General features: G+C 69.6%; 46 protein-coding genes. 15 read left to right on the top strand and 31 right to left on the bottom strand.

Going from position 1 to position 48,696, the window contains the following annotated elements:
* Nucleotides 1-137: 137 nt before the first annotated feature.
* On the bottom strand, nt 138-431 hold the full coding sequence (locus ACTT8P_RS23190) for an ATP-binding protein (RefSeq protein ID WP_442833630.1): 294 nt from the start codon (nt 429-431) through the stop codon (nt 138-140).
* Between the two features lie 356 nt (nt 432-787).
* Here ACTT8P_RS23190 and ACTT8P_RS23185 point away from each other — a divergent pair, with 356 nt between their 5' ends.
* Nucleotides 788-1,219: a hypothetical protein gene (locus tag ACTT8P_RS23185; protein ID WP_442833627.1), complete on the top strand. Its 432-nt coding sequence runs from the start codon at nt 788-790 to the stop codon at nt 1,217-1,219.
* 39 nt (nt 1,220-1,258) lie between these two features.
* On the opposite strand, the gene ACTT8P_RS23180 is transcribed toward ACTT8P_RS23185, so the two are convergent.
* Complete coding sequence (locus tag ACTT8P_RS23180; protein WP_442833626.1) at nt 1,259-1,840, bottom strand: hypothetical protein; 582 nt, start codon at nt 1,838-1,840, stop codon at nt 1,259-1,261.
* A gap of 41 nt (nt 1,841-1,881) precedes the next feature.
* On the bottom strand, nt 1,882-2,385 hold the full coding sequence (locus ACTT8P_RS23175) for a hypothetical protein (protein WP_442833625.1): 504 nt from the start codon (nt 2,383-2,385) through the stop codon (nt 1,882-1,884).
* Between the two features lie 200 nt (nt 2,386-2,585).
* On the opposite strand from ACTT8P_RS23175, the gene ACTT8P_RS23170 reads away from it, so the two are divergent.
* The 6 genes from ACTT8P_RS23170 (at nt 2,586) to ACTT8P_RS23145 (ending at nt 7,509) form a co-directional block, all read left to right on the top strand.
* Nucleotides 2,586-2,912, top strand: coding sequence for a WXG100 family type VII secretion target (locus ACTT8P_RS23170; RefSeq protein ID WP_442833624.1), 327 nt, complete (start codon nt 2,586-2,588; stop codon nt 2,910-2,912).
* 20 nt (nt 2,913-2,932) lie between these two features.
* Nucleotides 2,933-4,060, top strand: a complete 1,128-nt coding sequence (locus tag ACTT8P_RS23165; protein WP_442833623.1) for a WXG100-like domain-containing protein — start codon at nt 2,933-2,935, stop codon at nt 4,058-4,060.
* 190 nt (nt 4,061-4,250) lie between these two features.
* Nucleotides 4,251-4,577: a hypothetical protein gene (locus ACTT8P_RS23160; protein WP_442833622.1), complete on the top strand. Its 327-nt coding sequence runs from the start codon at nt 4,251-4,253 to the stop codon at nt 4,575-4,577.
* 178 nt (nt 4,578-4,755) lie between these two features.
* Complete coding sequence (locus ACTT8P_RS23155; protein ID WP_442833621.1) at nt 4,756-6,417, top strand: alpha/beta hydrolase; 1,662 nt, start codon at nt 4,756-4,758, stop codon at nt 6,415-6,417.
* 58 nt (nt 6,418-6,475) lie between these two features.
* The gene (locus tag ACTT8P_RS23150; RefSeq protein WP_442833620.1) at nt 6,476-6,949 is read left to right on the top strand and encodes a hypothetical protein; all 474 of its coding nucleotides are present in this window, start codon (nt 6,476-6,478) and stop codon (nt 6,947-6,949) included.
* Nucleotides 6,950-7,005: 56 nt separating this feature from the next.
* Nucleotides 7,006-7,509, top strand: coding sequence for a hypothetical protein (locus ACTT8P_RS23145; protein WP_442833619.1), 504 nt, complete (start codon nt 7,006-7,008; stop codon nt 7,507-7,509).
* 46 nt (nt 7,510-7,555) lie between these two features.
* On the opposite strand, the gene ACTT8P_RS23140 is transcribed toward ACTT8P_RS23145, so the two are convergent.
* From ACTT8P_RS23140 to ACTT8P_RS23100, 9 genes are all read right to left on the bottom strand, one after another.
* A complete protein-coding gene (locus ACTT8P_RS23140; RefSeq protein WP_442833618.1) occupies nt 7,556-7,981 on the bottom strand; it encodes a hypothetical protein in 426 nt (141 codons plus the stop codon).
* Between the two features lie 512 nt (nt 7,982-8,493).
* Complete coding sequence (locus ACTT8P_RS23135; protein ID WP_442833617.1) at nt 8,494-9,075, bottom strand: hypothetical protein; 582 nt, start codon at nt 9,073-9,075, stop codon at nt 8,494-8,496.
* Nucleotides 9,076-9,080: 5 nt separating this feature from the next.
* Nucleotides 9,081-9,743 carry a hypothetical protein gene (locus ACTT8P_RS23130; RefSeq protein WP_442833616.1) on the bottom strand — a complete coding sequence of 221 codons (663 nt, stop codon included), beginning with the start codon at nt 9,741-9,743 and terminating at the stop codon, nt 9,081-9,083.
* 34 nt (nt 9,744-9,777) lie between these two features.
* A complete protein-coding gene (locus ACTT8P_RS23125; protein ID WP_442833615.1) occupies nt 9,778-10,482 on the bottom strand; it encodes a hypothetical protein in 705 nt (234 codons plus the stop codon).
* Between the two features lie 28 nt (nt 10,483-10,510).
* Complete coding sequence (locus ACTT8P_RS23120) at nt 10,511-11,749, bottom strand: putative T7SS-secreted protein (protein ID WP_442833614.1); 1,239 nt, start codon at nt 11,747-11,749, stop codon at nt 10,511-10,513.
* Nucleotides 11,749-11,973, bottom strand: a complete 225-nt coding sequence (locus ACTT8P_RS23115; protein WP_442833613.1) for a hypothetical protein — start codon at nt 11,971-11,973, stop codon at nt 11,749-11,751. Before ACTT8P_RS23115 ends, ACTT8P_RS23120 begins: the two co-directional genes overlap by 1 nt.
* A gap of 227 nt (nt 11,974-12,200) precedes the next feature.
* Nucleotides 12,201-12,626 carry a hypothetical protein gene (locus ACTT8P_RS23110; RefSeq protein WP_442833612.1) on the bottom strand — a complete coding sequence of 142 codons (426 nt, stop codon included), beginning with the start codon at nt 12,624-12,626 and terminating at the stop codon, nt 12,201-12,203.
* Nucleotides 12,627-12,653: 27 nt separating this feature from the next.
* Nucleotides 12,654-13,400 (bottom strand): WXG100-like domain-containing protein, encoded by a 747-nt coding sequence (locus tag ACTT8P_RS23105; RefSeq protein ID WP_442833611.1) that lies wholly within the window; start codon nt 13,398-13,400, stop codon nt 12,654-12,656.
* 30 nt (nt 13,401-13,430) lie between these two features.
* Nucleotides 13,431-13,745 carry a type VII secretion target gene (locus tag ACTT8P_RS23100; protein WP_442833610.1) on the bottom strand — a complete coding sequence of 105 codons (315 nt, stop codon included), beginning with the start codon at nt 13,743-13,745 and terminating at the stop codon, nt 13,431-13,433.
* A 98-nt stretch (nt 13,746-13,843) separates the two neighbouring features.
* On the opposite strand from ACTT8P_RS23100, the gene ACTT8P_RS23095 reads away from it, so the two are divergent.
* Entirely contained in the window at nt 13,844-14,128 is a 285-nt protein-coding gene (locus tag ACTT8P_RS23095) for a hypothetical protein (RefSeq protein WP_442833609.1), read from the top strand.
* Nucleotides 14,129-14,178: 50 nt separating this feature from the next.
* Here the strand turns inward: ACTT8P_RS23095 and ACTT8P_RS23090 are convergent, their stop codons facing one another.
* The 9 genes from ACTT8P_RS23090 to ACTT8P_RS23050 form a co-directional block, all read right to left on the bottom strand.
* Nucleotides 14,179-14,796 (bottom strand): hypothetical protein, encoded by a 618-nt coding sequence (locus ACTT8P_RS23090; protein ID WP_442833608.1) that lies wholly within the window; start codon nt 14,794-14,796, stop codon nt 14,179-14,181.
* Between the two features lie 43 nt (nt 14,797-14,839).
* Complete coding sequence (locus tag ACTT8P_RS23085; RefSeq protein ID WP_442833607.1) at nt 14,840-15,808, bottom strand: WXG100 family type VII secretion target; 969 nt, start codon at nt 15,806-15,808, stop codon at nt 14,840-14,842.
* A gap of 2 nt (nt 15,809-15,810) precedes the next feature.
* A complete protein-coding gene (locus ACTT8P_RS23080) occupies nt 15,811-16,086 on the bottom strand; it encodes a hypothetical protein (protein WP_442833606.1) in 276 nt (91 codons plus the stop codon).
* A gap of 280 nt (nt 16,087-16,366) precedes the next feature.
* Nucleotides 16,367-16,558, bottom strand: a complete 192-nt coding sequence (locus ACTT8P_RS23075) for a hypothetical protein (RefSeq protein ID WP_442833605.1) — start codon at nt 16,556-16,558, stop codon at nt 16,367-16,369.
* A gap of 18 nt (nt 16,559-16,576) precedes the next feature.
* Nucleotides 16,577-18,214 carry a hypothetical protein gene (locus tag ACTT8P_RS23070; RefSeq protein WP_442833604.1) on the bottom strand — a complete coding sequence of 546 codons (1,638 nt, stop codon included), beginning with the start codon at nt 18,212-18,214 and terminating at the stop codon, nt 16,577-16,579.
* Nucleotides 18,215-18,320: 106 nt separating this feature from the next.
* Entirely contained in the window at nt 18,321-19,724 is a 1,404-nt protein-coding gene (locus tag ACTT8P_RS23065) for an SUKH-4 family immunity protein (RefSeq protein ID WP_442833603.1), read from the bottom strand.
* Between the two features lie 944 nt (nt 19,725-20,668).
* Complete coding sequence (locus ACTT8P_RS23060) at nt 20,669-21,673, bottom strand: HEAT repeat domain-containing protein (protein ID WP_442833602.1); 1,005 nt, start codon at nt 21,671-21,673, stop codon at nt 20,669-20,671.
* Between the two features lie 70 nt (nt 21,674-21,743).
* Nucleotides 21,744-26,543 carry a toxin glutamine deamidase domain-containing protein gene (locus ACTT8P_RS23055; RefSeq protein ID WP_442833629.1) on the bottom strand — a complete coding sequence of 1,600 codons (4,800 nt, stop codon included), beginning with the start codon at nt 26,541-26,543 and terminating at the stop codon, nt 21,744-21,746.
* Between the two features lie 199 nt (nt 26,544-26,742).
* Nucleotides 26,743-27,396, bottom strand: coding sequence for a hypothetical protein (locus ACTT8P_RS23050; RefSeq protein ID WP_442833601.1), 654 nt, complete (start codon nt 27,394-27,396; stop codon nt 26,743-26,745).
* A 109-nt stretch (nt 27,397-27,505) separates the two neighbouring features.
* Between ACTT8P_RS23050 and ACTT8P_RS23045 the strand changes: the two genes are divergently transcribed.
* Nucleotides 27,506-27,937 (top strand): hypothetical protein, encoded by a 432-nt coding sequence (locus tag ACTT8P_RS23045; protein ID WP_442833600.1) that lies wholly within the window; start codon nt 27,506-27,508, stop codon nt 27,935-27,937.
* 26 nt (nt 27,938-27,963) lie between these two features.
* On the opposite strand, the gene ACTT8P_RS23040 is transcribed toward ACTT8P_RS23045, so the two are convergent.
* The 10 genes from ACTT8P_RS23040 to eccCa all read right to left on the bottom strand — a co-directional run bounded on the left by ACTT8P_RS23040 (nt 27,964) and on the right by eccCa (nt 41,196).
* Nucleotides 27,964-29,373 carry an SUKH-4 family immunity protein gene (locus ACTT8P_RS23040; protein ID WP_442833599.1) on the bottom strand — a complete coding sequence of 470 codons (1,410 nt, stop codon included), beginning with the start codon at nt 29,371-29,373 and terminating at the stop codon, nt 27,964-27,966.
* Nucleotides 29,374-30,396: 1,023 nt separating this feature from the next.
* A complete protein-coding gene (locus tag ACTT8P_RS23035) occupies nt 30,397-30,726 on the bottom strand; it encodes a hypothetical protein (protein ID WP_442833598.1) in 330 nt (109 codons plus the stop codon).
* 212 nt (nt 30,727-30,938) lie between these two features.
* Nucleotides 30,939-31,220, bottom strand: coding sequence for a hypothetical protein (locus tag ACTT8P_RS23030; protein ID WP_442833597.1), 282 nt, complete (start codon nt 31,218-31,220; stop codon nt 30,939-30,941).
* 707 nt (nt 31,221-31,927) lie between these two features.
* Nucleotides 31,928-33,709 carry an ATP-binding protein gene (locus tag ACTT8P_RS23025; RefSeq protein WP_442833596.1) on the bottom strand — a complete coding sequence of 594 codons (1,782 nt, stop codon included), beginning with the start codon at nt 33,707-33,709 and terminating at the stop codon, nt 31,928-31,930.
* Between the two features lie 203 nt (nt 33,710-33,912).
* On the bottom strand, nt 33,913-34,635 hold the full coding sequence (locus ACTT8P_RS23020; RefSeq protein WP_442833595.1) for a hypothetical protein: 723 nt from the start codon (nt 34,633-34,635) through the stop codon (nt 33,913-33,915).
* Nucleotides 34,636-35,001: 366 nt separating this feature from the next.
* Nucleotides 35,002-35,391: a hypothetical protein gene (locus ACTT8P_RS23015; protein WP_442833594.1), complete on the bottom strand. Its 390-nt coding sequence runs from the start codon at nt 35,389-35,391 to the stop codon at nt 35,002-35,004.
* 261 nt (nt 35,392-35,652) lie between these two features.
* The gene (locus ACTT8P_RS23010) at nt 35,653-35,898 is read right to left on the bottom strand and encodes a hypothetical protein (RefSeq protein WP_442833593.1); all 246 of its coding nucleotides are present in this window, start codon (nt 35,896-35,898) and stop codon (nt 35,653-35,655) included.
* A gap of 412 nt (nt 35,899-36,310) precedes the next feature.
* Nucleotides 36,311-36,628 (bottom strand): DUF397 domain-containing protein, encoded by a 318-nt coding sequence (locus tag ACTT8P_RS23005; RefSeq protein WP_442833592.1) that lies wholly within the window; start codon nt 36,626-36,628, stop codon nt 36,311-36,313.
* A 96-nt stretch (nt 36,629-36,724) separates the two neighbouring features.
* Nucleotides 36,725-37,132 carry a hypothetical protein gene (locus ACTT8P_RS23000; RefSeq protein WP_442833591.1) on the bottom strand — a complete coding sequence of 136 codons (408 nt, stop codon included), beginning with the start codon at nt 37,130-37,132 and terminating at the stop codon, nt 36,725-36,727.
* Nucleotides 37,133-37,251: 119 nt separating this feature from the next.
* The gene (eccCa, locus tag ACTT8P_RS22995) at nt 37,252-41,196 is read right to left on the bottom strand and encodes a type VII secretion protein EccCa (protein ID WP_442833590.1); all 3,945 of its coding nucleotides are present in this window, start codon (nt 41,194-41,196) and stop codon (nt 37,252-37,254) included.
* Between the two features lie 281 nt (nt 41,197-41,477).
* On the opposite strand from eccCa, the gene eccD reads away from it, so the two are divergent.
* The 6 genes from eccD to ACTT8P_RS22965 all read left to right on the top strand — a co-directional run bounded on the left by eccD (nt 41,478) and on the right by ACTT8P_RS22965 (nt 48,651).
* Nucleotides 41,478-42,935: a type VII secretion integral membrane protein EccD gene (gene eccD / locus ACTT8P_RS22990; protein WP_442833589.1), complete on the top strand. Its 1,458-nt coding sequence runs from the start codon at nt 41,478-41,480 to the stop codon at nt 42,933-42,935.
* 187 nt (nt 42,936-43,122) lie between these two features.
* Nucleotides 43,123-43,410: a 30S ribosomal protein S15 gene (gene rpsO, locus ACTT8P_RS22985; protein WP_361163414.1), complete on the top strand. Its 288-nt coding sequence runs from the start codon at nt 43,123-43,125 to the stop codon at nt 43,408-43,410.
* 279 nt (nt 43,411-43,689) lie between these two features.
* Nucleotides 43,690-45,912 (top strand): polyribonucleotide nucleotidyltransferase, encoded by a 2,223-nt coding sequence (locus ACTT8P_RS22980; protein ID WP_442833628.1) that lies wholly within the window; start codon nt 43,690-43,692, stop codon nt 45,910-45,912.
* A complete protein-coding gene (locus tag ACTT8P_RS22975; RefSeq protein ID WP_442833588.1) occupies nt 45,909-47,288 on the top strand; it encodes a M16 family metallopeptidase in 1,380 nt (459 codons plus the stop codon). Before ACTT8P_RS22980 ends, ACTT8P_RS22975 begins: the two co-directional genes overlap by 4 nt.
* A gap of 25 nt (nt 47,289-47,313) precedes the next feature.
* Nucleotides 47,314-48,066, top strand: coding sequence for a 4-hydroxy-tetrahydrodipicolinate reductase (gene dapB, locus ACTT8P_RS22970; RefSeq protein ID WP_442833587.1), 753 nt, complete (start codon nt 47,314-47,316; stop codon nt 48,064-48,066).
* Between the two features lie 120 nt (nt 48,067-48,186).
* Nucleotides 48,187-48,651, top strand: a complete 465-nt coding sequence (locus ACTT8P_RS22965; protein ID WP_442833586.1) for a hypothetical protein — start codon at nt 48,187-48,189, stop codon at nt 48,649-48,651.
* Nucleotides 48,652-48,696: the final 45 nt, after the last annotated feature.

Raw genomic sequence — 48,696 nt, 5'->3', positions numbered from 1 at the left:
TGGCCGGGTGACCGTACGGCGAACCGGGTCGGTCCCGTGACCGTCCGTCAGCGCTGCACGGAAAGTGATCCAGAACCTGAACCTGGACCCAGTCTGGACAGGTGAGATCTGACCCGGGTGTCTTCGGTTCGGTCGTTTCAGTCGTTGTCGGTGGTGGTGGGGACGCGTCCGAGTGCGCGTCCTCGCATGCGGAATGAGTCGCCTTTGAGGGAGTGGACCTCGGCGTGATGGACGAGGCGGTCGATCATGGCGGCGGCGACGGTCTCGTCGCCGAAGACCTCTCCCCAGCGTCCGAAGGGTTTGTTGCTGGTGACGATCACGGACGCGCGTTCGTATCGGTTCGAGATGAGCTGGAAGAACAGGTTCGCGGCCTCGGCTTCGAAGGGGATGTAGCCGACCTCGTCCACCACGATCAGCGGGTAGCGGCTCAGCTTGGTGAGCTAGGTCGCAGGAAAGCCCCAGTGCCTTGTCAGCGCCGCTTCTGCGGCGTGATCCAAACCACAGAACACCCAACGGCGCCCGTGGGCACCGGCGTCTGACCTGCTCCATGTGGTGTCCAGGTTTCCCACTCCCTCTCCCCGCCGGATGTCGGGGACGGGAGTGGGCGTCGGCCCGTAGCGGTGAGGCAACACTTACTTGACCTCTGTCTACGCCTGAACTGCAGCACAGCGTCGGCCACCGCACCGGTCGCGCGGTGTCGGGGCACCAAGGCACGTCCGTGCGCGACGGGGGGATACTGCGGGTGTCGAGGAGTGTGCAAGCGTGCAGTGGTGAAGGAGACGCCGGTATGACGGGGAAAGCCGACAACTCGCCCGAGCAGCAGGGCTTGTCGCCGGAGCGCGGAGTGCTCGACGAGGCGTTGGACCCACAGCAGGTGCGGTCCTTGAACTCCGCCCTGCGCAGGCTCTCCCAGAACGACAGCGGGGGCACGGATCTGCGGGACGCGGCCAAGAGGATGCTCTCCGGGCGGCTCCCCTTGCGGGACGCGTTGGACGACCCGGCGATGGCGCGCGCCCTGGGCGGTGGTGGCATGGCCTCCCTACGTGGCCGGTGGGAGTCGCTCTCCGAAGAGGAGCGCCATCAGGTCCGGCACGGTGAGGCGCTGACGAGCGGCGGTTCCTCCTCGGGACCGTCGGAGCCGAAGCAGCCGGAGGGGCGGTTCTCGCAGTCCGGGAGGAGGAACCAGGGCCGGCACAGCGGCGGTTTCTCGCTGTACTGATCGGCACCGACGGGTGTGCCCACGGGCACCGGCTTCACGTCACGCGAAGAACACGATCAGCAGACTGACCACCAGGCCGACCACACCCACCATGGCCACCGTGATCGCACCGCGGAACAGCTTCCGGTCGGCCGCTCGACCGGAAGCGAAGCCGGTGAGGGCGCCGGACACACCGATGGCAAGGGCGATCAGCGTGCCGGACAGCCACGCGCAGCCGACCGCGATGGCGCCGGTCCATCCGTGGTCCATCTGGTACGAGGTGTCGCCGGTCCGGCGGGCAGCGAGGACGTCGCCGCCCTGGTAGAGAGCGTCACTCCTCAGTTCCGCGTTGAGATCCTGATGGGAGCCGTCGGCGGCGGTGAAGGTGCCGTAGCAATACCTGGTCTTGGTCTTCTTCCGTGTCTTGCTCGATGTGCCGCTGTACTTGTATTCGACCGTGCAGGTGTCGACCGTGAGCTTCCCCGGTGTGGACGTGGCGTAGGTATAGGGGCCGAGGTAAGCGCCGAGGGCCAAGAGGACGACGCCTACGAAGATCAGGCCCGCGCCGATCAGTCGGCCGACGCGCACATGATTCTGCTGCGCGGCGGTGTCCGGCGAGGCGCTTCCGCGTACTGATGTCATTGATCTGAATTCCTAGGATAGGGATACGGAGAAATGCCTTCTCACAGAATGAGAGCGCAGACGAGGGTAGCCAGGACGCCGAGGACGAAAACACCGCCGAGGGCCGGTCCGGTTACTTGTCGGGCGGGCAGGTGCTGCCAGGAGGCGGACAGCCCGGGGCCGCCGCGACCGCCGAATCCAGTGAGCAGACAGAAGACGCCGAAGACTAGCAAGGAGAAGCAGAAAGCGAGAATTGCTGCGTCGTCACCCGGGTCCCGTTCCTGCGGCTGCTCGAAGGTGTCGTCCACCTGGACGACGGGAATCTCCACGCCGGATGCGAAACGGGACGACGTATTCACCGTCACGTCCGGATAGGTGGTTCCACTGCCCTGTGCGGCCCAGGTTCCGGTGCAGGTGAACTTGAGTTCGGTAGTACGTCTGTGTGTGCCGTAACGAGTTTTTGTGTGCGTATCACATGAAGATACGGTGAGGGTCCCGTCTGTCCCCTCCCCGGCGAGCTCGCTGCGCAGTTCTGGAACGGTCACGGTGGCGACGACCGCTGCCACGAGAAGCAGCCCTGCGCCGAGGAGTCTGCCCATCCATAGGTTGCCTGTGCTGCTCAAACGCGGTTGTGCTGTCACTGCTGTCGGTCCCCCTGGTTGTTTGACGAACTCTTGACTGACGGGCTCGCTGGGTCGTGCGGGAGGAGTCTAAGGTGTCGAGGTGTGGTCTTCGGGCCGAGGTAAAGAAGGCGTGGGGGAATTCGATGGGGTTCGACACTTTCGACGTCGACACGGCCGTGCTCCGGCAGCAGGGGCAGAATTTCGTTCAACTCGGAGATGGCTTCTCCAAAGCCTCCAAGGGGCTACAGGACACCCTTGAAGGATTGGGGGAACCATGGGCGGACGCAGGCTTCGGGGAAATCTTCGGCCAGGTCTACACGCCGATTCGCGACGGCATCATCGCTTCGATGGAAGGCCTCGCGGAGCGACTTGGAACTATCGGCTACAACCTGCAGGACATGGCGCAGAACTATGATGGTTCAGATGCGTCGAACAGTGGCCTGCTGAACGGAATCTCCGGTCGACTCTGATACGCGTACGGGGCTATTGAATGTCGCTCACTCTGCCCGGCGAACTTGTCTGGGTACTCGACCTTCTCGGCTACTCCTGGCCCGAGGCTGACGAACAGGCGCTGCATGAGGTCGCCGAGACCTGGCGCAGTTTCGGCAAGGCACTCGACGACATAGGAGAACAGGGGGAGGGGTTCGCACGGACCGTCGTCGCCGCCAACGTCGGCACCGCCGTCGACGGATTCACCAAGGCCTGGGGCGCCTACACCGGCGCCAACGGCGAGGACAGGTACATTCCTGACGCCAAGGTGGCGTGCGAAGTGATCGCCCTCGCCTTCGACGCGTCCGCGATGGCGGTCCTCACGGCGAAACTGGCGGTGATCGCGCAACTCATCGCCCTGGCCGTCGAGATCTGCACGGCGCAGGCCGCGGCGCCGTTCACCTTCGGACTGTCCGAGGTCGGCGCGCTGGGAGCCACGCAGGCCACGCGTCTCATCGTGCGCGAGCTGCTCAACAGGCTGCGGCAGGAGGTCACAGAGGCGATTACCAAAGCCATGGAACACGCCACCATGGACGCGCTGAAGAAGATCGCCAAAGAGCAGATCAAACAGCAGGCCCAGCAGCTCGTCCAGGAGAAGGTGGTCGACGCGGCCAAGGACAAGGCGAAGGAAGCCGCGGTCGGCATGGCGCAGAACCTCGGCCAGCAGGGCATCGAGACGTACTTCGACGCCCGATCCGGTATCGACCTCGGGGAGACGGCGGACGTCGCCGGCACCGCGGCCGATGAGTACGTGAAGAGCCTCAAGAACGAGGTCACGGCGGGCGAGGGATCGACCCTCGCCGGCTATACGGACATCCCCGGACAGCTGGGCAGCGCCGTGGACGGTGCCACGGAGCAGGCCACCGGAGCGGTGGGGGACCGGGTGCAACAGGGCGTCGACGCGGTGACCGGGCGCTCCGCCGCCACCGAGGAAGGCTCCGCCGCGACCACGGATGCCGGCTCCGCGGACGGCACGCGGTCACCCGCCCGGGCACCGGCCTCGGCCTCCGCCTCCGCCTCCGCCTCGGCCTCCGCCTCGGCCTCGGCCTCGGCCTCGGCAGGCCGGGTTTCCTCGCAGCACGCGCACGCGAACAGCACGGACGACTGGGCGCGGAGCGAGTTCGGGTGACCTCGACTGTTCGATCGGGCGGCTGAGTGGATGACGCTATGGCAGCCACGTGAAAGGGTGTGTGTCCCCTGAACCGTTCGCGAGTTGCTACGGGGAAGCGTGCGTCGACACAGTGAGTCGCGCCCGTGTCGCGGCTCCGCGTGTTACCTCGTGACCGGCGCATCCGCCGTATTCGGAAAGGAATTTCACCGTGGGATTGATCGTCCTCGTGGTAGGCGCCGTCGGCGTCTGCGCCGTGGTTGCCGCCGTCGTCGTCTTCGCCGTGTCTCGCCGCCGTAACTCCGCCGTGAGCCTGGTCGGCCCTGGCGCCGGGTCGTATCACCAGGACGTGGGCTACCCGGCCCCACAGTCCGGGTATCCGGCCCCGCAGCCCGGCTACCCGGCCCCGCAGCCCGGCTACCCGGCCCCGCAGCCTCCGTACCCCGCCGCTCCGCCCCAGGACTACCAGCAGGCGTCAGGGCAGTTCCAGCAGCACCACAACCCCTACATGCACCAGCCCCCGCACCAGGGTCAGTAGGCCGGAAGCCGTCCGTCCACAGCCTTGATCCGGAAGGTGGGACTTCGGCTAGGGTGAACCCTCGAACTCACAAGTGAGTCATAGCAAGTGAGTCATAGCAACGGGGGTTGCCGCATGGTGGTGTGTCTGGGCTTGTCGTGCCCGGAGAGGCGTTCGGGACGGCCGGGCGGGGGTCGGGATGGCCTCTGACTTCAGCCGGCTCATGAAGCAGGACTTCTCCGATCTGGAGGCCGCGGCCAAGTCGTGGCGCGGGCTGTCGACCACCATGGACGGGCTGACCGACCGCCACCGCCGGCAGGTCACCGGGCCCCTGCACCAGTCCTGGAAGGGCGATGACGCCGACGCGGCCCTCTTCTACCTGGAGGATGTCGAGTCGCGGATCAGTGTGGTCGAGACGGAGGCCATGGCCGTCGCCTCCGTCCTCGAAACCACCGGGTTCTGGATGGAGCAGGCCCAGACGGACCTCCGTAACGCCGTGCGGCGGGCGGAGCAGGACCACTTCGAGGTGGACGACGACGGGTGGGTCAGCGATCCCACGACCAAGGAACTGCCGCGTCAGGACCCGGACGCACAGGCGGTCATCGCGGATCGCAGCGGACTGCTCGGCGAGCACCGGGCGGCCATCGACGAGGCGCTGACCGCCGCGCGGAAGGCCAGCGACGACGGTGCGAAGGCCCTTGGTGAGCTGAATGGCGACATCCTCACCGATCCGTTCAACCACGACGCGGCGGCGGAGTCCGGGCAGGACGCCAAGAACGCGATGAAGGCCATCGGCGTACAGCCCCCGCAGATACCGGACGACGATCCGCAGGCGGCGGCCCAGTGGTGGGACGCGCTCAGCCTGGAGGAACGGCAGACCTACACCACGCTCTACCCGAAGGAGATCGGCGCGACCGACGGTCTGCCGACGGACGTGCGCGACGACGCCAACCGCACGGCCGTCACCCAGGAGCTCAACGCTCTGCGGGAGGGCAGCTACGCCGAGCACTTCCCCGGGGAGAGCACGGAGACGGTCAACAAGCGTCTCAACAACCTCGCGTTGCTCAATGACCGGCTCGAAGAGTCCGACAGCGCGCCCAAGGGCAGGGAGCTGTACCTCCTCGGTTACGACTCCAAGGACGACGGCCGGGCCATCATCGCCATGGGCAACCCGGACACCGCGGCGCACACGGGCATCCTCGTGCCGGGCACGAACACGACCATGGAGAGCGTGCCCGGGCAGGTCGCCCGCATCGGCACCCTCCAGTCGGCGGCGGAGGCCAGGTCCGACGGGGAGAGCGTGGCGATGGTCACCTGGCTCGGCTATGACGCCCCCGAGGCGTCGGCGACCGACTTCAACAGTGTGGGCGGGACGGGGCGGGCCGAGGACGCGGCCCCGGACCTCCGTCAGTTCGTGGCCGGTACGCAGGCCGCCCACGACGGGTCGCCCAGCCACACCACCGTGCTCGGACACAGCTACGGGTCCACCGTGGTCGGCGCGGCCGCGGCGGGCGGCGTCGGCCTGGGCGCCGATGACGTCGTGGTGGTCGGGAGTCCCGGGATGACGGTGGACGAGGCGCAGGACCTCCAGATGGACCCGGAGCATGTGTGGATCGGCGGTGCCGAGGACGACCCCGTCATCAACCATCTGTCGGACTACACCCTCGGCCGTGACCCGATGCTCGGAGGCTTCGGTGGGAACAACTTCGCAGTCGACACCCACGGGCACAGCGGCTACTGGGATCAGGGCAGCGACTCGCTCGACAACCAGGGAAGGATCATCGCGGGGCAGGCACCCGAGGAGGTTCCCAAGGAGGGCAACGACCTCCCGCCGGAGGGCTACATCGTCCCCGGCCTCTAGCCACTCACTCGGCGCGGTGATCGCGGTCTGCGCGGTCCTGCTTTCGACTGGAGCCTGTGTGTCTCAGAGCGACGACAACGTGAACGCCCCGCTGCCCCGTTTGGCGAAGGACGCGGCAGTGAAGTGGGCCGAGGACTACACCGCGTACATGGCGCGGCTCACGGAAGTGGAGCTGACCCCGTCGACGGCCAAGGCGAACTTCGAGGAATGCGTCGGGAAGGACGACGAAGTCGCCGAGGACGGTCGGTACAGCCTCTTCTACTACGTGTACTCCGACTCCCCCGTCACGGAGCACTCGCGTGTGGTGCGCACACTCCGCCGGGAGCTGACCGGGCAGGGGTATGAGGTCACGTCGTACCGGGAGTTCCAGAGCGCCGGCAAGGCGGCGGTTTTCAGTGCCCGGGACAAGGAGAGCTCCTACCGGGTCATGGCCGACACGGTCGGTTCCGGGAAGACGAAGCCGCAACGGCTGTCGTTCTCGGTCCGCACCCCCTGTCTGCTTCCGCCCGGCGCGACCCAGCAGCAGTTCTGACCGATGAGTTGAGACCGACGAGTCCTGACCGACGAGACGCTTGAGAGGAACCGGACGTGGCTCAGACCACCGACGTCGACCCGGCCGAACTGCGTGCCTCCGCGGGGGCGTGCGACAGCATCGCCAGTGCCATGAAGAGCCCCGCCGACAAAGCGGTCAAGGAGGCCGGGACCGCGGGGACCTCGCTCACCGGCTGGTCGTTCGGGACCGCCCTGACGGAGATCGGCACCAGTTGGAAGCCGGCGCTCGACGGTCTGCATGCCCGTATCCAGGCGGGCGGCGACAACCTCCGCTCGTCCGCGGACGGCCACGAGTGGAACGACGAGCGGACCTCGCGGGACTTCGAGGGAACCGGTACGGACACCGCGGTCCGGGCCGCCCCCGGGACGATGCCCGCGGTACTGCGGCCGAACGGGGGCGCCGAGCACCCCCTCGGGCACCCCGTCGGACAGGATTCCGCAACAGCTCCGGACCCGCGCGCCTCGTACGGCACCAACATGCCGACGTACGACGAGACCATCGGGACCCGTCCCACGGCGGGTACGAACGACTTCGGATGACCGGGGTGCCCTCGCCCATGGCGGTGTCAGCGAGGCTCGGCTGCTCTCAGGCGCCACGCCCGCGGCTCCGGCCGATGAGATGGGCGATGCCCCAGGCGACGGCCGCGGCGAGTACGAGGCCGAGCGGGGAGAACCAGTCGACCCCGCCGCCGATCTCGTCGTTCCACCAGATCTTGGCGGGGAGGAACGGGTCCGCCTCCATCATGTCGCCGATGGCCGCGGGTGCCTGGCTCTCGGCGAGGATGAGCGGCAGTGAGTTGGTGAAGCCGAAGAAGGCGCCGAGCGCGGCGACCACGGCACCGCCGACGTGCGCGCCCGTGCTGCGGTGTCCCATCAGGCCGACCACGGCCCCGACGACCAGCGCGTTGACGGCCGCGTGGGCGAGGTAGAGGGTGTGGGCCGCCGTGGCCGACTGCTCCTTGTAGGTGGCCAGGATCAGGATGCTGTAGAGCAGCGAGACTACGACCGACACGCAGAGCGCGAGGAGGACAGCGCCTACAGGGTGTCCGCTCGGGCGGGGTCGCTGACCGTAGGGCGGTACCGGGTATGGCGGGTGCGGCGGGTGCGGTTGCGCCGCGTACATCGGTTGTGCCGGGTGGGTTGGCTGTGCGGGGTGGACCGGCTGCGCGGGCGGCTGTCCCGCACCGGCGGGCGGCGTTCCCGGGTACGCCGGTGGCTGTCCGAGGACGGCCGGTGCCACGTACCCGGGCCCCGGGTACGGTGCGGGCGGCGGCCCGAAGCCGGGCTGCTGTTGCTGTTGCGGCGGCGGTGCGGGCCAGGTCTGCGGGGCGTGCGGCGGCTGTGCCGGTGGCGGCGGAAAGGGCTGCGGCTGAGTCATGTTGTCCCCCATGAAGTGAACGGCGGCGTCAGAGAATTATCAGTGGTGCCCGAGCGTCGTGTCAGTACGCCCGTGCTCTTCGGGGGCCGCGGCGTACCCGGCGTTCACGGCTGCCGGAGCGGCACGCTGCGGTGCGCTGCGGTGCGCTAGGCGGTGAACGAGTCCACGAGGTTGGCGACCAAGGCCAGGACGCTCACTGCGCCGCCGATGACGATGCCGCCGACCAGTCGGTCGGCGGCCTTTTCCCGCCGCGAGGGCTCTCGGTTGTGGCGCTGCTTGCCCTGCGCGGGCGGCTTGACCCCCAGGTGGGCGAGCCAGCAGAGGGCGGTCAGCGCGAGGGCGACCTGCCAGAACTCGCCGACGAGGCCTCGCCAGCCGGTGCGCTGGACCGTGTCCGGTTCGAGTCCCTGCCGTGCGCCGAACTCGGTGCCGTCTGGGTAGTCGTGCCCGGTGTCTTCGAGATGGACGTAGACGGAGTCGGAAGAAGTACCGTCGGCGGGCGTGAAGTCCCCGTAGCAGTCGTAGTTGGACTTCCTACGGCTGTCGTTGGTGTCGTAACAGGCGTTCACCCGGTACGTGCCGGGGGTGCCGTAGAGGCCGACGGACAGGGCGAGATCGGCGGTAGCGGTGACGGCCCAGAAGGCGGCGACGAGGGCGGCGATCGCGCTACAGAACCAGAGGATGCCTCGCGTGACGGGACTGCGGCGGTGGGTGCGGGTGTCGGTCATGTGGGCTAGATGACCCTCTGCGTGAGGCCGGACTGCTCGGCAAGGGCGAAGCGATCGGAGGTCGCCGCCTTACGGTCGCGATCGGCCGTCTCCCAGTCATCAGGTTGCATGAGGAAGAACGCACCTGAGCTGGGCGCGTAGCCGACCGCGCCGAAGGGCAGGTCGCCGGCGAGGTACACGCCGTCCTCAATGCCCTTGGGCCAAGGATTCCGCCAGGCGCCGGGCGGGGGCACCGGGTCGATGCGCATCAGCGGTGACGCATCAACTACTGAGCCCGACAGGGTGAGCGTCATCTTCTTCGGACGGATTCTGGTCGCGTCAGCGCCGTCCACCTTGGCGGTACTTGGACAGAACACGCCGAAGTCATACTGCATGAGGGTTTTACGGCAGACACGTGTGACCACGACCAAGGGCGGGATGCTGCGTAGCGTCAGCAGGAAGCCGATCATGCCGGTGAGGACGCACGGCCCCATGATGACGAAAATCCAGGACAGGCCGGAGCGCGTCAGGAGACTGCCCAGCCACACCCCGCCGACCGCCATGACCGCGAAGATCGCAAGGTTGCGGATACGGCTCCACCACACTCTGGCTGTCAGCGTCCGCCGCAACGCAGCGGTGTCCAAAGCGTGCGATGCGCCAGCGTCCCGAGTATTTTCCGACATCGACATTGAGCCCCTGTCATCCGCCCCAGCCCGGCTGGTGCTATCCGAAGTCGTTCCGCATCGCTGCGGCGGCGCCGGTGCGCGCCTGGGTTTCCGGGGTGATGCTCTCAACCCTCGACCGCGCGGGATCCGTGAAGGTCAGCGTGCGGGCGATGCCGAGCAGTATGTCGCGATAGGCATCGGCATGGGTGAGATCCGGTGTCACCATCTGAAGCACGATGAGCTCCGGGGTATTCGGCGCTGCCACCGCGATGGTGCCTTGCCAGATGTGCTCAGGAACCGTCACCTCCGGCCGCCGCACCGATTGCGGCGCGGCGGACAGTTGCTCAGAGAGGAACCCGATACCGCATGGCAGTTGCAGCGGACGCATGCCTTCGTCCTGGCTGCCCGTGGCTTGGCCCGCCAGGCCGGCCACCACGAGTCCGGCGCTGTTCCCGGAGGTCGGCACCAGCGACACGGTGAACACCGAAGTCGTGAATCCACCGGATTCGCCAGGATGGACACCCAGCGCGCACTCCTGCACCCGGTTGGCGTCGAGCAGGTTGAGGATGCCCACGTAGAGGCGCAGAGCCCGATCCGCTTCATCGCGTTCCTGGTCGGGTAAGCCGCGGAGTCGACGCACCACCTCCATGAGCTGCTCGGTCGGCGGATGGAGGTCCAGGGACGTGAACCCGACCGGCAGCCCGTACCAGAAGGACGGCTGCCGACCGAGATTTGCCGCGTCGGCCACTTGCTTCGTCATCATGAGCTGCCTCTCCCCTCGCCACATCCCGTCATACGAGGTTCAGCAGACCGGCGATGCCGTGTGCCGTCGCAGCAGCCTTCGTGCCCTCGGCTGCGTTGTGCTCGGTGCCGTCCTCGTCCAACGCGCCGAGACTTTCCGCGGAAGAGATGGCGTTGGCACCGACGTTGATGCCGTTGACGCTGATGTCCGCCATCAGCACGGCGGAGCCCTTGGCGGACTCGCCGGCCACCCGCCACGCGTCGGCGGCGTCGCCCGACGCGGAGCGGCCGACGCCCGTCGATCCGCCCTTCATCCCGGCCCAGGTCTTCGCAGCGATGCCGGCGTCGGCCGCGCCTTCGAACCCTTCCTTGGCCGCGAGCCCGAGCGCCTTACCACCCGGGATCATGCCGACCGTGTCACCGGCGAGAGACGCGTAGGCGGAGAAGATCTCCATGCCGCTTCCCTGGAACATCAAGTTCTTGCGGAATTCGTCGTCGGACAAGTTCTTGCCCATGGACACCGCGCTGGCGACGAGCGCGATCGGTGCCATCACTGGTGCCAGCACGGGGAAGAGCGCGAGCAGGCCGGCGATGGCGCCGATGGTGCCGGCGTGCTCCGTCAGGAATGCACCCACCGACTTGAGGACGTCCCCGACACCTTCCCAGAAACCCTTGTCCGGGGCCTTCGCCGCCGTGCTCTCCAGGGCCTTGGCGATGAGCTCGGCGTCGTGGGAGTGCTCGGACTCCAGTTCCTTGATCTTGCGGTTGAGTGACTCGTACGCGTCGTTGGCCGCGGTGAGTGCCGTGTTGGCCTCGTTCAGCTTCCGCTCAGCGGCACGGAGTCGCGCGGTCGCCGCGTCGGCCTCCTCCTGCGAGGGGAAGGTCTGGCCGGCGAGCTTGAGGTCCGGGTGCTGGGCGGCCTGGTCGTAGCCGCGCTTGGCCTGGTCGGCCGCGTCCTTCTTCTCGGCCGCCTCGGCGTCGTACTTCTTCGCGAGCCCTCGGTTGGCACCCAGCTGGCCGTCCCACTTGTGCAGTTGGGACGCGGCGGACCTGAGTGCCGAGGCGGCCTTCTTGATGTACTTCGTCAGGTCACCGTCGAGGGACTCGCGGAACTTGTCCGCCGCGTCGCCCTCCCAGTAACTGCTCTCACCGGTGAGCTTCGTCAGTTGCCGGTGGGTGTTCTCCAGGGCCGTCGCGGCCGCGGCCACCTTCTGCCGCAGCTTCAGGACCTCGGCCGGCACACCCGGTACGGGGTTCCAGCCGATGTGGGGGTACGGGTTCGCGGCCATTACCTGCTCCCCCCGGTGCCCCCGGAGGTGGTCTGCGCCGCGATCTGCTGGAAGGCCTTCTCCAGAGCGTCCTCGACCTCTTCGTAGCCCTTTTTGTTGGACTCCACGCCGTCCTTGACCGAGTCGATCAATTCCTTGATCTTGTCGGACCCGTACTTCCACTCTTCCTGGAACGTGTCACAGGCCTCGTCGAGCCGTGCGGTGCCGATCTGGTCGCCGCGCACGTGCGCGAGGGCGGTGCGTGCCTCGTTCAGCTCGTCGGGTAGCTCTCCAACCGGGTCAGGAACTGCTGGAGTTGCCCGATGTCTGTCTTGAAGTGGTCCCCCATGGGCCGGACTCTCCCATTCGACTCCGGATGTCCTGAGTCTGGGCAGTCAGACGATCACCCAGACGCCTCGGGCACCATACAGGCTGTCACTGAGCGTCTCGCCTGGAGCTCCGGCAGGCCGTCCTAGAGCCGCCAGTCCCGACCGCTGTGCCGGGCGGTGCCGGGGCGGTCGGAGCGCTGTTCATGTCCGCCCTGCCTTTCCTCCCGCTCCCGCTCGATCTCCTCGCGCTGGGCCTTCAGGTAGCGCACGGCCGCGGCCCGCTGCTGTTCCCGTTCCTCAGGGGACTGGCGCTCGTACTCCTCGCGGGCCTGGGCGACGCGCTCGCCGAGTGCCTCCGAGTACGCGCTGACGCGCAGGGCCTCGCGCAGGCCGACGCGGCCGGCGAGGACCTCGCGGGCCATCTCCTGCAGGGCGCCGTTGCCCGACTGGCTGTCCGCCAGCCGCTGGAGCGACTTCCGCAGGGCCCTGGCCCGGACCTCGTCATGGGTGATGTCCAGCAGGTCGGCGTCGCCGATCTGCGGTTCCTTGTCCTTGCCCTTGTCGGACATGCTTCGCGTCACCTTTCGCCCGGCCCGCTAAGCGACGGCCGGGTGGTCGTACGTACCGCCGACCTGGGGGAAGTTCTGAAGGTGGCCGTAGATGGCGGCACCGAGACCCTCCAGGGTGCCCACCCCGCCGTTGACGACGGCCTGCGCGGTACCGATCGTCTGGGTGGCGTCGCCCCAGAGCTTGAGGATGCGGGTGATCTCCAGGGCGGCCAGGCCGTACCCCACCAGGGCACCCGCGCCGGTCCACGACAGCAGTGTTCCGGCGGCCAGTTCAACACCCACGATGATCAGACCGTCGAGGATGCCGCCGAGATAACCCTTGATTCCCTCGGCCGCCGAATAGGCGGCCTGTGCGAGGTACTTGTAGGTGTCGGCGAGAGAATCGAAGGTCTCGCCGCTCTGATTGAGCTTCTTCGCCAGTTCGTCGAAGTAGACGTAGGCCGAGTCGGCGGCGTGTCCGTTCCACGTCGAATCCAGCACCGTGTTGCCGGACGTCAGATTCTTCGCGATGTCATCACAGGACTTGCCGATGTTCTCCCAGACCTCCGCACATTTGGCGAAGGATTCCCAGTCGCCCGCGAACCACTGGATCACCTCGTCGAGCGGATTGAATCCGAACACCGCGTTGTACGCCTCGGTGATCCAGTACGTGGGACTCACCAAGTCGCTCATGTCGTTGAAGAGATCGAGCAGCGCACCCTGGGAGAACTCCTCGGGCGTCTTGGGAGACGTCAGACGGCTCGCCGGTTCGGCGACGTCACTGAACCCGGACACTCAGCATCCTCCAAGTACGTGCACAGCGGACTAGCGCTTGCTGGTGGGGTAGGTGGCGTCGATACCGGCCGCGCTGTCGCGATCGGTATCGCGGTAGTACGTAGCGCTCTTGGACAGTTCCTGTCCGGCGCCGCGCAATACGGACTCCGCCTGAGTGAGAGCCGCCGTCACCCGTTCCAGTACACCGCCGTGCGCTCCCGCGATCAGCCCGAAAAGGCCCTCGTTGGACACTGCGACATTGCCGTTCTGCTGGGCGTACCGCCCGGCGTGCTGGACGTCTTCGGCAGCTCTTCCCACTTGCGCGGCGAAGCTGTCGAGGTCGTCCGGCTGAACGTCGAATCCCATGTGTTCGCCCCCGTGCTCGATTCTGGCTTTGCGGTACGTTACCCCACATGCCGAACCGCAATAATGATGACCTTCAAGGGCAACTGGACCGTTCTCCGTTGTCCGCAGCGTACGGTCAACAACCCCGTGCCGAGGTGTGGCAGCGGATCAGGATCAACCTCTTGGGACTCTCCCTGCTGCTCGCCGCGATGTGCGGTCTCGGCTCCCTGGCCCTGCTGTTCGTCGGCGGCGCCGTCTTCGTGGGGATCGCCGGGCCGCTGCTGATGGCGGGGGCCGCGGTGGCCGCGGTGAAGGGGTATCGGAACCGTGTGTGGTCGTGGTCGATCGTGGCCCTCGGCGCCGACGTGGTCTGGTTCGCGGTGATGGCTCTGCTGCTGAACTGATGCGCGGTGATGGTGATCCTGCTGTTGAACTGAGCCGCTCCGGTGGAGCCTCAGCGCGTGGGCAGGGCGTCGACCAGTTGCTTCCACCCGGTGCCCCGCGCCGTCACGTCGTACCAAGAGCCGTCCCGGAAGTGCCAGCGCAGGGTGGCCCGTTGCTCGGTGGACGGGTCCCAGGAGGCGAACTCCACACCGGTCACCTCCTCACGAGGGACCGACCAGGCGATCTCGGCCTCGTGTGCACCGACGTACAGCAGGAAGACCTGGCGTCGGCCGAGCGCGACCACGCGGTTCCCGTGCACGTACATGGCTGCCCCGAGGCCGCCTGCCGCGCTGTCCCATCCCCCCGCGAACCTTTTGTTCCGGCGGCGCTTCTCCTTGCCCCGGCACAGCCACCTGAGTCCTCGGAAGGGTGCCAGGAGCAGTTCGCCGAGGAAGTGCAGCGGGTCGGTGAGCCAGGCGACGAAGCCGGTGGCTCCCGCCAGCGCCCGTTGCCCGCCGGACAGCTGGGCGCCGGTGCCGGTCAGTACGCGGGGGTGCGGGCGTCGTCGTCTCGGTGGCTTGGGTACCTGGGAGTGGCGCGCCACGGGTTGGAGGTGGGTCACGGGCTCGCCGCGGAGCGCGGTCGTCACCAGGTTGCGAACTGCGGCGTCGGCCCCGGCCGAAGTCATGCGTGCCCTCCCATGTCTCGTGTTCCGTCACCGCCTGCGCCGGTCACCCGAAATCCTCCCGCACTTTGCGCTGGGTGCTCGTCTCCGCCGTGGCCATCCGCTGGTCGAAGCTCTGCGACTGCGGGCGGGTGTCGTAGGCCGTCGCCTCCTTCGGCGCCGCGCCGGGGGCGTCGCTGGGCGCGAACTCCGCGTACACCTGCCCGGCGGCGTCACCGACGTCCTGGCCGACGATCGGGGTGACGATGCCCTTCTTCACCCCGCGTTTGGCGGCCTGGTAGGCCACGTACTGGGCCAGGTCCGCCTGGTTGCCGGCCTCGATGCCGTCCACCTTGCCGCGGTAGCGGGCCAGGCCCATGCGGTAGGCGTCCTCGGCCTTCTTCTTGCCGGCGCCCAGCTTCTTCAACTCGGTCGCGAGCTTCTCGGCCCGCTTGATGGCCTTGAGGCTCTTGGCCAGATCGCTCAGTTTGTCAGCCAGATTCGCGGTGATCCTGACGGCCTTCAGTGCCTTCTGGGCGACGCCGGCCGCGGTGATCAGCGGTCCGATCGCGGCCGCCGCGCCGGCCGTCAGCAGGGAGAGGATGGCCGTCGTGGCCGCCGCGGCCACCACCGTCTCGATGATCTCGACGATGAGGTCGATCATCAGCTGCTCGGCGGTGGCGCAGGCCTCCGCGGCCGTTTCCAGCAGCGTGGCGACGGTGTCCATGTCGTCGGCCTCACCGTCCAGCGCCTTCTCGAACGCCAGCGACTTCTTGCTGAACGCGTCGGCCGCCTCACCGCTCCACTGCGTGAGGAGCGTGTTCCGCTCGGCTTGCAGGTCCTGGACGACACCGCGCAGGTCACGGGCGGCCTGGCGGTAGTCGGCGGCCGTCTCGGTGAGTTTCTCGTTGTCGCCGCTGACCTTCTCCAGGTCGTCCTCGAGACCGAACTGCCTGATGATCCCGCGGACGATCTCGTCCATGGTGCCGGAGAACGGCCCGCTGAAGCTGATGCCGAGGCGGCTGAAGACGTCCACGATCACGCACCCCCGAAGCCGGCGGCCGTGCTCTGCTCATTGCCGTCGTAACTGTCCGCGGTCGACCGGGCCGCGTCGACGATCTGCTGGAGCGCGTCCGCCGCGTCGCCCAGGTCCTTGATCCCGTCCTGCTGCTTGGTGTCGTAGTCGGCCTTCAGCTCGTCCGACTCGGGCAGCTTGCCGAAGGTGCCGGCGGAGAGCTCCAACTGCTGGATCCGGTTGCGTATGCGTTGGATGCGCTCGACGTCGGGTTCGGTGCGGCGGGCGTATGTCCGCAAGGCATCGCTTTGTACGTCAAAACCCTGGCCCATGAGGTCCCCCGTGAGTGGTGTACGTGCTGTGCGTGCTGTACGTGCCGTGCGCTCGGCGTTGCTGTTGTGAAGCAGGATAATCGGAGCGGCGTACGCGGGGACGGGGACCCACCTGTCTACAGGTGAGGGGAGTTGTCCTCGTTCAGCACGTGCCCCCAGTTCCTGCCGGCCGCGGCGGCGGGGTCGCGGACGCCGGTCACCTCCGAGGCGTTGCCCAGGGTGCCCGCGAGGCTGGGAGCCGCCCCGTTCAGCGGGCGAGTGGCGCCGGGTGGGTCATTTCTCCGACTCGATCGGTGAAGTTGTGATCTTCGAGGACGCGTTGCCAGCCCTGGGTGGCGTATGCGTCGGCGTCGATGCGAGCGAGCCAGGCGCGCAGATCGGTTTCCGTATCCTCGATGGGCCAGTCGGAGGCGAACCACCAGTAGTAGAGCCGGACCATGGTGACGAGGTGAGCGGTTCAGTGTTCCAAAGCAGTGACTTCAACGCGTCGGACGTCAGTCTCACCGTCAGTGTGCCGTGGTGATTCTCCTCCAGGTAAGTACCTGGGGCAGGCGCCGTGCCGTGGCCCGCAGCCTCTCGTCGGTGTGCTGTCCGCCCAGCGCGGCGTCCAAGAAGGTCCAGCAGTGCACAGGGATTCGTGGAGTTCGGCGGACGCCAGGGCGCGGAGGGGGGATGGTTTTCCAGGAGGTCGGCGGAGCCGGGCCCGCGAAGCGTCCTTCCAGCGATACCTCGTCCACTCCACCGGCCGGGAGGTGACCACTCGGTTCACGTCGGGACCGTCCCCTGCCGGTCGTCCGGTGGCCGCGTCCCAGACCGCGCTGCCGCCTGTCGCGAAGGTGCTGGTGACCGTGTCGGGGCCCGCAACGGGGGCGACGCGAACACGGTCGACCGCGGGAATGCGCGGGCTCTGACGGGTGAGGCACCCGGGGGCGCGCCAGTTGGTCCAGACGGTACGCCAGGGCAGTGGGTCCGCGGACTCCGCCAAGGACTGGGCCCGTTCTTGGTCGCCCTGGCTGAGTGCCACGAGATGAAGCAGGGAGATCCATTCCGCGTGCGAGGACGGGGCTGTGCCGAGGGCGTCGAGGTAGTGCAGATCCGCCGCGAAAGTACCGGCCGGGACTCCGTGCGGGAAAGCGACGGGCAACGCCTCGATCAAGGCGCTGTGGCGACAGGTGGCGACGAGGCGGGGGAGGGACAGCAGTTCTTCGAAACGGCCGGCGGCAGCGGCGTGGGCGGGCAGGGCTCGGGCGCGATAGTCGGCGAGGGCGCCGTTCTCCGCGCAGGTGAGAAGGCGGTCGACGACCGCGGTCTGGAAGGCATGAAAGTCCTCGTCGGACACCTCGGCACGGAGGTCACGCCAGTCGGAGTGGTGGGCCAGTGCGACCCGGAAGTCGCAGTCGCCTTCCGTGATCGTGACGAAAAACAACTCGCGCGCTACCGAGCGCAGTTCACCCATACCGATCTCTGACCCGAGCGCGGAGCAGAGCAGTTGCCATTCCGCGAACCGGACCTCGCGGGGCTCGGCGAGGGCCAGGGCCAGGGCAGCGGTGCGATATCCGGGCGGCAGGGCGCTGAGGTCCGGTCGACGGATCGTGCCGGTCGGTGGCGCGAGGAGCAGGGGTTGGCGGACGCGTGGGCCCAGGCTCTGCACGGTGCTGTCGATTTCGATGACGAGGCGGACGCCGGTCATCTTGAAGTCGATGCCCAGTGTGCCCGCGAGGTGTTCCGCGGTATGCAGGGGCTCGGTCGTCGACCGGGTCCGCCCGGCCCACTGGGTGTTGGTGACGAAGACCAGGGAGTGCCGAGGGTCCTGTTCCTTGATCTCCTCCGCGAGGAACTCGGCGCTGCGGTAGTCGCCGTACGAGACGCCGAGGGACCGCATCACCTCGTCCAGCACCGCCTCGGTGGAGGCGCCTGCGGCATCGACGACACATGCTCCGGGCGTGGCTGTCGCCACTTCCCGCAAGAGTCCGGTCTTGCCCGAACCGGCCGGCCCGTCGACGAAGAGGAAACCGCGGTCGGGAGAGGAATCGGCCGCCCATGTGTGCAGGCGGTCAGCGGCTTCGTCCGAGTTGTCGAGGGCTGTGGTCGTCATGGTCGACTTGTCCACAGAAGGTGCCCCCGCATAGCGTCGGTTCCAGTTCCAGTTCCAGTTCCAGTTCCAGTTCCAGTGCCAGTTCCAGTGCCGAGCCGCGTGGTCCTCACAGGGTGTCGTCGCCGTACCTGGCGAGATCCCAGGTGCCGTCCTCGAACTCGAAGCCTTCGAGGACGCTGGTCCATACCTCACCGTGCGCGGCGTCCGGGTCGATCTCCTCGCACCAGGCGCGCAGACCGGCTCGGGCGTCCTTGTGGTCGGGCGCGTCAGGGCCGTGTGACCTGCGGAACTCGTCGAACAGCCGGACCATGGCGAAGAACTGCGGGAGGCTGCTGCCGGCGAGTGGTTCGGCCATGCCGCCGGTGGTGTCCCGCAGTACCCGTCCGGTACGGCCGTCCAGCAGCAGGTTCGAGTACATCCAGGTGCCCAGCTCGTAGAACGGGCCGTCGCTCGGTGCCGCGCTGCGGGCGCGGAGATGGCGGGGTACGTCTCGCCCCCGGCCGGGCCAGGGCACTTCGTGCAAGGGCCGATCGCCGCGCGGGGTGATGGCGAGGTGCAGAAAGCCGTGGATCTCGGGCAGGCCGGTGGTGGTGAGGAAGTGGCGGGCCGCCATCTCACGCAGTCCCGGCGGGAGTTGGCCGCCGTCGAGGCGATGGCAGGATCCCCCGCCGAACGTCTCCTCCAGCCAGTCCTCCCGTACTCCCTCCCCGCGTAGTGCTGCCGCGGCGCGCTCGGGCAGGGGCCACAGCGCGGACCGGCAGTGAGGTGCCACCAGGGCCCTGGCGGGAAAGGGCGGGCGGTGTGGAGCGGGCTGCACTGGCGTGACGGCGACGGCGAAAAGACCTGACGTGCCGGATAACACCCAGATGCCGTCCATGTGGACACCGTGGGTGACCGAAACCGGGCAGCGCGGCGGCGGGGAAGGCAGCCGGGATGTGCTCTCCCATCCGTCGGCGGTGTGCCGTGCGAAGACGACGGCGTCGCCGGCGAGGGGTGATCCGGGACCGGCCCAGTCCCCGTCGCCTTCGATGATGGCACCGCGCACCGTGACGGGTGCGGCGACCGGAGCGCCGGTAGCGGCGTCCCACTCCTGTCGGAGATACGTGTACCTCGGCCCGGTGTGCTTCCCCGTGGTGGTGTCGCGCGCGGTGACCAGACGCAGGGTGGGTCCGGTCGCCGACACCCCAACCTCGTCGACCCGGCCCGCCTCGCCCGGCCACGCACCGAACACGCCGGCCGGGCGCCACCGCCACCACACCGTGTGCCAGGGAAGGTCCACTCCCGCGTGCAGGAGTTCGCCGGCCAGGCGGGTACGGCCCGCCGACAGGGCGGCATGATGCAGCCACGCCACCCACTCGCCGTGCGAGGAAGGGGTGATGCCCTGCACCTCCAGGTAGTGCACCAGCGCGGCGGTACTCGCGTACGGGACACCATCGGGATGGGCTGCCCGAAGTGCCTCGTACAGTCCGGCTCGTTCGCAGCGCGCGAGGACCGAGCCGTTCTCCGTCACACGGGAGAGCGTCCCCGCCAGAGCCGCGTGCACCGGCAACGCCCGGGCGCCATAGCGAGCCACAGGTCCGTCCGGCGGCCAGCCGCCGGCGGGCATGCGCTGACGCGTCGGAGATGAAGCTCACGACGGGGGTGCCGGTGCCGTCCTCGGTGGCCGTCACCAGGGTGTCCGGTCGCCGCCCGGGCAGAGCCGACAGCTCCTCGGTGGTGGCGGGTGCTCCCGCGGCCGTACAGAGCAGGTGCCAGACCGGCAGGGGTACCTCGCGGGTCTCGGCGACCGCCAGAGCGTCCAGCAGCAGTTCGTCCCTCTCGTCCCTCCCGTCGCTCCCGTTGACCGGGGGACCAGCGGATGACGGCGTCGGCAGGACGACCTCGTACCCGGAGCTCGGGGACGTTCTGATCAGTTCGGGATCGTGCTCCGCCGTCACCCACACCTGGCGGGTGCCGAACCGTCTGAATCCGGGAGCCAGGGTGCCGGCGATGCGTTGTGGCTCGGAGGAAGTCAGCAGTTCCCCGGCGTACTGCACGTTGACGAGGATGATCACCAGCCCGCTTCCGGTGACGTCCTCGGACCGGCATGCCGTACGCATCTCCGCGGCCACGGCGTCCGCGGTCAGGCCCCGGCAGTCGATCCAGGCGGAACGGGTGATCCGGCGGCGTGCGTCGGCGAGGAAGCGCGTCTTGCCGGAACCGGCGGTGCCGGTGACGAGGAACACTAGCCTGCTGCGCGCGGGCAGGGTCAGCCAGGCTTCGATGCGTTGCCATGGCCGGGGGACTGAATCGGGCAAGGAAGGGTTCGCTTTCCATCGCTGGCAGAAGCGGTCATGGCAGTTTCGGGAGGTAGTGGAGCCGGACCATCAAGCTGCTCGGAGATCCGTCGGCCGGTCGGCGATCCTCCTCCGCTTCCTCGGTGAACTGGGAGGATCTCCGTACGCCCACGATCGATTACACGGCCAGGGCCCCCGGAAAACGGAAGTTGGGTGCCTCCGGATGGGTGGTGGCCAGCCAGCCGTGCCCCTGTGTCGCGGACGCGGGCATCCGGCCGGGTTCGACGGAGAGCAGGTCGGCGGCCGTGCGGGCGTACGGGACACCCTCGGCGTACTCCGCGCTCTCGTCCTCGTCGGCGTCCTCCAGGTACTCCACCTCGAAGGGCAGCGGTTCACCCTGGAACCGGGGCTCGTCGTAACTGCCGAAGCTGCGCACCCGGTGGCCGGCGCGGGAGACGTACCAGTTCTCGGCGGAGTTGTACGGATCGACGATGTAGAGGTGGGCCTCACCGCACCGTTCGCTGAGTCTGTCGGCCAGTGCGAAGCCGTCGAGCTGGTCGATGAACGCGTTTCCCCACAGCAGACACCAGTGCTGGATGGGCACCTCGGAGAGCCACGTCTCGAACGACGGCGTGATGAACACCCGGTAGGCGGTCTGTGTCTTTCCCTGTGCGTCCTGGAACTCCAGGGAGTCGGTCGCTCGGGTGGTGGCGTCCATACCCATGACCGTGGTGGCCGGCCGGAGGTCGCACAGGCCGAGAGCGGCTACGGCGTCGTCGATCCGGTTGGCCGGGAAGGCCAGCCAGCGGCCCGCGTCCGACGGGAGGCGCACCGGAAGTTCGTCCCTCAGCTTGATCCGCACGAGTCGCTCCACAGCGCGACGGTCGTACTCCGCCAGGTTCTCGGCGCCACCCAGATCGACCAGGACCCTGAGGGCGGCGGCGCGCAGAGGTCCCGGCCCTTGCCGCCGGATCTCCCGCAGCCGGGGCAACGCCTCGTCGCCCAGCTTCCGCAGGACGGACTCGGCGCCCCACTTGAGCGGAGACCCGTCCTCCCCGGCATGGGGCAGCAGGCTGTCGACCGCCTGCGCGCCGTGGGCGACCAGCCGCTCCTCCGCGGTCTGCCGCACGCTCCGATCACCGTCGGAGAGGTCCCGTACAAGAGCGTTGATGATATCTGGCATGGTGCACAGCCTAGTTGTGAGGTGAGAGGGAGAGGGTCAAAGCGCGGGAACGGTGAATCCCCGCCACCGTTCAGCTCAGAATGTCGGTACGAAGTTTCTGCCAGGTCTCCTGCAAGGCGGTGATGTGGCGTTCGAATTCGGCGCTGATGGCATTCTCTGTGTGGGTCGTATTTCCCTTGCGTTGGGCGTCGAACTCATTGCGAATGGCCTTGCGGAGGGCGTCCCCGCTTTTTCCCTCCAGTTTTTTCAGTGCTTTGTCAAGGCCGTCCTGGTCGTGCCCGTAGTGTTTGCGCCATACCTCTTCGGCGACTTTCCTGGTGTCCTCGTCGGACAGCCCCTTCATCTGCTTCAGGGCTTCCCTCTTGTTGTCCGCCATCGTTCCGCGTTCGCTCACGCCCACCGGATCGTCACGGTACGTCGTGCTGTAGTGGATCGGTATGCCCCTCAGTCGCTCGTCCCGGAGGGTGTCGGAGCACTTTGCGTGCCCCTGCCCCTCTCCGCACGGTTCACGCTCCGTATACAGACCGAGGGGTGTGTACTTCGTTCCGTCCGGGTCCATGCGCTTGAGCCAGTCGAGCAAGTGGCGCTCCGAGTGACGTGGTTGTACTCCCTTCAAGTTCTGGTTGGCCGGGACGGACGAGTCCACGATGTACTCGATGTCGTGGTCCGGCGGCGGGCCCTGTACCTCCAGGACCGCATAGTTCTTCCCACTGAAGTCAGGCCCGTGGCGCCTGATCTCCTTGAGTTCCTCGGGGGGCAGGTTCTTGAACTCCGCTCTCTTGAACAGTGCGTTCATTGCCATGCGATGCAGCCGTACACCCAGCGACTCCTTGGAGAGCTTGGCGCCGCGGTCCGGGGTGTCCTTGTCGGGATCGCTCTCGCCCTCGTTCCGGTAAGGGAACGGAATGTGTTCAGGGCTGCGGCCCACCGCGTGTTCCTGGTGGAAGGAGAGACTGAGCCGGGCGAGGGACGCCACGACTGCCTGCTGTTCCCCGGGGGACAGATCGCGGAAACCGGGGAGACTGGTGCTGAGCCGCTCCCTGGTGAAACGCCGTGGCGTGTCGGACGCCGAGTCAGGGCCGTTGCCCGCAGTCGTCCGCATGACGTCCGCGAGAGCACCCGACTGTGCCCAGTCGTCGAGCCGGTCGTGGACCCGGTCGAGTTCCACCCGGTGGACGTCCTGCTCCAGACGCAGCCTCTGTTGCAGCGCGTCGGGCTCGATGCCGTACTCCCTGGACTTCTCACCCTCCGGTGTCTCGTGAGTACGCGAGACATCACTGCCCGGCCCGTCATCGGTGATGCGGCGGCTCTCGTCCGAGGTGTCACTGGTGCCCCGGTCGTGAGGCTCCGCGTAGGGGTGATCGTCGGCGTCCTTCGAGTCGTCCTTGTCACCGGCGGGGTCCGAGGTGCCGCCGTGGTGGCCGACGTCCTGCCCGGCGGGGCGCTGAGGTCCTTGGGCGATGTCGTCGCGTCTGCTCGTCGCGTTCGAGTCGGGGCGGGCCGCGGCGTCGTCTTCGGTGTCCGTCCGGCCGTCCGTGCGCGGCCCCTGGTCGGACGGCGACCGGCCGGTGCCGTCGATGGGAGGCGATGCGTCACCGAGTACCGGGGCGGTGTCCGGCTTCCGCGCGGGACCGGTCGCGTGTGCGGTGCTCTCGTCCGAGGGATCCGTCTGGTTGGCTTGCTGGGTCGCGGGTCCGCTGACCGAGGCGTTGCCCGACACCTGCTGCGTGCTCTGAGTGGTGTCGATCGGATTGCGGTTGGCGTTGAGGGGGATGTGCCAGACGTGGGTGGCTTGGTCGATGTGCAGGGGCTGGTGGCTGACCTGGCCGCTCTGGGTGTCGATCCAGATGATGGTGCCGTTGTGGTTGACGGCGTTGTAGGCGTGGCCGCCTCCGCCGGGCCAGTCGACCTGGACGATGGCGGCTGATCCGGGGCCGGCCTGTCGGAGGGTGTTGGCGATGGTGTCGGCGGTGTTGGGGTCGCCGCCTGGTCCGGTGTAGGTGTGGGTGGCGCCGGTCCAGCGGATCTGGTTGTCGTTGGCGTTGTCTTCGGGGGACCAGGTGTCGGGGTTGCCGCCGGCGTCGGTGTCGGGGGTGCGGGCGGCACTGACCTGGGGGTTGCCGTACCAGGTTTCGAGGAAGGAGCGGGAGCAGTCGGCGCAGTTGTTGCTGCGGCCGGTGACGGTGGGGCCGCCGTCGTTCTGGAGCTGGGTCCAGGGGCCGAAGGGGTCGGGGAAGCGTTGCGGGGTGCCGTTCTCGTCGTGCGGGACGGCGTTGGTGAGGGCCTGTTGGTCGGCGGGGTCGGGTGGGGTGAGGCCGCCGGGGGAGTGGTCCAGGTCGGTGCGGATGTCCTGGAGGCTGTCCTGTGCGGGGTGGTGCGGGGTGGCGGGGTTGCCGGTGTTCGGGGAGCCGGGTGCCTGGGGTGAGGTGGGGGCTGCCTGGGTGGGGGAGGCGCTGGGGGCGGGGGCCGGGGCGGGGGTGCGCAGGGGGGTCGGGATCGGTGCGGCCGTGACCTGGTTGTTGTCCCTTGGCTGCTGTTGGGGGTGCGGTGTGCTCTGCGGGGGTGCGGACTGGGCGGCGGGCTGTTGGGGGGTGTTGGGCGTGCGGGGGGTGGTGGGGGTGGTGGGGGTCCCGGGGGTTCCGGGGGCGGAGGTGTTGTTGCCGGTGGGCTGGTGGGGCGGGCGTGCGGGGGTGGGGGATGCGGGGGGTGTGGTGGTGCTGGGCTGGGAGGTGGGGGTTGCTGTCCGGCCGGACGGTGTTGGGGTTCGGTCGGGGTTGGTGGGGGGTGTCGTCGCGGGAGTGCCGGTGGACGGTGGTGTGGTCCTGGCGGGAGCGGACTGCGCCGGGGTGGCCTGACCCGGGGTCTGGGTGGTGGCCGAGGGGGTGCTCGGGTTCTGACGTGGGGTGGGGGAGGGGGAGGGGGTGCCGGTTCTCTCCGGGGTGTTGGGTGCCGGGGTGCGGCCGGTCGGGGTGGTGTGGGGGGTGGTCTGGTGCGGGGTGCGGTTGTCCGCCGTACCTGGGGTGCGGGGGTTTGTGCTTCCTGGGGTACGGCTGTCCGACGTTCGATTGTCCGTCGTCCCCGGTCGGCTGTCCGGCGTCCCCGGTATGCGGCCGTCAGCTCCTGTCGTCCGGGCGTTCGTCGACGACGTGGAGGTGGACGGCGTGTTCGGCGTACTCGGTGAGGTGCGCGGCGTGCTTGCCGGGGTGGACTGCGGGGTGGAGGCGGGTCCTGTGGTGGTGCCGGTGTGGGCGGCAGGGGTGCGGGCCGGGCCCGAGGTGGCCGGGTTGGGGCCGGTGGCGGTGGCCGTCCCGGAGGCGGAACCGGTCGCGGGGGCGGCGGCGGTGGGGGTGCGTGCGGGGCCGGTCTGCGTCGTCGGGCTGGTGGGGCCGGCCGTCGAGGACGCGGCGCCGGGGGTGTGCGTGGCGGGGCGGGTGCCTGCTGTCGTGCCGCCCGTGGTGGTCGGCGCGGTGGGCGAGGTCGGCATGGCCGAGCCGCTGTCCGTACGGCTTCCGGTGCCGGCGGGGGACGGGTCCGCTGTCGGCGTCGGCGTCGGCGTCGGGGTCGTGGCGTGCTGGGTGGGGACGCTGGCGGCGAGGCTGTCGATGTTGGTGCTGATGCCGCCGCCGTTGCCCGACGAGGAGGAGACACTGCCGCCGGACGTGGTGGGGGCGGGCGCGGAGTGCGGGGTGGGCGAGGAGAGGCCGGAGACCGAGGACCCACCCCCGGTGTGCGAGGTGCCGGAGGACCCCGCCGTACTGCTGCTGCCAGGGGTGCTGGTAGCGGTGGTGCCGGGGCTGGGGTCGTCGAAGTCGGACAGCGTAGGCCCGGTCGACGAGGGAGTGGGTCTCGGATAGGACGTGTCCGAGGAGCCCGTGCTCTGTCCGGAATCCGTGCCGGAGCCGGAATCGGGCCCGGAACCGATGTCCGGCGCTCCCACGGTGGCGGCGCCGGTGTCGGCGGAGATGCCGCTGCCGATGCCCGAACGAGTCGATGACGACGAGGAGTTTGAGCCGGACGACCCCGAAGAATCGGCTGACCCCGAGGAGCCGGACGACGACCCGGAAGAGTCCGACGAGCCGGTACCGCCACTGCCCGGAGTCTGCGACGAGGAGTTCCCGTACCCGTTGATGCGGCTGTCGATGGCGTGGTGGGCGCTGTTGCCGGCCTTCGAGCCCAGGCTGTCGCGGACGCCTTCGACAAGGGTCTGCGGGGTCTGCTTGATGGCTTCCCAGCCGCCCTGGGCGCCGGCTTTGGCGGTCTGGGAGAGGTCGTAGCCCTGCTGGGCGCCGAAGCCGACGTTGACGGACTGGCGGACCAGGTCGGTGATGATGGCCTCGATCGCGGAGACCGCGGGCTCTTTCATCGCCTCGACGATGGCTTCCATCAGGGCTTCTTTGAGCTCGTCCAGGAGTCGGCGGACGATCAGGCGGGTGGCCTGGGTGGCGCCCAGCGCACCGACCTCGGAGAGACCGAAGGTGAAGGGCGCGGCCAGCTGGGCGGCGGCGATCTCGATGGCGAGCGCGATGAGCTGGGCGATGACGGCCCATTTGGCGAACTCGACGAGGTAGGCGCAGGCGTCCATCACGCCCGCGATGATGTGGGCGGCCTGGGCGGCGTCGGCGAGGTAGCCGTCACCGCCGCTGCCGCCGTCGAACTTGGCGTAGACCTTGGTGAAGGCGTCGATGGACTCGCCGGCGTTGTGGGCGGTGACAGTGCGGGCGCTGGTGTTGGCGGCGGTGTGCAGCTGGGTGACGTCGTCGCCGAACTGCCGCCACAGCTGCGCGGATTCGCGGAGCTTGTCCTCGTCGGCGGTCGGCCAGCGGTAGCCGAGCATTTCGAGGACCCACTCGAGCTCGTCCGGCAGCATCATCGACACAGCAGCAACCCCCGTCGCACCACACGGCTGTCCAACTCCCCCGACCGGCCAAGGAAGTCACACAGGAGTACAGCCGTCCGCAAGAGTGTACGGAGTACCAGCCGTCGGCTTCAGAGCCCCCGCGTCACAGATTCGCTGCAACGGCCCGCGCGCCGTCCCGACCGCCCAGGGGCGATCCGCCGCAACCGCACGGTCAGACGAAGTAGCTGACCAGGACGCAGACTCCGGCCCCTACGACGCCCACCCCGAGCATCCCGAGCACGACCGGCCGGGTCACACCCCGCCCGGACGCCTCCCACGCCGCGTCGTACGAGACCCGGCTCCGGCCGAACGGGGCGTACCCCGTGGCGAGACAGAAGACGCCGAGCCCGGTCAGCACCCAGCCCCCGAAGAAGGCGCCGAACCAGCGCCAGGCGCGGCCCGTGCTGCTCTGCGCGTAGTCGGCGTCCGACGCCCCGGACGTCGACGGCGGATCCGTCTGCTGCACCGACAACTCGGTGCCGGCGGCGAACCGTTGCCGGACCCGCACCGCGGCCTCGGGGTCCCGGCTCTTGCCGTCGTCGGACACGAAGGTGCCCTCGCACCGCACCGGCCGACGGTTCTTGCGGCTGCTGCGCGAGGCGTTGTTCGGGTAGCTCACCTCGCACCGCTCGACCGTCAGCGTGCCGTGGGTGCCCGCCCAGCCCGCCAGGTACGCCCCCTGGTACCCGCCCCAGCCGCTCAGCAGCAGCCCCGCCAGCAGAAAGACCAGACCGCCCGCGCGCCCGAGGCGGCCGAAGGCCCGGGCCACCAGACCGGAGGGGCCGTAGGAAGAACGGCCCTTTTCCGTGCCGCGCGTTCGAGCCATGACGCCGCCCACCCTTCTCCTCGACCGCCGAAGAGGTCAGCATGGCACTCGTGAGTGACGGGAGATACTTCAGGTGCCGAGTAGTGCGGACCAGCGAGGAGGCGGCGACATGACAGGGCAGCCCGACAGGACACCGGACCGGCCCGACCCCGCCCCGGAGCGGGGCGTACTGGACGAGGCACTGGATCCGGCCCAGATCCGCTCGCTCAACTCCGCCCTGCGCAGGCTCTCCCAAGCCGATGGCGCGGACAAGGACCTCCAGGACGCGGCGAAGCGGCTGCTCTCCGGACGGCTGGCCCTGCGTGACGCCCTGGACGATCCCGCCATGGCCCGCGCCCTGGGCGGCGGAGGCATGGCGTCCCTGCGCGGGCGATGGGAGTCGCTCTCCGACGAGGAACGCGAGCGGATCCGGCACGGGGAGCCACCGGCGGACGGCAGCCCCGGCACGGCGACGCCCGGACCGGGGAAGCCGCAGCGGGACTTGGCCCAGCCGAGGAAGGGCACCCAGGGACGGCACAGCGGCGGATTCTCGCTGTACTGAGCGCGGAACCGCCACATCGCCGATCGCTAGAACAGCCCGTGCCACATCTGCTCGACGATCAACGACCACCAGGCGTCCGCGTCGCCCAGCGCGGACGGGTCCACGGCCGCCAACCGCTCCTGAAGCGCGGCGACTTCCGCCCCGGCCGCGACCGGATCCAGGCCCCGCATCCGCTGCCGCGCGACGGCGAGCAGGGCCAGGCAGCGGGCGAAGGCGGCGGCCGAGACATTCACGTACCGCGCCTCGGCGGTGACCGGGTCCACCGCCCAGACGGTGCCGTACCCGTCCGGTCGGCCGACACCCGGCGGGCACTGCACCGTGATCACCGCGACCCCGTCGAAGCCGACCCGGACCAGGTGCGCCAGCGCGCCGATCCGCTCCTCGCCGGCCGGGCTGCGCCGGGCGCGCAGGTTCGTGGCGACATCGGTGAACAGGCCGCCGGCCGGCGGCGCCTCGGGCCGGTCGGCCGTGAAGAAGAGCGGCAGATCGGCGGGCAGCCCGGCCGTGCTCAGCGTGGCCTTGGCGGCCCCCGGCAGCGGGGTGTCGGCGAGCGTCCCGACGTCGTAACGGCGTATGCCGTCCGTGCCGAAGACCTCGGCGAGGTGCCGTCCCAGAGCCGCGTCGTCCATCGGCTCGGCGGGCGGCACCCGGTCCGGGACCGGCAGCCGGTGCGGTCGGGGCGGTGGTTGCCGCCCGGCGATCCGGTGCATGGTCTCCACCTGCTCGACCAGGGCCGCGATGCCCGCGGCGCGGGTCTCGGGCCGTGCCCCGTACTCCTGCGAGCAGGAGAGCTGGGCGTTGCGGAAGGCATTGAGGAGTTCGGCCGGGTAGCCGCCGGGGAGCAGACCGGGACGCAGGTCGGTGTGGATCGCGAGGACGGCGTCGGCGGACACGTTCAGGCGCCGCAGCTCGCCCCAGGCCTGGTACTCGGCGGGGGGCAACCCGGGGCCGGACGTGCGGAAGAGGGTGGTCTCCTCGCCGGTGGCCGGGTCGGTGTACGTGAAGACCGCGGTGTTCCCGGGGCCGGTGACCGGGGGCACGCCTCCGGTCCGGGCGCCGTCCTGGTCCCCGTCTGTCCGGGCGCCGTCCTGGTCCCCGTCTGTCCGGGCGGTGCCCTGGTCCCCGTCCGTCCGGGCGCCGCCCGCACCGTCACCGCCGTGCTTGCGCCGGTACATCCGGACGACCTCGTCCACCGGCACCGACGGCCACACCGTCAGTTCCCCGGTACGCCGGTCCACCACCCCGCATGCGGCACCGATCTCGGCGGGCGGCCGTCGCTCACCGGTCTCCGGGTCGGTCTCGGACGTTGCGGGCGCGGCCCACACGACCCAGCCCAGATCGAACTCCCGTATCCGCACCTCGCGCCGGGGCCCGGCTGAGCCGTCCGGATTGAGCCACCGCTCGGCGATGGCGAGCGCCTGCTCCTGGCTGGTCACGAGAAGGCTCCTTCGAAGATATTCGGTCAAGGGGAGAGGAGAAGAGAGGGGGGAGGGGCGTGGAAGCGTATGCGGCTAAGAGGCTGTGGAAGCGTATGCGGCTAAGAGGCTAGCGTCGGCTCCGTCCGCAGGACGCGCGGGACCTTGACCCCGCGCTCGGTGGCGACCAGGAGGATGCCGTCGGGAACACATCGACGACGGTGAAGAGCGTGTCGGAGATCAGCGCGGCCACCACCTCCCCACTCACCCGGTCCCGGACGCGCAGACAGTCGGCGCCACGGCTCAGGCCCAGCGTAGTCTCGGCCCGCTCCCGCTCGGACGGCCGCCGGACCAGCCCGAGACCGAGCTCGGACCCCCGCTCCACCGAGGTCGTCCGGACGCACCAGCCCCTGCACCCGGACCGCCGATCCGGACTCCGGGCCCGAACCGTCGGCCGGCAGGCTGCCGACGGTTCGGGCACTGGCACTGGGCACCGGCCGACTCCACAGCGTCTGCCAGGGCAGGTCGAGGACGAGCCGGTGCACGGCCTCGGCGTACTCGGGCGGTCCGCCCGCCACGAAGGCGGTCTCCAGCAGAACGGCGCGCAGCACGGCGGGCAGCTCGGTACGAGTGAGCAGCGGAGCCGTCCGCAGGTAGGTATGGGCCGGCGCGCCGAGCGACTCTGTGGGTACGGCCGCCACGGCGGCGTGCGGCGGCACCGGATCGGCGTGCGCGAACAGGGCCGGGTCGGTGAGTTGCCCGTCGGGACCAGGACGTCCGGGGTACTCGACCACTCCGGTTGCCAGGTGCCAGGTGCCAGGGCAGGTGGCACCGCGTTGCGTGCCCGTCGGTGCGGGGACGAGGTGCGCAGCCGGCGCGGGCGCGGGAACACGGGCTCCAGACCGTGTCGTGCGTGAGCGGTGCGCTGGACTGCGTGGGAAAGCCGTGCCAGCCGTCGTCGAGAGAAGGTACGAACAGGTCATCCGACTCGATCTCAGGCCAGGCCGTCGGCCGCCCCGGCCGGAGCCGGGGCGGCCGGTGCCGTCAGTTGTCGCGGGCGCGGATCGTGCGGTACAGGGCGATGGCCTGTTCCGTCGGATAGTTCGGAACGGTCATGGTGTCACCGGTCGCCTTGGAGACGATGACCTTGGATCCGCCGGGCGGGGCGGGCGCGGCGGGGCGGTCGGGGCTGGGCTCGACGGGGCTGGGCGTGGGGTAGACGAGGTACCCGAGGTCGAACTCGTGCGCGCTCAGTTCCGCGGGTGAGCCGTCGGGTGCCTTCGGCTGGGCGAAACGGCTGCGCACGATCCGTACGGCATCCTCCGGGCTGGTGGGAGGGCCGGTTGGGGGCGGGGCGGGGATGTCAGAGGTCATGGAGTGCTCCTGGGGTGTCAGGTGGGGACTTCGTGGAGCCGTGCGCCTTCGGAGAGGTGCTTCGGCAGGTGCTTTCTATGCGACGGTGAGGGTGAATCCGGCCTGGACGGCCAGCCGGGCGAGGCAGGCCATCCCCAGTGCGGCCGGGGCCACCAGGCCGTCTGTGGCCACTGCGCGGTCCCCGCCGCAGGTCCGGAACTCCTTGGGTCATGTCACGGCTTCGGCCAGTTCGGTGTTGAACTTGTCCTGGTCTCAGCGCGGGCGAGCTGGGGCAGCGGGTCCGTCGGGGGACGCTTGGAGTGGAGGACGCCTTCGTGGGGTGCGTGGCGGGGCACTGAGGAATCGGTGCCCGCTGCCGCGGCGACCAGTCCGCCGCCGGGTGCGGGGAGTTCGCGCCAGTACGCCTGGAGGGCTGCCCAGCGGTGGATGTACTCGTCAAGCACTCCGGCGGCCTGCCTGAGCAGGGTGACGGGATACGAGCACGGTCCCGTCATGTGTTCTCCTCGCGGCAGATGCCGACGAGCCAGGAGGCGTTGCGCCAGGCGCCGGCGCGTCTAGCGAGGATCCGCTCGGCGAACCACGTCGGGAACTCATGTCGTGGAACCTGCAGCACGTGCTTTCTCCACTTCCGTCCTGAGGTCGAACCGCTTCGTCCTGTAGTCCTGGTGACGGCCGTCGGTCTTGGAAGGGTCTCCCTTGACGAGTATGTACTCCACTCGCGACGGGCTTGCCTCAGGGGTCACGGGGCCCGTGCCGCCTTCCGCTCCGCTCGGGCTGCGTCCGGCTCGGCATCGGTCGTCGCTGCGCGGGCGTTCCGGTGTGCACGCGTGTTCATCCCGTGCACACCCGTAGGGGAGCAGTCGCGGGTCCCCTGCCGAACTTCGGCCCGCCGCAGGCCGGACTGCTTCTGCGGCCCGGGGCGGGTTGCTGCCGGGCTCGGCGGTACGTCCGGGCCAGTACCGACGGCCACACCGTCAGCTTGCCGGTATGGCGGACCACGACCGGGCGCACGGCGCCGGTCTCGGGGGCCGCGCCCGGGCGTCGCGGGGGCGGCCGGGACGCCCCGGCCCAGCTCGGACTGCCGCGCCCGCACCTCGCGGTGTGCCCGTACCGAGCCTCGGGGGGGGAGCCAGCGGCCGGCGCGGGCGAACGCCTGCTCCTGGCCGGCCGGGGCGAGGCTCGCTCGGGACTGCGGGTGCTACTACGAGGCCGTCGCCGCCTCCACCGTACGGATGCGGAGGGCGTTCGCCCCCCGCTCCGTCGCGGCGACGAGCACCCCGTCGGGAGACAGGTCCGCGGAGACGAACGGGATGTCGGAGATCAGCACGGCCACGACCTCCTCACTCGCTCTGTCCCAGACGCGCAGATAGTCCGCACCGCGGCTCAGTCCCCAGGGAGAGGCGGCACGTTCCTCCTCGGTCGGGCGCAGGACCTGCCCGAGGTCCGCGTCGCCCGGATCGTCCTGGGGAAGCAGGCCGTGAACGAGGACCGTGGACCCGCTCGTCCCCTCAGCCTGCCGCGCACCGGGAGTCCCCGGCGGCACGACGAGCACCGCCACCCCGGTCGCGGCCAGCTGCGCACCGGGGATGCTGCCGAGTGTCACCTCACTGATGCCGGCGACAGGCAGGCTCCACAGGGTCTGCCACGGCAGTGCGAAGCGGCGGTGCAGGGCCTCGGCATACTCGCACAGCCCGTCCTCGACGAACGCCGTCTCCAACAGAGCGGCCCGCCAGGCCGCGGAGACCTCGTTGCGGATGAGCAGAGGAGCCACCCGCAGATAGGTGCGGGCCGGCGCGCCCAGCGCCTCAGCCGGAACGGACTCGATGGCGGCGCGCAGCGGTACCGGATCGGCGTAGACGAACAGCCCGGGGTCGGTGAGGAGTTGGGGCAGCAGGCCGGCTTCGAGAGTGTGACCGGCGATGTGGTCGCGTACGTACGGATCGGCCTTGCTCCAGTCCTGCTCCGGGACGGCCTCCAGCAGCGCCATCGCGATCCTGGTCTGAGCGGTGCGGATGTTCGGCAGGCCCGCCCGGATGGCGTCGCCGATGGCCGGGTGAAGGAGACGCAGCAGCGTACGCCGACCGCCTTCGGGGCCGTCGCGGTCCGTGTGCGGTGGCAAGGGCTGGATGAAGGGGGCGACGAGTGGTAGTCCGTCCGCGATGGCCTGGTCCATGTCCTGTTCGGCGACCGCGCTCGCCAGCCTCGCCCACAGGTGGGCGGGCATGCCGTCGGCCTCGGCGAGGGCGAGTGGGGCCAGCATCAGCCGCAGCGTCCGCGGGTCGGCGCCGAGCCGTGCGGCGTGCAGGTCGAGGGCTTCGGTGACGGAGGTCGGCAGCCGGCTCTCGTCAGCCGGGTCGAAGCCCTCCGGAGCGGTGAGGAGGCTCTGGACGGCAAGCTGCACCACCAGCGGGCTGGTGCCCGCACGGCGCGCTATGGCCGTGGACAAGGCGCGGCGAGCCTCCGGAACATCCGTGAACGGCAGGCCCAGGCCGGCGAAACGCGGGCTCAGCGCCGCCTCCGCATGCCGCGCAAGCCCTTCGGCGTCGGCCCACTGCGGCTCGTCGAGGTCCATGACGAGCGCCGTGCCCGCCGGCAGGCCCGCGGTCAGTTCCGGGACGAGACGCCGCGGCACTTCCACCACCAGCCGCAGTGTCTGAAGGGCGGCGAGCGGCTTCAGTACCTGGCGCACGAGCACTGAGGGTTCGTCGGTGTACCGGACCGGGCCCGCCTGGTCCACGTCCAGGACGACGAGTGCCCTCATGTCGCCGGTGGCCGCCAACTCCGCGTAGACGCCCTCGGCGCGATCCGCTGAGAGCTCGAAGTGATCGGCGAGCGCCCAGAGGAATTGCCGGGCTGTCAGTCCGCGCGCGTTCGCGGCGGCGGGCGGAGGCAACTCAGGGGGCACGCTTGACGGGTCGAGCTGATCGAGATCCAGTTCCTTGCGCGACTCCGGATCGCACAGCATCAGGAATCCGGTGAGCAAGCGGGAGCGACCACTGCCGGAATCTCCCGTCAGTACCACCACGCGCGGTGCCCCCGGCCATGCCGTACGCCAAGCGGCGAGTGCACGCAGGGCGTTGGCACGACCGCCTACATGGGGATGTGGAGCGTAGTCGTCCGGTGAATCGGTCATGGTTTCCGTCCTCCGCTGGCGCGGACGTGTGCGAAGGCTTTCGGCAGTCGGCTTCAGACGGGCAGGGCGCCCTTGAAGCGAGCATTGGGCACGTCGGGGTGGGTCGTGGCGAGCCAGCCGTGCCCGTGGGTGTCCTCCGCGAGCTGCGGACCGGGTTCGACCGAGAGGTTGTCGGCTGCTGTGGACGCGTACGGAACACCTTCGGCATACGTCTCGGCCTCGTCCTGGTCCGCGTTGTCCCGGTACCAGAGCTCGAAGGGCAGCGGCTCCCCTTCGAACTGCGGGTCGGCGTAACTGCCGAAGCTGCGTACCGTGTGACCGTCGCGGGCGACGTACCAGTTCTCGGAGGAGTTGTAGGGGTCAAGGACGTAGAAGTGGGCTTCACCGCATCGTTTGCTGAGTTCGGTGGCCAGCGCGAAGCCGTCGAGTTCGTCCAGGAAGGAGTTCCCCCACAGCATGCGCCAGTTGGTGATCTGCCCCTTCGCCCGCCAGTTCTCGAACTCCGGGGTGATGAAGACCCGGTAGGCCCGCTGGGGCCGGCCCCGGGAATCCTGGAAATCCACCGTGTCGGTGGCTCGGGTGGCGGCGGCCACGCCCATGACCGTGGTGGCCGGCCGAAGGTCGTGCAGGCCGAGAGCGGCTACGGCGTCGGCGAGTCGCTTCGCCGGGAAGGCCAGCCAGCGGCCCGCCTCCGCGGGAACCTCGACGGGGCGTTCGTCAAGGATCTTGACCCGCACGAGGCGTTCCAGGGCGTGTCGGTCGGCTTCGTCGAGCACGTCCGCGCCACCTATTTCGCCCAGGATCTCGAGAGCCGTGCCGCGCAATCGGCCAGGTCCCGCACGCCGGATCGTCCGGAGTCGCGGCAGCGCCTCTTCCCCCATGTGTTCGATGATGGACCTGATGTCACGTCCAGGGCCCCTCGGCCGTCGGTCGAGGGCGTGGGGCAGAAGCAGGTCGATGGCCTGAGGGCCGAGAGCGGCCAGCGCGTCTCTCGCGGTCCGGCGAACGGCCCGGTTGCTTGCTGAGAGGTCTTCGACGAGGGCGTCAATGGATTCCGGCATGAGGCATAGCCTAGTTCTGTCCCATCTGGTCCATGGGGGTGGTCGGCGGTGTTCCCCTGAGTTCTGTCCGGCTCAGGTGTGTCACTTCTTCAAGTCGGGAAGAATGGTGTCCCAAGTTTCCTTGAGTACACCGATATGTTGATCGAATTCTGCCGTTATGGCTTGCTCCTTCAGGGTTCTGTTCTCGGCGCGCTGCGCATCCAGTTCTTTGGTTATGGCGTCGATGAGTTTGGTGCCGGATGTTCCCTCTAGCCTGTTCAAAGCCTTGTCGAGCCGTTTCGCGTCGTCGCTGTAACGTGCACTCCATTTTTCTGTCATGTACTCCCTTATTTGGTCGTCTGACATCTCTCTGAGTGTTTTGAGCGTTTCTCTTTTTTCGGCAAGCATCTGCCTGCGGATCTGCACGCCTTCTGGGTCGTCCCGGTAGGTCGTGCTGTAATGAATCGGTATGCCTTCGAAGCGCTCGTCCATGAGGACGGTGGAGCACTTCATGTGTCCCTCGCCCTGCCCGCAGGGTTCACGTTCGGTATAGAGGCCCAAGGGTGTGTATTTCGTGCCGACCGGCCAAGGAAGTCACACAGGAGTACAGCCGTCCGCAAGAGTGTACGGAGTACCAGCCGTCGGCTTCAGAGCCCCCGCTGTCACGAATCTGTTGCAGCGGACCCCAGCGGTGGTCGGCGAGGGCCGGCGGTGGTCAGACGAAGTAGCTGACCAGCAGGCACACTCCAGCCCCTACGAGGCCCACCCCGAGCACGGCCGGCCGGACCGCGCCCGGCTGGACGCCTCCCACGCCGCCTCGTACGAGACGCGGCTCTGGCCGAGCGGGGCGTAACCCGTGGCCCGGCAGAAGACACCGAGCCCGGTGAGGACCCAGCCGCCGAAGAACCCGGCGAACCAACGCCAGGTCCGGCCCGTGCTGCTCTGCACATAGTCGGCGTCCGATACGCCGGACGCCGACGGCGGGTCGGTCTGCTGCACCGAAAACCTGGTGCCCGTCGCATACCGCGCTGAACACCAATTCGAGCTTCCGGACCCGTTTCTGGGTCTCCTCGACGAGTGTCTGCACGAGTACCCGTAGGAGTTCCCGCACATCAAGGACGCGGCCTGCGGGTACGCCAGGACGTGTCACATAGGCGGTCACGCCTGCCCGCCCCCCAGCTTCCGGATAGCGGATCCCGAGGCGATCGACGCAGGGTGCACGACCCCCGACTCGTGAACGGCCTCGTAAGCGATCTTCGGCACGGCAGTCGGAGTGTCGGACACCGCTGCGCATCGCGGAACTCCCCGCTGGCCGGGGCGGGCTCACCAGGTCAGGCCGCTCGGACGCCGTCGGTCTTCCGCGGCCCGACCCGGGTGACATACCTCAGCTCGAAGCCCGTGCTCAAGACCCCTACGCGCCCGCCGTGCCCCCATCGCCCGGCGCCGGCTCCAGGTCGAACTCGCCGTCCCGGGCCCCGAGTACGAACGCCGTCCACTCCGCCTCGGTGTACCGCAGCACCGTGTCCGGGTCGAGGGACGACCGCATCGCCACGGCACCCTCCGGCAGGTACGCGATCTCCACCCGCTCCTCGTGCTCCTCGGTACCCGGCGCGCTGTGCCACTCGACGCCGGAGATGTCGAGCGCGTACAGCTCGTCCCGCTCCCGCTCCTTGCGCGCCTTGACGTCCTCGGGCTGAGTCGCGGCCTGGTCCTGGTGTGCGTCGGTCATGTTTCTGGGCCTCTTTCCGCCGTGCGAATCAAGTGGGTGTCCAGATTACTTGCGCACCCGGCGGGCACGCTCCGAAACCGGTGCGTCACCGCACGATCACCACAGGTCCTGACGCGGACGCAAGGTCGAGTGCACCGTCGCCGGCGGCTCCACCTGACCGTCGTACTCGGAGGTGAGCTCCTTCCAGGCCGCGTCCTCGTCGCCCTCGTTCTGCTCGTGCCGGACGCCCATCTCGGTGAAGGCCAGCCCCATCCCCGCGATGCGCTCGGCCAGGCTGCCCATCGACTCGTACATGCCGTCGCGCAGACCCTCGTAGACGACGCCGAACTTCTCGCCTATGTCGTCGTCGCCCCACGGCGGCGTGGCGCCGTTGCCGCCTTCCAGGGCGGACAGGCCCTGCTGGAGGGTCTGCACCGCCTTGCTGAAGTCCTGGCCCACCGTGAACATGTTGTAGCCCTCGGTCTTGAGGACCGCGGGATCCGCCTGCAGGCCGTCGCTCGCCACAACTGCCCCCCGTAGCTCGACATTTCCACCGTCGGCATCACTGTAACGGGCGGGTACGACAACGGGGGCTGCGTCCGCCAGGACGCCGCCCCCGTCACCAGGAAACCCGGTCAGTCCGGTCAGTACCGCGCCGGCAGCCAGCCCGTCTGGACCAGCTGTCCGCTGCGCCGCCGCGTGTGGAAGGAGCCACGCCCCGGCGGCAGCTGCGTCGAGGTGATGTTGCCGAGCAGCGCGCCCTCGGACCGGTCACCGGAGAGCACCAGGCCCTGCGCGCCCAGCTCGCGCAGGCGCTGCATCACCGGCTCGTACAGCGACCGGCTGGCGCCGCCCGAGGCCCGCGCGACGATGACGCGCAGGCCGATGTCCCGGGCGAACGGCAGGTACTCCAGCAGCGGCGCCAGCGGGTTCATGCCGGTCGCCACCAGGTCGTAGTCGTCGATGATGACGAACGCGTCCGGGCTGTTGTACCAACTGCGGTTGCGCAGCTGCTCGGGCGTGATGTCCGGGCCCGGCATCCGGCGGCCCATCGACCCGGCCAGGCCCTCCAGCGTCTCCGTCAGGGAGGGCGCCGACGGGCAGTAGCGCGACAGGTGGGACTCGGGCACGCCCTGCATGTGGGCGCGCCGGTAGTCACCCAGGACGATCTTCGCCTGGTCCGGTGTGTAGCGCTCGGTGATCTGCTTGATCAGCAGCCGCAGCAGCGCCGACTTGCCGGACTCGCTCTCGCCGAACACGATGAAGTGCGGGTCCGTCTCGAAGTCGACGAAGACCGGCGACAGGGTGGATTCGTCGATGCCGATGGCCACTCCGCGGTCCGGGTGCTCGAAGCCCTTGGGCAGCCGGTCCGCCGACAGCATCGTCGGCAGCAGCCGGACCACCGGCGCGTGCGCGCCCTGCCAGTTGTCGTTGACGCCCCGGACGAGGATCGCCGTGGCCTCCGCCAGGTCCTCGGTGGCCGAGGAGCCGTCGACCCTGGGCAGCGCGGTCATGAAGTGCAGCTTGTCCGGGGTCAGACCGCGGCCCGGCACGGTGGCCGGCACGTTCTGCGCGACCTTGCGGTCGATCTCCGACTCGGTCGGGTCACCGAGCCGCAGTTCGATGCGGTTCTGCAGCATGTCCTTGAGCGCCGGCCGTACCTCGGTGTACCGGCTCGCGGTCAGGATCACGTGCACGCCGAAGCCGAGACCGCGGGTGGCGATGTCGGTGACGGTCGACTCCAGCAGCTCGTAGTCCGTCTTGAAGGTGGCCCAGCCGTCGATGACCAGGAAGACGTCGCCCCAGGGCTGGTCGGGCAACTGCCCCGCGGCCCGGCGCTGCCGGTAGGTCTGGACGGAGTCGACGTTGTGCGCCCGGAAGTACTCCTCGCGGGTGTCGAGGATGCCGGAGACCTCGCTGACCGTACGGCGCACCTTCTCGGCGTCGAGCCGGTTGGCGACCCCGCCGACGTGCGCCAGCTCCTCCATCGAGATCAGCGAGCCGCCACCGAAGTCCAGGCAGTAGAACTGCGCTTCGGACGGCGTGTGGGTGAGCGCGAACGACGAGATGAGCGTGCGCAGCAGCGTCGACTTGCCGGACCGCGGACCACCGACGAACAGACCGTGGCCGGCGCCCGCCGAGAAGTCCCGGTACAGCACGTCACGCCGCTGCTCGAACGGCTTGTCCACCATGCCGACCGGCACGGTGAGCCGGCCGAGCGCCGTGTACTCCGGCGCGGTCAGGCCACGCTCCGGAGTGACCGCGAGCTGGGGGAGGAGCTGCTCCAGCGAGGGCGCCTCCTCCAGCGGCGGCAGCCACACCTGGTGGGCCGGCGGCCCCTGGTTGACCATCTTGCCCACGATGACGTCCAGGACGGTGTCGGCGAGCGCGTCGTCCACCCGGTGGTCGGCCTCCGGCTCCTCCACCACCGGCTGCGGCGGCAGCGCCACCTGCTCCGCCGTGAACAGCGCGGGCCGCAACTGCGTGGAGCGGTGCACCCGGGAGGGGCCCTCGCCGTGGTACGCGCCCGACACGTACGCCGCCTTGAAGCGGACCATGGTGTCGGTGTCGTAGCGCAGGTAGCCCGAACCCGGGATCGACGGCAGATGGTAGGCGTCGGGGACACCGATCGCCGTGCGCGACTCGGCGGCCGAGAAGGTGCGCAGACCGATCCGGTACGACAGATAGGTGTCCAGGCCGCGCAGCTTGCCCTCCTCCAGGCGCTGCGAGGCGAGCAGCAGGTGCACACCCAGGGAGCGGCCGATGCGGCCGATCTGGATGAACATGTCGATGAAGTCCGGCTTGGCCGTGAGCAGTTCGGAGAACTCGTCGAGCACGATCACCAGCGAGGCCATCGGCTCAAGGGCGGCACCCGCGGCCCGGGCCTTCTCGTAGTCGTGCAGGTTGGCGTAGTTGCCCGCGGTGCGCAGCAGTTCCTGGCGGCGCTGCATCTCACCCGTGATCGCGTCCCGCATCCGGTCCACGAGGGTGAGGTCGTCGGCGAGGTTGGTGATCACGGCCGCGGTGTGCGGCATGTCCGCCATGCCGGCGAAGGTCGCGCCGCCCTTGAAGTCCGCCAGGATGAAGTTCAGCGTCTCCGAGGAGTGCGTGACCGCCAGACCGAGCACCAGGGTGCGCAGCAGCTCCGACTTGCCGGAACCGGTCGCGCCGACGCACAGGCCGTGCGGGCCCATGCCCTCCTGCGAGGCCTCCTTCAGGTCGAGCATGACCGGCTCGCCGTTCTCCCCGACGCCGATCGGCACCCGCAGCCGCTCGTGCAGGGTGCGCGGCCGCCAGGTGCGCGACACGTCGACCGCGCCCGCGTCACCGATCCCCATCAGGTCGGTGAAGTCCAGGTTGGACAGCAGCGGCTCGCCGTCCTCCGCGGAGCCCACCCGGAACGGGGCGAGCTGCCGGGCCAGGGACTCGGCCTGCGCCTGGTTCAGCACATCGGGCTTGCCGGTGTACGCGGACTCGTGGCCGACGAACAACTGCATGCGGTCCGGCTTCACATACGCCGTCAGCCCCGCGCGCAGCTCCTCCTCCAGCTCACCGGGGGCGAGTTCGAGGAAGGTGACGCCCTGGAGCCCCTCGGCGCTGGCGAGTTCGGAGTCCGGCGGCACGGTGCCGCCGTCCAGCACCACGATCAGGTGCGGCTGGTCGTACAGCGGGTTGGTGTCCCGGTTCCAGCGCGGCCGGTCGTCCAGCTGGTCGGCCAGCGCCTCCTCCAGCTCCCCGAGGTCGTCGAAGAGCAGCCGGGCCGAGCCCGCGCCGTCCTTGGCCTTCGGGTGCTGGCCGTGCGGCAGCCACTTGAACCAGTCCCACTCCGCCGCGGTGGACGGATGCGCCACCACGGCGACCATCAGGTCCTCCGGGGAGTGCAGCGTGACCAGCTGGGCCAGCGTCGCCCGGGCGTTGCCGTAGACCGTGTCCCGCTCGCCGCTGATCGTCACGTGGTAGAAGGCCCGCAGCGAGACGGACAGCGGCAGGTCGGACAGGCTGCCGTGGGCGTCGAGGAACGCCTTCATGGCCGCCGCGGTCAGCGGCTCCAGCTCGTCCTTCGGCGCCGTCACCGGAGCGACCAGCGGTGTGTTCAGCTGCTGGATGCCGCGCCCCATCCGTACCGACGCGAAGTCCGCGTCGCTCGGCCGCCGCTCCCACAGCCGCTTGCCGTCGGCCGCCACCGCCCACAGGTGGTCCGGCTCGGGGTGCTGGAAGAGCTGACTGCGGCGCTGGAGCTCCGCCGTCTTGTTGACGTCCTTGCGGACCTGCTCGAGATAACGGAAGTAGTCCCGCCGGTCCTGCGCCATCCCCGCCCCGCCGCCCTGCCGGGACTTGGCGAACTGCGCGATGGCCATGGCCAGCGTCGAGGCCAGCATCAGCCCGCCGACCACCCGCATGTACGAGGGCAGGTTGGGCATGAAGAAGAAACCGACGGAACCCAGCATGCCCATCATGGGCAGCAGGTTCATCAGCATGCTCTCGTCGCCCTCACGAGGGATCTCGGGGGGCGTCTCCAGATTGACCTCGCCGTCCGGTACGACCGGGGGCGGTATCCGCGGCGGCCGCTTGATGATGACGACGCTCACCGATGCACTCATCCTTCGTGGTTGATACGTCCTGCACCGACGCCCCCGTGTGCGCGACGTGTTCCCGTTCGCTTAGGCGTCGTCCGCGTAGGGGGACGATCCTACTGATGCGTCCGGTGCGCAAAAGAGCCAGGAGGATGGAGATGCCGAGGGGGGAAGGGGAGAATTGAGGGAGGCAGCCCCGTCCCCTTGTGCCGGGGCGGATAGGGTGGCGCTCCGCGTCGTACGAGCGGCGTCACGCAGTCGTGTCCAGCAGTTGTGTCTAGCAGGGGGAACACCAGGTGAGCACGGGGACTTCGACAGGTTTCTGCCGAATCACCATCGCAGCGCCGGACAGTCGGATCGACGTCGCGCTGCCGGAGGACCTGCCGATCCAGGACCTCTTCCCTGAGATCATCAGGCTCTCGGGACTGGTCCAGTCGGACACCAGCCCCGCCGGCTACCACCTGGTGACCCGCGAGGGCCAGGTCCTCGACGCCAGCCGCTCGCTGCTCGAGCACCGGGTCAGGGACGGCGAGGTGCTGCTGCTGCGCACCTTCGCCGACTCGCTGCCGCCGGCCGTCCACGACGACGTGGTGGACGCCATCGCCGCCGCGGTCAAGCAGGACGTCCGCAGCTGGAACGACAACCTGATGCGGGTGGCCGGCCTGGTCTCCGGCGCGCTGCTGCTGATCATGCTGGGCTTCGTCTTCTGGTTCGCCGATCCGCTCCGGCACGACATGCACGGCCTCCAGGGCATCCTGGCCGGCGTGGCCGCGCTCGCCCTGACCGCCCTGGCCGGCGTCCGGGCCCGGGTCTACGACGACCGCGCCTCCGCCGTCGCGCTCGGCGTCTCGGCCCTGCCGCACGCGCTCATCGCGGGCTCCGGCATCATCGCCCAGGACGCCGGCGAAGGCCCCGGCCGGATCCAGTTCCTGGTCGGCTGCGTCGCCGTACTGCTGTGCTCCGTCGTACTGATCATGCTGCTGCCGCAGGGCGACGCCCCGTTCGTGGCCGCCGCGCTGGCCGCCGCCATCGGCACGCTCGCCGTGTTCTGCGGCATCCTCACCGAGGCCGAGCCGCGCGAGATCGCGGCCGGCACCTCGGTCGTCGCGCTGGCGGTGGTCGGCTTCCTGCCCGGCTGGTCGGCCCGGTTCGCCCGGCTGCCGATCGGCTTCCGCAACCCCGAGGACCTGGCCCGGGCCCGCCGCGAGGGCCGCGAGGGCGACCTCGAGGCCGTCGACGTCCAGCGCATCGTCGCCCAGACCAGCCGGGGGCACGAACTGCTGCTCGGCCTGGTCGGCGGCTGCGCCGCGGTCATCGTCGGCGCCGGCGGCGCGGTGCTCGGCTTCAGCGACAACGGCTGGGCCCAGCTGCTCGCCCTGTGCACCGGCCTCGCCGCCATGCTGCGGGCCCGGCTGTTCCGCTACACCGCGCAGGTCACCTGCCTCTTCGTGGCCGGCGTCGTCACGCTCGCGCTGCTGGTCCTCGGCCTCGCCATCTCGCCGCCGACCGACATCATCGTCGAACTGCTCAAGGGCAACTCCGGCCCGGTCGACGTACGCACCCTGTGGCTCGGCGCCTCGGTCGCGGCCGGCGTGCTGCTCCTGATCGCCATCGCCCTGATCGTGCCGAAGAAGGGCCTGTCCCCGTTCTGGGGCCGCATGCTGGACCTCGCGGACTCGCTGGTGCTGCTGTCCCTGGTCCCGATCTGCCTGGCCGTCCTCGATGTCTACGGCAAGGTCCGCGGCGGCGTCTGAGGCCCGCGAGCGGGCTGGTACTCTGGCTGACGGCCGTTTGTGTACGCACCCCCGGACCCACCCCAGGTACCCACCAGGTGACCGGAGGCCGCGCCCAGCGGATTCCCGCCTTCCGAGTTCACGGAAGTTCCCCCGAGAAGCAGACCGGGGGCGCTCGAAGGCTCACGAAGACCTTGAAGGAGCACGCGTGTCTCTCGACGCCGCAGTGAAGAAGCAGATCATCGGCGAGTTCGGTACCAAGGAGGGCGACACCGGCTCCCCCGAGGTCCAGGTGGCCCTGCTGTCCCGTCGGATCTCCGACCTGACCGAGCACCTGAAGACCCACAAGCACGACCACCACTCCCGTCGTGGTCTGCTGATCCTGGTCGGTCAGCGTCGCCGCCTGCTGCAGTACCTCGCCAAGAAGGACATCCAGCGCTTCCGCGCGCTGGTCGACCGCCTCGGCATCCGCCGCGGTGCGGCGGGCGCCAAGTAAGACGCCGTGAGGGGAGCGGTTCCCATCCTTGGGGAGCCGCTCCCTTTGCTGTACGTGCGCGCTGTCACTCCCGCTTTGTAGTGTGGTAGCAGCACGATGAACGAGGAGGGGCGTCACCGCGCCGCCGCCGGTCCTCGGTAGTGGCCCTCGGAAAAGGAACGCCGGGGGCTTCGATCGAAGACCGGCCCGCACCGGACGCTTCTCCACCACGTCCCCCCGCCACACGGGCTGGGCGGGACGAAAGACGACACGCAACTGAACGCAATGGAGAAGACCATAGTGGAGAACGAGACCCACTACGCCGAGGCCGTCATCGACAACGGCCCCTTCGGCACCCGCACCATCCGCTTCGAGACGGGCCGCCTGGCCAAGCAGGCCGCCGGCTCCGCCGTCGCGTACCTGGACGACGACACCATGGTGCTGTCGGCCACCACCGCCTCGAAGAACCCCAAGGACCAGCTCGACTTCTTCCCCCTCACGGTGGACGTCGAGGAGCGGATGTACGCCGCCGGCAAGATCCCCGGCAGCTTCTTCCGACGCGAGGGCCGCCCCTCCGAGGACGCCATCCTCACCTGCCGGCTGATCGACCGCCCGCTGCGCCCGTCCTTCAAGAAGGGCCTGCGCAACGAGATCCAGGTCGTCTGCACGGTCATGGCCCTCAACCCCGACCACCTGTACGACGTCGTCGCGATCAACGCCGCGTCCGCGTCCACCCAGCTGGCCGGCCTGCCCTTCTCCGGCCCGATCGGCGGCGTCCGCGTCGCGCTGATCCGCGGCCAGTGGGTGGCGTTCCCGACCCACACCGAGCTCGAGGACGCCGTCTTCGACATGGTCGTCGCGGGCCGCACCCTGGAGGACGGCGACGTCGCGATCATGATGGTCGAGGCCGAGGCCACCGAGAAGACCATCAAGCTGGTCGAGGGCGGCGCCGAGGCGCCCACCGAGGAGGTCGTCGCCGCCGGTCTGGAGGCCGCGAAGCCCTTCATCAAGGTGCTCTGCCGCGCCCAGGCCGACCTGGCCGCCAAGGCCGCCAAGCCGACCGGCGAGTTCCCGATCTTCCTGGACTACCAGGACGACGTGCTGGAGGCGCTCACCGCCGCCGTCCGCGCCGAGCTGGCCCAGGCGCTCACCATCGCCGGCAAGCAGGAGCGCGAGGCCGAGCTGGACCGCGTCAAGGGGCTCGCCGCCGAGAAGCTGCTGCCGCAGTTCGAGGGCCGCGAGAAGGAGATCTCCGCCGCGTACCGAGCGCTGACCAAGACCCTGGTCCGCGAGCGCGTGATCAAGGAGAAGAAGCGCATCGACGGCCGCGGCGTCACGGACATCCGTACGCTCGCCGCCGAGGTCGAGGCCATCCCGCGGGTGCACGGCTCCGCGGTGTTCGAGCGCGGCGAGACCCAGATCCTGGGCGTCACCACGCTGAACATGCTCCGCATGGAGCAGCAGCTGGACACCCTCTCCCCGGTGACCCGCAAGCGCTACATGCACAACTACAACTTCCCGCCGTACTCCACCGGCGAGACCGGCCGCGTCGGCTCCCCCAAGCGCCGCGAGATCGGCCACGGCGCCCTCGCCGAGCGCGCCCTGGTGCCGGTGCTGCCGGCCCGCGAGGACTTCCCCTACGCGATCCGCCAGGTCTCCGAGGCGCTCAGCTCGAACGGCTCGACGTCCATGGGCTCGGTCTGCGCCTCCACCATGTCGCTGCTGAACGCCGGTGTGCCGCTGAAGGCCCCCGTCGCCGGTATCGCCATGGGCCTGATCTCCCAGGAGATCGAGGGCGAGACGCACTACGTCACCCTCACCGACATCCTCGGTGCGGAGGACGCCTTCGGCGACATGGACTTCAAGGTCGCCGGCACCAAGCAGTTCGTCACCGCCCTCCAGCTCGACACCAAGCTGGACGGCATCCCGGCCTCCGTCCTGGGCGCCGCCCTCAAGCAGGCCCGGGACGCCCGCCTCCACATCCTCGACGTGATGATGGAAGCGATCGACACGCCGGACGAGATGTCCCCGAACGCCCCGCGGATCATCACCGTCAAGATCCCGGTGGACAAGATCGGTGAGGTCATCGGCCCGAAGGGCAAGATGATCAACCAGATCCAGGAGGACACCGGCGCCGAGATCACCATCGAGGACGACGGCACCATCTACATCGGTGCCGCCGACGGCCCCTCCGCCGAGGCCGCCCGTACGACGATCAACAGCATCGCCAACCCGACGATGCCCGAGGTCGGCGAGCGCTACCTGGGTACGGTCGTGAAGACGACGACGTTCGGCGCCTTCGTCTCCCTGCTGCCCGGCAAGGACGGTCTGCTGCACATCTCGCAGATCCGCAAGCTGGCCGGCGGCAAGCGCGTGGAGAACGTCGAGGACGTGCTCGGCGTGGGCGCCAAGGTCCAGGTCGAGATCGCCGAGATCGACTCCCGCGGCAAGCTCTCCCTGATCCCCGTGGTCGAGGGAGAGGGCTCCTCGGACGACGAGAAGAAGGACGACGCCGACCAGTGACGTCCCGTAGCTCGAAGGCGACGGCCCGCACCTCCTCGGAGGCGCGGGCCGTCGCCCGTACCCAAACCCTGATCAAGGGCGAGAACGGCATCGGCACCGTGCGCCGCACCACCCTCCCCGGCGGCCTGCGCATCGTCACCGAAACGCTGCCCTCCGTCCGCTCCGCGACCTTCGGCATCTGGGCGCACGTCGGCTCCCGCGACGAGACCCCGTCCCTGAACGGCGCCACCCACTACCTGGAGCACCTGCTCTTCAAGGGCACCGACCGCAGATCCGCCCTGGACATCTCCGCGGCGCTGGACGCGGTCGGCGGCGAGATGAACGCGTTCACGGCGAAGGAGTACACGTGCTACTACGCGCGTGTCCTCGACAGCGACCTGCCGCTCGCCATCGACGTGGTCTGCGACATGCTCACCGGCTCGCTCATCCGCGAAGCGGACGTGGACGTCGAGCGCGGCGCCATCCTCGAAGAGATCGCGATGACCGAGGACGACCCGGGCGACTGCGTGCACGACCTGTTCGCGCACACCATGTTCGGCGACAACGCGCTGGGCCGCCCGGTCCTCGGCACCGTCGACACGGTCAACGCCCTGACCGCCGACCGCATCCGGCGCTTCTACAAGAAGCACTACGACCCCACCCACCTGGTGGTCGCCTGCGCCGGCAACGTCGACCACAACAAGGTGGTCCGCCAGGTCCGCGCCGCCTTCGAGAAGGCCGGCGCCCTCAAGGACCCGGCCGCCCTGCCGATCGCCCCGCGCGAGGGCCGCCGCGCCCTGCGCACCGCCGGCCGCGTCGAGCTGATCGGCCGCAGGACCGAGCAGGCGCACGTCGTCCTCGGCATGCCGGGCCTGGCCCGCACCGACGAGCGCCGCTGGGCGCTCGGCGTGCTGAACACCGCGCTCGGCGGCGGCATGTCCTCCCGCCTCTTCCAGGAGGTCCGGGAGAAGCGCGGCCTGGCCTACAGCGTGTACTCGTACACCTCGGGCTTCGCCGACTGCGGCCTGTTCGGCGTCTACGCGGGCTGCCGGCCCTCCCAGGTACACGACGTGCTGAAGATCTGCCGGGACGAACTCGACCAGGTCGCCGAGCACGGCCTGCCCGACGAGGAGATCGACCGCGCCATCGGCCAGCTCCGCGGCTCCACGGTGCTCGGCCTGGAGGACACCGGCGCGCTGATGAACCGTATCGGCAAGAGCGAGCTGTGCTGGGGCGAGCAGCTGTCGGTCGACGACATGCTGGCCCGGATAGCCTCGGTCACCCCGGACGACGTCCGCGAGGTCGCCCGCGACATCCTGGGACGGCGGCCCTCGCTGTCGGTCATCGGCCCGCTGAAGGACAAGCAGGCGGCCCGGCTGCACGACGCCGTCGCCTGAACCCACCGGTTAAGGAACTGAACAGATGAGCAAGCTGCGCGTGGCCGTCCTCGGTGCCAAGGGCCGGATCGGCGCCGAGGCGGTACGGGCCGTCGAGGCCGCCGAGGACATGGAGCTGGTGGCCGCCCTCGGCCGCGGCGACTCCCTGGAGACGCTGGCCGAAAACGGCGCCCAGGTCGCCGTCGAGCTGACCACGCCCGCCTCGGTCATGGACAACCTCGACTACTGCGTCGGCCACGGCATCCACGCCGTCGTCGGCACCACCGGCTGGACCGACGAGCGCCTCGCGCGGCTCACCGGCCGGCTGGAGCGGTCCCCGAGGACGGGCGTGCTCATCGCGCCCAACTTCTCCATCGGCGCCGTCCTCACCATGAAGTTCGCGCAGCTCGCCGCCCCGTACTTCGAGTCCGTCGAGGTCGTCGAGCTGCACCACCCGAACAAGGTGGACGCCCCCAGCGGCACCGCCACCCGCACCGCACAGCTCATCGCCGAGGCCCGGCGGAAGGCAGGCACCCCCGCGGCGCCCGACGCCACCGCCACCGCCCTCGACGGCGCCCGCGGCGCGGACGTGGACGGCGTCCCCGTGCACGCGGTCCGGCTGCGCGGGCTCCTCGCCCACCAGGAGGTCCTGCTGGGCGGCGAGGGCGAGACCCTCACCGTCCGGCACGACTCCCTGCACCACAGCAGCTTCATGCCGGGCATCCTGCTCGGCGCCCGCCGCGTGGTGACCACCCCGGGCCTCACCTTCGGCCTGGAACACTTCCTGGACCTGAACTGACACCTGAACCGAGACCGGAACCGAGACCCGAACCGGCACCGGACCCGGCACCGGACCCGGCACCGGACCCGGCACCGGACCCGGCACCGGACCCGACATCAGAACCGAGCCCCTGACCTCATGCGCGCCAAGATCACCTACGCCGTCACGGCCCTCGTCCTGGTCTTCTACTTCGTCCTGGCCGGCAGCCGCGGCGTGCTGCTCATCGAGGCCGGCACCCCCGTCACCGTCGCCCTGGGCGTCGCCGTGCTGGTCCTGCCGGTGATCGGGGTGTGGTTCCTGTGGCAGAACACCCAGTTCGTCCGCAAGGCCAACCGGCTCGCCGCCGAACTCGACGCCGAGGGCGCCCTGCCCGTGGACGAGCTGCGGCGCACCCCGAGCGGCCGCATCGACCGCGACTCGGCCGACGAGGTCTTCGCCCGCCGCAAGGCCGAGACCGAGGACGCCCCCGACGACTGGCGCAGCTGGTTCCGCCTCGCCGTCGCCTACCAGGACGCCCGGGACACCCCGCGCGCCCGCAAGGCGATGCAGCGCGCGATCAGCCTGCACGAGGGCGCGTCCCGGCCGGGCACCGAGACGGCCTGACCCCCGCCCCCGACACGCCGGTGGCCCGGTTCCCGTACCCACGGG

The sequence above is a fragment of the Streptomyces sp. JW3 genome (assembly GCF_052216785.1).
Lineage (GTDB): Bacteria > Actinomycetota > Actinomycetes > Streptomycetales > Streptomycetaceae > Streptomyces.
The sequence above is the reverse complement of the archived record's forward strand: the minus strand, read 5'-3'. Positions and strand labels throughout refer to the sequence as shown.

What these genes read in the sequence shown, in the direction of transcription:
- ACTT8P_RS23185 (WP_442833627.1), top strand. Translation starts at nt 788, where the DNA reads ATGACGGGGAAAGCCGACAACTCGCCCGAGCAGCAGGGCTTGTCGCCG.
- ACTT8P_RS23180 (WP_442833626.1), bottom strand. Translation starts at nt 1,840, where the DNA reads ATGACATCAGTACGCGGAAGCGCCTCGCCGGACACCGCCGCGCAGCAG.
- ACTT8P_RS23170 (WP_442833624.1), top strand. Translation starts at nt 2,586, where the DNA reads ATGGGGTTCGACACTTTCGACGTCGACACGGCCGTGCTCCGGCAGCAG.
- ACTT8P_RS23165 (WP_442833623.1), top strand. Translation starts at nt 2,933, where the DNA reads ATGTCGCTCACTCTGCCCGGCGAACTTGTCTGGGTACTCGACCTTCTC.
- ACTT8P_RS23155 (WP_442833621.1), top strand. Translation starts at nt 4,756, where the DNA reads ATGGCCTCTGACTTCAGCCGGCTCATGAAGCAGGACTTCTCCGATCTG.
- ACTT8P_RS23135 (WP_442833617.1), bottom strand. Translation starts at nt 9,075, where the DNA reads ATGACCGACACCCGCACCCACCGCCGCAGTCCCGTCACGCGAGGCATC.
- ACTT8P_RS23130 (WP_442833616.1), bottom strand. Translation starts at nt 9,743, where the DNA reads ATGTCGATGTCGGAAAATACTCGGGACGCTGGCGCATCGCACGCTTTG.
- ACTT8P_RS23125 (WP_442833615.1), bottom strand. Translation starts at nt 10,482, where the DNA reads ATGATGACGAAGCAAGTGGCCGACGCGGCAAATCTCGGTCGGCAGCCG.
- ACTT8P_RS23120 (WP_442833614.1), bottom strand. Translation starts at nt 11,749, where the DNA reads ATGGCCGCGAACCCGTACCCCCACATCGGCTGGAACCCCGTACCGGGT.
- ACTT8P_RS23110 (WP_442833612.1), bottom strand. Translation starts at nt 12,626, where the DNA reads ATGTCCGACAAGGGCAAGGACAAGGAACCGCAGATCGGCGACGCCGAC.
- ACTT8P_RS23100 (WP_442833610.1), bottom strand. Translation starts at nt 13,745, where the DNA reads ATGGGATTCGACGTTCAGCCGGACGACCTCGACAGCTTCGCCGCGCAA.
- ACTT8P_RS23090 (WP_442833608.1), bottom strand. Translation starts at nt 14,796, where the DNA reads ATGACTTCGGCCGGGGCCGACGCCGCAGTTCGCAACCTGGTGACGACC.
- ACTT8P_RS23075 (WP_442833605.1), bottom strand. Translation starts at nt 16,558, where the DNA reads ATGGTCCGGCTCTACTACTGGTGGTTCGCCTCCGACTGGCCCATCGAG.
- ACTT8P_RS23070 (WP_442833604.1), bottom strand. Translation starts at nt 18,214, where the DNA reads ATGACGACCACAGCCCTCGACAACTCGGACGAAGCCGCTGACCGCCTG.
- ACTT8P_RS23060 (WP_442833602.1), bottom strand. Translation starts at nt 21,673, where the DNA reads ATGCCAGATATCATCAACGCTCTTGTACGGGACCTCTCCGACGGTGAT.
- ACTT8P_RS23055 (WP_442833629.1), bottom strand. Translation starts at nt 26,543, where the DNA reads ATGATGCTGCCGGACGAGCTCGAGTGGGTCCTCGAAATGCTCGGCTAC.
- ACTT8P_RS23050 (WP_442833601.1), bottom strand. Translation starts at nt 27,396, where the DNA reads ATGGCTCGAACGCGCGGCACGGAAAAGGGCCGTTCTTCCTACGGCCCC.
- ACTT8P_RS23045 (WP_442833600.1), top strand. Translation starts at nt 27,506, where the DNA reads ATGACAGGGCAGCCCGACAGGACACCGGACCGGCCCGACCCCGCCCCG.
- ACTT8P_RS23035 (WP_442833598.1), bottom strand. Translation starts at nt 30,726, where the DNA reads ATGACCTCTGACATCCCCGCCCCGCCCCCAACCGGCCCTCCCACCAGC.
- ACTT8P_RS23030 (WP_442833597.1), bottom strand. Translation starts at nt 31,220, where the DNA reads ATGACGGGACCGTGCTCGTATCCCGTCACCCTGCTCAGGCAGGCCGCC.
- ACTT8P_RS23015 (WP_442833594.1), bottom strand. Translation starts at nt 35,391, where the DNA reads ATGGACGAGCGCTTCGAAGGCATACCGATTCATTACAGCACGACCTAC.
- ACTT8P_RS23005 (WP_442833592.1), bottom strand. Translation starts at nt 36,628, where the DNA reads ATGACCGACGCACACCAGGACCAGGCCGCGACTCAGCCCGAGGACGTC.
- dapB (WP_442833587.1), top strand. Translation starts at nt 47,314, where the DNA reads ATGAGCAAGCTGCGCGTGGCCGTCCTCGGTGCCAAGGGCCGGATCGGC.
- ACTT8P_RS22965 (WP_442833586.1), top strand. Translation starts at nt 48,187, where the DNA reads ATGCGCGCCAAGATCACCTACGCCGTCACGGCCCTCGTCCTGGTCTTC.